The 56479-nt window shown below is 60.5% G+C and carries 59 protein-coding genes (2 of these 59 cut by a window edge); 29 read left to right on the top strand and 30 right to left on the bottom strand.

Going from position 1 to position 56479, the window contains the following annotated elements; translation table 11 throughout:
• From SA339_02335 to SA339_02300, 8 genes are all read right to left on the bottom strand, one after another.
• A protein-coding gene (locus SA339_02335) for an AAA family ATPase (protein MDW5562037.1) crosses the window boundary here: on the bottom strand, nt 1-851 show its 5' portion. 196 nt of this gene lie to the left of the window's left edge; the window shows 851 of its 1047 coding nt (coding positions 1-851); its start codon is at nt 849-851; its stop codon lies off the left edge, out of view.
• On the bottom strand, nt 848-1993 hold the full coding sequence (locus SA339_02330; GenBank protein MDW5562036.1) for an adenosylcobinamide amidohydrolase: 1146 nt from the start codon (nt 1991-1993) through the stop codon (nt 848-850). The genes SA339_02335 and SA339_02330 overlap by 4 nt, the downstream gene beginning before the upstream one ends.
• A gap of 56 nt (nt 1994-2049) precedes the next feature.
• Nucleotides 2050-2931: an ABC transporter ATP-binding protein gene (locus tag SA339_02325; GenBank protein MDW5562035.1), complete on the bottom strand. Its 882-nt coding sequence runs from the start codon at nt 2929-2931 to the stop codon at nt 2050-2052.
• The gene (locus SA339_02320) at nt 2921-3928 is read right to left on the bottom strand and encodes an iron ABC transporter permease (GenBank protein ID MDW5562034.1); all 1008 of its coding nucleotides are present in this window, start codon (nt 3926-3928) and stop codon (nt 2921-2923) included. Before SA339_02320 ends, SA339_02325 begins: the two co-directional genes overlap by 11 nt.
• Nucleotides 3929-4034: 106 nt before the next feature.
• Nucleotides 4035-6047, bottom strand: coding sequence for a helical backbone metal receptor (locus tag SA339_02315; GenBank protein ID MDW5562033.1), 2013 nt, complete (start codon nt 6045-6047; stop codon nt 4035-4037).
• 348 nt (nt 6048-6395) lie between these two features.
• Nucleotides 6396-7214: an ABC transporter permease gene (locus SA339_02310; GenBank protein MDW5562032.1), complete on the bottom strand. Its 819-nt coding sequence runs from the start codon at nt 7212-7214 to the stop codon at nt 6396-6398.
• Nucleotide 7215: 1 nt separating this feature from the next.
• Nucleotides 7216-8214 carry an ATP-binding cassette domain-containing protein gene (locus SA339_02305; protein ID MDW5562031.1) on the bottom strand — a complete coding sequence of 333 codons (999 nt, stop codon included), beginning with the start codon at nt 8212-8214 and terminating at the stop codon, nt 7216-7218.
• Between the two features lies 1 nt (nt 8215).
• Complete coding sequence (locus SA339_02300) at nt 8216-8746, bottom strand: PadR family transcriptional regulator (GenBank protein MDW5562030.1); 531 nt, start codon at nt 8744-8746, stop codon at nt 8216-8218.
• Nucleotides 8747-9021: 275 nt separating this feature from the next.
• On the opposite strand from SA339_02300, the gene SA339_02295 reads away from it, so the two are divergent.
• The 4 genes from SA339_02295 (at nt 9022) to acsC (ending at nt 14524) form a co-directional block, all read left to right on the top strand.
• A complete protein-coding gene (locus SA339_02295; protein ID MDW5562029.1) occupies nt 9022-9954 on the top strand; it encodes a hypothetical protein in 933 nt (310 codons plus the stop codon).
• Between the two features lie 137 nt (nt 9955-10091).
• On the top strand, nt 10092-12236 hold the full coding sequence (gene acsB / locus SA339_02290; protein ID MDW5562028.1) for an acetyl-CoA decarbonylase/synthase complex subunit alpha/beta: 2145 nt from the start codon (nt 10092-10094) through the stop codon (nt 12234-12236).
• Nucleotides 12237-12251: 15 nt separating this feature from the next.
• Complete coding sequence (locus SA339_02285; protein MDW5562027.1) at nt 12252-13202, top strand: acetyl-CoA decarbonylase/synthase complex subunit delta; 951 nt, start codon at nt 12252-12254, stop codon at nt 13200-13202.
• Nucleotides 13202-14524: an acetyl-CoA decarbonylase/synthase complex subunit gamma gene (acsC, locus tag SA339_02280; protein MDW5562026.1), complete on the top strand. Its 1323-nt coding sequence runs from the start codon at nt 13202-13204 to the stop codon at nt 14522-14524. Before SA339_02285 ends, acsC begins: the two co-directional genes overlap by 1 nt.
• Here the strand turns inward: acsC and SA339_02275 are convergent, their stop codons facing one another.
• The 11 genes from SA339_02275 to SA339_02225 form a co-directional block, all read right to left on the bottom strand.
• Nucleotides 14525-15079, bottom strand: a complete 555-nt coding sequence (locus SA339_02275; GenBank protein ID MDW5562025.1) for a hypothetical protein — start codon at nt 15077-15079, stop codon at nt 14525-14527.
• 147 nt (nt 15080-15226) lie between these two features.
• On the bottom strand, nt 15227-16138 hold the full coding sequence (locus SA339_02270) for an ABC transporter permease subunit (protein MDW5562024.1): 912 nt from the start codon (nt 16136-16138) through the stop codon (nt 15227-15229).
• The gene (locus SA339_02265; protein MDW5562023.1) at nt 16135-17052 is read right to left on the bottom strand and encodes an ABC transporter ATP-binding protein; all 918 of its coding nucleotides are present in this window, start codon (nt 17050-17052) and stop codon (nt 16135-16137) included. The genes SA339_02270 and SA339_02265 overlap by 4 nt, the downstream gene beginning before the upstream one ends.
• Nucleotides 17039-17893, bottom strand: coding sequence for a hypothetical protein (locus SA339_02260; protein ID MDW5562022.1), 855 nt, complete (start codon nt 17891-17893; stop codon nt 17039-17041). Before SA339_02260 ends, SA339_02265 begins: the two co-directional genes overlap by 14 nt.
• 123 nt (nt 17894-18016) lie before the next feature.
• Entirely contained in the window at nt 18017-18772 is a 756-nt protein-coding gene (locus SA339_02255) for an AAA family ATPase (protein ID MDW5562021.1), read from the bottom strand.
• Nucleotides 18769-19791 (bottom strand): hypothetical protein, encoded by a 1023-nt coding sequence (locus SA339_02250; protein MDW5562020.1) that lies wholly within the window; start codon nt 19789-19791, stop codon nt 18769-18771. The genes SA339_02255 and SA339_02250 overlap by 4 nt, the downstream gene beginning before the upstream one ends.
• Before the next feature lie 51 nt (nt 19792-19842).
• Nucleotides 19843-20616: a methyltransferase domain-containing protein gene (locus SA339_02245; GenBank protein ID MDW5562019.1), complete on the bottom strand. Its 774-nt coding sequence runs from the start codon at nt 20614-20616 to the stop codon at nt 19843-19845.
• Between the two features lie 58 nt (nt 20617-20674).
• Complete coding sequence (locus SA339_02240) at nt 20675-21370, bottom strand: hypothetical protein (protein MDW5562018.1); 696 nt, start codon at nt 21368-21370, stop codon at nt 20675-20677.
• An 83-nt stretch (nt 21371-21453) separates the two neighbouring features.
• Nucleotides 21454-23343, bottom strand: a complete 1890-nt coding sequence (locus tag SA339_02235) for an ASKHA domain-containing protein (protein MDW5562017.1) — start codon at nt 23341-23343, stop codon at nt 21454-21456.
• A gap of 54 nt (nt 23344-23397) precedes the next feature.
• Nucleotides 23398-24876: a phosphoenolpyruvate carboxylase gene (ppcA, locus tag SA339_02230; protein MDW5562016.1), complete on the bottom strand. Its 1479-nt coding sequence runs from the start codon at nt 24874-24876 to the stop codon at nt 23398-23400.
• 93 nt (nt 24877-24969) lie between these two features.
• A complete protein-coding gene (locus tag SA339_02225; protein MDW5562015.1) occupies nt 24970-25143 on the bottom strand; it encodes a hypothetical protein in 174 nt (57 codons plus the stop codon).
• Between the two features lie 39 nt (nt 25144-25182).
• Between SA339_02225 and SA339_02220 the strand changes: the two genes are divergently transcribed.
• Both SA339_02220 and SA339_02215 read left to right on the top strand, forming a co-directional pair.
• Nucleotides 25183-25416 (top strand): hypothetical protein, encoded by a 234-nt coding sequence (locus SA339_02220; GenBank protein ID MDW5562014.1) that lies wholly within the window; start codon nt 25183-25185, stop codon nt 25414-25416.
• Nucleotides 25403-25891 (top strand): type II toxin-antitoxin system VapC family toxin, encoded by a 489-nt coding sequence (locus tag SA339_02215; GenBank protein ID MDW5562013.1) that lies wholly within the window; start codon nt 25403-25405, stop codon nt 25889-25891. The genes SA339_02220 and SA339_02215 overlap by 14 nt, the downstream gene beginning before the upstream one ends.
• 6 nt (nt 25892-25897) lie before the next feature.
• On the opposite strand, the gene purH is transcribed toward SA339_02215, so the two are convergent.
• Together purH and SA339_02205 are read right to left on the bottom strand one after the other, a co-directional pair.
• Nucleotides 25898-27454, bottom strand: a complete 1557-nt coding sequence (purH, locus tag SA339_02210; protein ID MDW5562012.1) for a bifunctional phosphoribosylaminoimidazolecarboxamide formyltransferase/IMP cyclohydrolase — start codon at nt 27452-27454, stop codon at nt 25898-25900.
• Nucleotides 27455-27568: 114 nt separating this feature from the next.
• The gene (locus SA339_02205; protein MDW5562011.1) at nt 27569-27904 is read right to left on the bottom strand and encodes a hypothetical protein; all 336 of its coding nucleotides are present in this window, start codon (nt 27902-27904) and stop codon (nt 27569-27571) included.
• A gap of 44 nt (nt 27905-27948) precedes the next feature.
• On the opposite strand from SA339_02205, the gene SA339_02200 reads away from it, so the two are divergent.
• On the top strand, nt 27949-28821 hold the full coding sequence (locus SA339_02200; protein ID MDW5562010.1) for a dihydropteroate synthase: 873 nt from the start codon (nt 27949-27951) through the stop codon (nt 28819-28821).
• 26 nt (nt 28822-28847) lie between these two features.
• On the top strand, nt 28848-29669 hold the full coding sequence (locus SA339_02195) for a PD-(D/E)XK nuclease family protein (protein MDW5562009.1): 822 nt from the start codon (nt 28848-28850) through the stop codon (nt 29667-29669).
• A 104-nt stretch (nt 29670-29773) separates the two neighbouring features.
• Here the strand turns inward: SA339_02195 and SA339_02190 are convergent, their stop codons facing one another.
• Genes SA339_02190 through SA339_02170 form a run of 5 tightly spaced genes read right to left on the bottom strand, consistent with a single transcriptional unit; the run spans nt 29774 to nt 33891 of the window.
• The gene (locus SA339_02190; GenBank protein MDW5562008.1) at nt 29774-30685 is read right to left on the bottom strand and encodes a methylenetetrahydrofolate reductase; all 912 of its coding nucleotides are present in this window, start codon (nt 30683-30685) and stop codon (nt 29774-29776) included.
• A complete protein-coding gene (locus SA339_02185) occupies nt 30682-31383 on the bottom strand; it encodes a methylenetetrahydrofolate reductase C-terminal domain-containing protein (GenBank protein MDW5562007.1) in 702 nt (233 codons plus the stop codon). Before SA339_02185 ends, SA339_02190 begins: the two co-directional genes overlap by 4 nt.
• Complete coding sequence (locus SA339_02180; protein ID MDW5562006.1) at nt 31380-31787, bottom strand: hydrogenase iron-sulfur subunit; 408 nt, start codon at nt 31785-31787, stop codon at nt 31380-31382. Before SA339_02180 ends, SA339_02185 begins: the two co-directional genes overlap by 4 nt.
• Entirely contained in the window at nt 31784-32863 is a 1080-nt protein-coding gene (locus tag SA339_02175) for a 4Fe-4S binding protein (protein MDW5562005.1), read from the bottom strand. Before SA339_02175 ends, SA339_02180 begins: the two co-directional genes overlap by 4 nt.
• Entirely contained in the window at nt 32860-33891 is a 1032-nt protein-coding gene (locus SA339_02170; protein ID MDW5562004.1) for an NAD(P)-binding protein, read from the bottom strand. Before SA339_02170 ends, SA339_02175 begins: the two co-directional genes overlap by 4 nt.
• A 79-nt stretch (nt 33892-33970) precedes the next feature.
• Here SA339_02170 and SA339_02165 point away from each other — a divergent pair, with 79 nt between their 5' ends.
• Nucleotides 33971-34792, top strand: coding sequence for a polysaccharide deacetylase family protein (locus tag SA339_02165; protein MDW5562003.1), 822 nt, complete (start codon nt 33971-33973; stop codon nt 34790-34792).
• A gap of 9 nt (nt 34793-34801) precedes the next feature.
• A complete protein-coding gene (locus SA339_02160) occupies nt 34802-35428 on the top strand; it encodes a DUF3786 domain-containing protein (protein MDW5562002.1) in 627 nt (208 codons plus the stop codon).
• Here SA339_02160 and SA339_02155 read toward each other — a convergent pair.
• Nucleotides 35392-37074, bottom strand: a complete 1683-nt coding sequence (locus tag SA339_02155) for a formate--tetrahydrofolate ligase (GenBank protein MDW5562001.1) — start codon at nt 37072-37074, stop codon at nt 35392-35394. The genes SA339_02160 and SA339_02155 overlap by 37 nt on opposite strands.
• 190 nt (nt 37075-37264) lie before the next feature.
• Here SA339_02155 and SA339_02150 point away from each other — a divergent pair, with 190 nt between their 5' ends.
• Together SA339_02150 and SA339_02145 are read left to right on the top strand one after the other, a co-directional pair.
• Complete coding sequence (locus tag SA339_02150) at nt 37265-38149, top strand: hypothetical protein (GenBank protein MDW5562000.1); 885 nt, start codon at nt 37265-37267, stop codon at nt 38147-38149.
• A gap of 109 nt (nt 38150-38258) precedes the next feature.
• Nucleotides 38259-39149 (top strand): tetrahydrofolate dehydrogenase/cyclohydrolase catalytic domain-containing protein, encoded by an 891-nt coding sequence (locus tag SA339_02145; protein ID MDW5561999.1) that lies wholly within the window; start codon nt 38259-38261, stop codon nt 39147-39149.
• A gap of 30 nt (nt 39150-39179) precedes the next feature.
• Here the strand turns inward: SA339_02145 and SA339_02140 are convergent, their stop codons facing one another.
• Complete coding sequence (locus SA339_02140) at nt 39180-39797, bottom strand: hypothetical protein (protein ID MDW5561998.1); 618 nt, start codon at nt 39795-39797, stop codon at nt 39180-39182.
• Between the two features lie 151 nt (nt 39798-39948).
• Here SA339_02140 and SA339_02135 point away from each other — a divergent pair, with 151 nt between their 5' ends.
• From SA339_02135 to SA339_02115, 5 genes are all read left to right on the top strand, one after another.
• Nucleotides 39949-40623: an RNA 2'-phosphotransferase gene (locus tag SA339_02135; GenBank protein ID MDW5561997.1), complete on the top strand. Its 675-nt coding sequence runs from the start codon at nt 39949-39951 to the stop codon at nt 40621-40623.
• Between the two features lie 47 nt (nt 40624-40670).
• Nucleotides 40671-41522: a DUF2797 domain-containing protein gene (locus SA339_02130; protein MDW5561996.1), complete on the top strand. Its 852-nt coding sequence runs from the start codon at nt 40671-40673 to the stop codon at nt 41520-41522.
• A gap of 108 nt (nt 41523-41630) precedes the next feature.
• A complete protein-coding gene (locus SA339_02125; GenBank protein ID MDW5561995.1) occupies nt 41631-42584 on the top strand; it encodes a DUF1743 domain-containing protein in 954 nt (317 codons plus the stop codon).
• 12 nt (nt 42585-42596) lie between these two features.
• Entirely contained in the window at nt 42597-43409 is an 813-nt protein-coding gene (gene uppS / locus SA339_02120; protein ID MDW5561994.1) for a polyprenyl diphosphate synthase, read from the top strand.
• Between the two features lie 50 nt (nt 43410-43459).
• Nucleotides 43460-45187 carry a TIGR04190 family B12-binding domain/radical SAM domain protein gene (locus SA339_02115; protein ID MDW5561993.1) on the top strand — a complete coding sequence of 576 codons (1728 nt, stop codon included), beginning with the start codon at nt 43460-43462 and terminating at the stop codon, nt 45185-45187.
• Here the strand turns inward: SA339_02115 and proC are convergent.
• Complete coding sequence (gene proC, locus SA339_02110; GenBank protein ID MDW5561992.1) at nt 45184-45993, bottom strand: pyrroline-5-carboxylate reductase; 810 nt, start codon at nt 45991-45993, stop codon at nt 45184-45186. The genes SA339_02115 and proC overlap by 4 nt on opposite strands.
• A gap of 81 nt (nt 45994-46074) precedes the next feature.
• Nucleotides 46075-46632 carry a type 1 glutamine amidotransferase domain-containing protein gene (locus tag SA339_02105; GenBank protein MDW5561991.1) on the bottom strand — a complete coding sequence of 186 codons (558 nt, stop codon included), beginning with the start codon at nt 46630-46632 and terminating at the stop codon, nt 46075-46077.
• Nucleotides 46633-46877: 245 nt separating this feature from the next.
• On the opposite strand from SA339_02105, the gene SA339_02100 reads away from it, so the two are divergent.
• The 12 genes in view from SA339_02100 to SA339_02045 are tightly spaced (at most 53 nt apart) and all read left to right on the top strand, a layout consistent with a single transcriptional unit that may run on beyond the window.
• Nucleotides 46878-47237: an NADH-quinone oxidoreductase subunit A gene (locus SA339_02100; GenBank protein MDW5561990.1), complete on the top strand. Its 360-nt coding sequence runs from the start codon at nt 46878-46880 to the stop codon at nt 47235-47237.
• On the top strand, nt 47228-47791 hold the full coding sequence (locus tag SA339_02095; GenBank protein ID MDW5561989.1) for an NADH-quinone oxidoreductase subunit B family protein: 564 nt from the start codon (nt 47228-47230) through the stop codon (nt 47789-47791). Before SA339_02100 ends, SA339_02095 begins: the two co-directional genes overlap by 10 nt.
• 9 nt (nt 47792-47800) lie before the next feature.
• Nucleotides 47801-48265, top strand: a complete 465-nt coding sequence (locus SA339_02090) for an NADH-quinone oxidoreductase subunit C (GenBank protein MDW5561988.1) — start codon at nt 47801-47803, stop codon at nt 48263-48265.
• A 1-nt stretch (nt 48266) separates the two neighbouring features.
• The gene (locus SA339_02085) at nt 48267-49352 is read left to right on the top strand and encodes an NADH-quinone oxidoreductase subunit D (protein ID MDW5561987.1); all 1086 of its coding nucleotides are present in this window, start codon (nt 48267-48269) and stop codon (nt 49350-49352) included.
• A 53-nt stretch (nt 49353-49405) separates the two neighbouring features.
• The gene (nuoH, locus tag SA339_02080; protein MDW5561986.1) at nt 49406-50449 is read left to right on the top strand and encodes an NADH-quinone oxidoreductase subunit NuoH; all 1044 of its coding nucleotides are present in this window, start codon (nt 49406-49408) and stop codon (nt 50447-50449) included.
• Nucleotides 50449-51198, top strand: a complete 750-nt coding sequence (locus tag SA339_02075; protein MDW5561985.1) for a 4Fe-4S binding protein — start codon at nt 50449-50451, stop codon at nt 51196-51198. The genes nuoH and SA339_02075 overlap by 1 nt, the downstream gene beginning before the upstream one ends.
• Complete coding sequence (locus SA339_02070; GenBank protein ID MDW5561984.1) at nt 51198-51470, top strand: NADH-quinone oxidoreductase subunit J; 273 nt, start codon at nt 51198-51200, stop codon at nt 51468-51470. Before SA339_02075 ends, SA339_02070 begins: the two co-directional genes overlap by 1 nt.
• Entirely contained in the window at nt 51463-51693 is a 231-nt protein-coding gene (locus SA339_02065) for a hypothetical protein (GenBank protein MDW5561983.1), read from the top strand. The genes SA339_02070 and SA339_02065 overlap by 8 nt, the downstream gene beginning before the upstream one ends.
• Nucleotides 51690-51992 (top strand): NADH-quinone oxidoreductase subunit NuoK, encoded by a 303-nt coding sequence (gene nuoK, locus SA339_02060; protein MDW5561982.1) that lies wholly within the window; start codon nt 51690-51692, stop codon nt 51990-51992. Before SA339_02065 ends, nuoK begins: the two co-directional genes overlap by 4 nt.
• A gap of 2 nt (nt 51993-51994) precedes the next feature.
• Nucleotides 51995-53971: an NADH-quinone oxidoreductase subunit L gene (nuoL, locus tag SA339_02055; protein MDW5561981.1), complete on the top strand. Its 1977-nt coding sequence runs from the start codon at nt 51995-51997 to the stop codon at nt 53969-53971.
• A 1-nt stretch (nt 53972) separates the two neighbouring features.
• Nucleotides 53973-55469, top strand: coding sequence for a NuoM family protein (locus SA339_02050; protein ID MDW5561980.1), 1497 nt, complete (start codon nt 53973-53975; stop codon nt 55467-55469).
• Between the two features lies 1 nt (nt 55470).
• Nucleotides 55471-56479, top strand: partial view of an NADH-quinone oxidoreductase subunit N gene (locus SA339_02045; GenBank protein ID MDW5561979.1) — the 5' portion only. The gene runs 458 nt beyond the window's last position; only the first 1009 of its 1467 coding nucleotides appear in the window; the start codon lies at nt 55471-55473; its stop codon lies beyond the right edge, outside the window.

Here is a 56479-nt window from a genome sequence, read left to right as displayed (position 1 = left end):
CGGTGGCCGTCGACTCCAAGGTGAAGGGAGATGCTGACCGCCGTCTCCAGGATCTCATCCTCTACCTTGAGCCTCAACAACCGGCCCTGGGCGCTGATCAGTTCGCTCCTCAGCCTTTCTTGCTCATCCTTACAGTCATCGCAGAAGCCTTCGGGGTCCCTTTCGAACGAGAGCCTCCTTCGGACTACTTCCATTCTCTGAGTAATGTCTTGTTCAGCCTTGACCTCCACCTGCAGTCCGAATCGATCCAACAGCTGAGGCCTCAGGTCCCCTTCCTCGGGGTTCATCGTCCCCACCAGGGTGAAGCGGGCTGGGTGGGAGAACGAGACGCCCTCCCTTTCCACAAAGTTGACCCCCATCGCCGCTGCGTCCAGCAACAGGTCGACCAGATGATCATCCAGCAGGTTGACCTCGTCTACGTAGAGGATGTTGCCGTTCGCTTTGGCCAATACGCCCGGTTCGAACTTCTTCTTCCCTGTCCTCAGGGCATGCTCGATGTCCAGTGTTCCGGCGACCCTGTCCTCAGTCGAGCTGAGCGGAAGTTCGATGACCCTCATGGGGACCGTTGCCTCCTTCAGCTCCTCGCCACTTTCCTGACGCCCTATGCATATGGGGCAGGCATGATCCCAATCTCCCCATCTGCAGCCACACGGACAATTGGCTACCACGTTCCTAGCCGGGAGAAGATCGGCCAATGCTCGAACCGCTGTCGATTTCGCGGTTCCCTTCTCCCCCTTTATTAGGACCCCACCTATCGATGGATTTATCACATTCAGCAGTAGGGCCTCCTTCATCTCGTCCTGTCCAACGATGGCCGTGAACGGGTACACCGGCCTCCTTTCCTCGCTCATTCCCGCGCGCCCCCTTCCTTCACCATCTGAGCTAGCCCTGAAACGAGATTGGCGAGGATCGGGCTTGCCTCATTTATCATAAGCTTGCTATCGCCCTCGGGACCCGCTCGCAGGATCTGAGGCAGTCTGGCGATCATGTTGTTGCCGAAGCGGTTACCCTCTTCCTCGGGGATGAGCCCCCAGGAGACCTCGTCGACTATGTGGAGTATCGAACCGATCGCCGCCACCATCTCTGGCTCCCTTGATAGATTTCGAAGTGACGACCGGAACTCCGCTTCCCCGATGTTACCAGGGAACTGAGCTGATGCCGTCCAACAATCGTTCTCGTTGATGCGGTATCGCTTTAACCGGACCATGGCGTCCCTCTGGGACGCCGGGTTCAACCCGCCATGCTTGTTCAGTGCCTCGGTGGTCGCCTCAATCACGCACTTTCCAATGAGTTCACCCAGTTTGGAGTGCTTTCCTGCATCAGTAAGACGATTGCTGCTGTCGCGATCGGAAATTATCGCGATCTGATCGGTCCCCGAACCAGTGGCAATCCCCGTGGAATAACGACTGGGAGCCATCAATTGCTGCAGCGCACAGCTCTTGGCCTCGGTCGCGGTCATTATTGCCCTGGCCATGGTGTGCTTGGGCATATCGCCATTTACAAGCAGCATGGTCACGATGGTCCCCCCGATCGGTTCCACGCCTCTTACTTCGTTGTATGATGCGGGATCGCCGGCCCGTCCGCCATTGCCCTCCACCCCGCCGGTCACGATAGCCGTCACCGATGTGCTTTGATAAGACTTGGTCACTATGGAGGCATTATCCATATGGACTGCGGTGGAGAGGCCTGATGTCCGCTCCGGATCCAAGCCAAGGCGTTCGGCCATGACCTTCAGATAGAGCGAGTACTCTTCGATCTTCAGATGTCCATGAACGTCATCAATGGTCTGACTGTTGAAAACCGCCCTAAGGTCCTCCCTATAGCCACCATTTAACCATGAGGTGATGAGAGTGTTCCTGCCTTCTGGCAACTGTACTATCAGAGCACGACCGTGCCGGAAAACGCTCTCTCCGCTGAGGAACCTGCATACCAATCTCTTCTCTGGCTCCAGAACCTCCTGGGCAAGAGCCTTCTGCCATACTCCTACTGTCATGTACGATTACCGCCTGTAATTTACGCGAACATATTGCCTAGCATTCGCTGTGCCGTTCATTTCCCGATGTCCAAGGGGGCAGCCTTGGCCCCATCAACTGCTGGCTTAAGGGGCAGGATGAAGATCGCATCGTTCTTCGTTATGATGGAGACCTCCACGCCATAGACATCCCTGATCACGTCCTCGGTGACGACCTCTCGAGGGGTCCCGTAGTCTACGATCTCTCCCTTGCTGAGCAAGATGATCTTGTCGCAGTACTTGGTTAGAAGATTGATGTCATGCGACGCGGTGATGACCGTGATCCCCGTACGAGCGAGCGCCTGGAGGGATTCCATCACCTGGAGCTTGTATTTCAGGTCCAGGTGAGCGCTAGGCTCATCGACCAGCATGACCTTGGGCTGCTGTACAACGCCTTTTGCCAGTAGGACCCTTGCCTTTTCACCGCTGCTCAGCTCGGTCAATCGGCGCTGAGAATAGTCGGCGATACCGAACTCCTTGAGCGCCTCATCGACCAACTTCTCATCCTCGTCCCCTTCCCACCACAGTTTAGTTATGTAGGGCGTCCGACCGAGGGCCACGAAGTCGCGGACGTAAAGGGAGAAGTCGTCCGGAACATTAGCCGGAATGGTCGTGCAGACCTTGGCTATGTCCATCATGGTCATTCTCTTGACGTCCTTGTTGACGAGGTAGATCGCCCCTTCTTGGATCGAGAGCAGCCTGTTCAAACACCTCATCAGAGTGGTCTTGCCTGAGCCATTAGGCCCCATTAGGCCGATGAACTCGCCCCTACCCGCCTTGATGTCAATCCCCTTGAGCGTTCCCTTGCTGGTATATCCGAAAGAGATCTTGTCCGCCCGCACGGTTATATCGGTCGATTGCCCCCCATCAGCTACCAGTCCACCTGAAACATTTCTCTGTATCACTTCTTCACATTGCATACCGCTTTCCCTCCCGCATCATCAAGTAGGCGAAGAACGGAACGCCGATCGCCGCGATCACGGCGCCGATTGGCAGCTCTGTTGGTACCATCAACGTCTTGCATGCGATATCCGCTACCAGCAACACGTTGGCTCCGACCAGCATTGATCCTGGCAGAAGCAACCTATGGTCCCCGCCGACAAGTATCCTGGTCGTATGCGGAACGATAAGACCGACGAAGCCGATGACCCCGCAGAACGCGACACACAGCGCGGTGAGGATCGAAACCAGCACGACCATGATCTTTTTCAAAGCCCTAATGTTGAGTCCCAGTTGCTGAGCCTGCTCATCGCCCAGCAGAAGAGTGTTCAGGTCCCTGGCGTAAAAAAGTATGATCCCCAGGATCACAGCTACGGGGATCGTTATCATGATGGCGTTGTTCCAGGTCATGTAGGCGAACGACCCGAACATCCAGAACAATATCCCATGCAGCTTTTCGCTGTTGAAGGTCATTAGCAGGGTTGTTCCAGCACTAAGCCCGATGGAAATTATCACACCAGCAAGCACATAGCTCATCGCCCTTCCGCCGGAACCTTCTGCCAGTGCCATGGTCAGGAAGAACGCCCCGATGGCCCCCACGATGGCTGCGATCGGTATGCTGATGAATGAGTATACGCCCGTTAAAAGGACGCCGCCAAGGACCGTGAGGGCGACGCCAAAGCTGGCTCCCGAGGACACTCCAGTGATGTATGGGTCGACCAGGGGGTTCTTGATGAGGGCCTGCATGACCGTACCGGCCGTGGCAAGCCCGGCCCCCACGGCGATAACGGCGATAGCCCTTGGCATCCTGAGAAGATAGATGATCTGTTCGTTCAGTGTAGCTGGGTTCCCCCAGTGCTCGACCAGATAGAGAGTCGAACTGATCGCGTCGGAAAAAGAAATTGGAATCGTCCCAAAAGTAAGAGAAAGAATGAAGAGGGTGACCAGGGAAATCGTCCCCAGGACGATTATGGTCATCAGCCTCAGTTTGGCGTTTTTCACACCATGAGTGGATTCGTCGTAATTCCCTATTTTGCGACGAATCCAGCTCGTTGGTGCTTCCTCGATGCCCATGTATTTCACCTCAGGTCAAGTAGGTTTGATAATCGTCTCCAACGATCATAGGCATCTTAGTGAGGAAAGCATCGGGGTGGCCCATCATTGCAAACATGGTCACTGCCTCGACCGCTCGGATAGATGCGTCTTCGATTACACCCGCTCCCAGTCCGGTCACGAAATAGACCTTGCCATCCTTGACCGCCTGTATTTGGCTCCAAAGCGGGTCCGTCCTCATCTGGTCCCATGTGCTGTTGAAGTCCTGCACCAGTCCGCCCATGCTCTGGTCGATGATCAAGACATCCGGATTGGCCTGAACCAGTGCTTCCAGAGTAATCGCGATCCATCCGCTCTGATTACCGAACGCGTCCTTCATTCCCGCCGTGGTGATGAGCGAGTCCATGAAGGTCCCGTTGGCCACTGCCCACCCTCCGGTTATGCTGCTGAGGAAAATGAACGCGCACGATTCGTCGGATGACGTTCCGCCGATTTTATCAAGGGTGGAATCGATGGAAGAGCCCATGCTGGATACGATATTGCTGGCGGTTGCGCTCTTGCCCAACAGATCGCCCATCATCTGGACGTTATTATAAATCTGACCCAGGCTCACCTCGTCCGGCAGGACGAAGAAGGTTATGCCCAATGCAGAGAGCTGGTCGCCAATTCCGGAATATGAGTATGATGCGGAATCCAGCACTACCAGATCGGGATGTAAAGCGGCGATTGTCTCGGCATTCTGATGCCATGTACCGCCTACAGAGGCCAATTCGCCGCTGTTCAGGCGAGCTTTGACATCAGAGGGATAGTTGCCCAGATTGCCGATACCGTTGATGTTGTCAGAGTTGTTGTATCTTCCATCGCTGCTGACACCGATGATCTTGCTTCCCATACCCAGAGCGTACAGTATTTGGGTAGGAACATCGCTGGTGGAGATTATTCTGGTTGGTTGACCGCTCAGAGTGACCGAACGACCCAATCCATCAGTGACTGTCTTCGGGATATTGTCATCGCTGAACGATGCCGTGGAATTGATGTAGTTCGTGTAGTTGCTATCCAGGACCTTGGGCAGGGTAACGCCCATTGCGCTTGGGTACAGCATATCCGCCATTATCTCGACACCATCGACAAGTCTGGGCCCAGGGCGGTTGAGCAGGTTCGAGGCTTGCCCGGTAAGGACGTAAGTGTTGTCGGTCTTGACTGACGAGATGGTTGACCATATGCTATCGTTCCTGAGGTAGGAGAGCAGATCCTGCCCGGTACTCATCAACATGCTGCTACTCATGACCATGACATCTGGCTCGGCGGCGATCATCCCCTCGCTGGATATGACCGGCCAGCCGCTCTGGGAAACGAAGACATTCGTCCCTTTTGATGCGTTGATCATGTCCTGTACGTAGGTGTCGCTCCCCGCCACATAAATCGGGTCGATGTACACGACATCGGCGATCGATCGCGAGGTCGTTACCGATGAGAGCTTATTCGCAACCCATTGAAGATGAGATTGCATGTTTGAGACAAGGGCATCTGACTTGGCCTGAGCGTTTCCAATCGTTCCGACCAACTGGATGTTCTTATATACTTCAGAGAACGAGGTACCTTTGTAAAGGGCCACCACTGTGAGGTTCAGCTGCTCCAGCTGAGTGACCATTGTCTTTTGCGCAGAAACGCCTCCGGAAATGAGGACGACATCCGGACTAAGCTTAGCGATCGCTTCAACGTTCGGAGTGGAGTATCCTCCGATCGTTGCCAATGAGCCGTTCGCCTTCCGCGAACCGACATCAGATGGATAATCGCAATAGTCAGTTACTCCGACTAACTTTTCGCCCAAGCCGACAGCGTATACTGTCTCGGTGATGTCCGGGGAACAGGATACAATTTTTGATGGGGTGTTCGAGATCGTTACATTTCGACCGAGGGCATCGGTCACCGTAGCGGAGTATTTGCCGCTCGCAGCGGGACTGCTGACGATGACAATGGTGCTTGCTACGATCGCCACTACGAGGATTATGGCAATAATTGCGTTTCTTTTATTTTTCTCCATTTTCATTTTCCTCCTTTTGCCATAATCCAAGAACAGCGATGCATTCCAGATTATGGACAATATGTCCAACCATACACTATAGTTGGATAATACATCCAACTTAAAATGTAATGATACTTATTACTAATAATACTTTTCCTTTGAAGAAAATCAAGGATATTTTTCAATTAAACAATCTCAATTTGGTTTGAAATTATTAAAAAAAGAAGAAGAACAAAGCCTGACTGTGTCTCATAGTCATGATCTATCACTTGTAAGGATATAGCTACTCATTACGAGACAGATGCAGTTGGTCTTTTTGTAAAAGGAATTTATAAAATGAATATGAAAGGGGTTTGCCGCCGTCCATCACTTGTTGCTTAGCAGCTTCCTGGAGACCACCACACTCATACCGGCCAGGACCACGGCGATGAACACCAGGCCCAGGATGTCGAACGCAAGATCATGTATCGGGGCGGTGTCGACGAAGGCGAACTGGCGCAGCGCATCGGCGGCCCAGGTCAGCGGGTTGTAGTTGGCAACGTTCTTGAGCCATTCCGGCATCATGGCGGTGGGGAACAGGGCCGCCGAGGCGAACATGAGAGGAAGGTTCAGGAGATTGATGACCCCGAACAGCGTCTCCTGGTTCTCGACGGCCAGTGCTATGGTGGTGAACAGCGAGGCGAACGCCACCGACAGCAGGAAGAGCACAAAGAACATGCCCATTAAATCCATCACGTTGAACCCAGCCTTCAAGGTCAGTCCGGTCAGCCCTGGCACATACTGGAACGCCAGCGCGATGATCAGAACGATGCTCACCTGGATGAGCGACCGTATGACCGTGGCCATGATCCTCGACAGGGGTATCGCTCCCCGGGGAATGGGCGCCACCTTCAGCTTGTTCAGGAACCCGAACCTCCGGTCCCACACGATGCTCATCCCGGAGAACATGCAGGTGAACAGCGCGTTCACCGCTAGCATGCCGAGAGCCATGAACGAGAAGTAGTCCGGCGCGCCGGAGAAGTACTGGGGGATCATGGGGGCGGGAATGAAGCTCCCGATGTTGAAAGCCTGCCCAAAGAGACCAAGCCACACGATCGGCTGGATCAGGGTCATGAAGATCTGGATCTTGACGCGATACCAGTGCTTGAGCTCCCTGACGGTCAAAGACCAACTTTCGCGCAGCATGTTACCGCCTCCTCCTCGAAGCGCGGGCCGCAGCTGCCTTGTCGAACCCTCCGCTCTGCTCGGCATCCCTCATCGACCGTCCAGTATACTCCAGAAAGGCCTGATCCAGTGTCGGATGGGCAAGGTTGACAGAGGTTATGGTCGCTCCCTGATCCCACACCGTCTTGAGCACCATCGGCGTCAGTTCCTCACCCTTGGGTGCCTTGATGCGGTAGCTCCCATCCTCCTTCTTGACATTGACCACTCCGGGGATGGCCTTGATGGCCTCGGTCAGGTCCTTGTCCGAGGTTATCCCCAGGCTGAGGACGTCTCCGCCCACGGCATGCTTCAGCTCCTCCGGGGTATCCAGGGCGATGATCTTGCCGTGATCGATGATGGCGATGCGATCACAAAGCCCGTCCGCCTCCTCCAGGTAGTGCGTCGTGAGGAACACGGTGATGACGTTGTTCTTCTTGAGATTCCGGATGTACTCCCAGATGGCCGTACGGGTCTGGATATCCAGACCTAGGGTCGGCTCGTCGAGGAACAGAATGCGGGGGCGGTGAATGAGACCTTCTGCCAGTTCCAGGCGCTTGCGCATGCCGCCGGAGTAGGTCTTCACTCTCCGGTCGGCGGCCTCCTCGAGGTTCACCAGCTTCAGCAGCTCTTCGATGCGCTTCTTGGCCTCGCCCCGAGGCACGTTGTACAGGTCGGACTGAAGATACATGTTCTCCCGACCGCTCAGTTCGTCATCGACCGTCAGGTCCTGCGGCACCAGTCCGATGACCTTCCGCACCTCGTCCTGCTGGTGTGCAACATCCAGACCGGCTATGGTGGCTTTCCCCCCGGTCGGCTTCAGCAGCGTGGTCAGCATGTTGATGGTGGTCGACTTACCGGCGCCATTCGGTCCGAGGAAGCCAAATATCTCCCCCTCGTTCACGGAGAACGAAATATTATCAACGGCCAGTACTTCCTCGCTGAACCGCTTCGACAGGTTCTCCACCTCTACTATAACCGTCACTTCACCTACCTCCTTTCCTCATATCCTCAGAGTCGATCTCGCTGAGTTCCCTATCGATGTCGGCGAGGTGCTGGGCGATGTGCTCTCGCGCCTGCTTCAGCTTCCTCTGCCGCTCCGTCCGATCCGGATTCTCCTCCTTCTCGAACAGCTCGGAGAACCGCTGGGCCGGCCCGCCGCCCTCGATGTTATACTTAGCGGCTACGAGACCCAGAAGCTCCAGGTACTTCGACAGCAACCTGATGTCCTTCGGCGCATGTCTCAATCTTTCCTTGACCCATTCCACGCCCTCGTCGGTGAGGGAGTAGTAATCAGTACCGTCCCTCTGCTCCGAAACGACCAGGCCGGACTCGGCCAAGCGTTTAAGCGCAGGGTAGATCGAACCGGTCTGAGGAGTCCATATTCCTTCGAAATGATCCCTCGCCTCCTTGAGGACCTCATACCCGTACATGGGCCGCTCGGTCAGGAACATGAGGATGACCATCTGCAATGGGCTGATCTTGCACCCTTTGAAGTCACAACGTCGTCCGAACATCTTGTCTCCTACATAGTAGTGCTCTACTAAGTATTGCTCTACTTAAGTAGCAATCTACTATATTTAGCTCGCCACCGAAAATGCCCCCGGCTTCAAGGGGCCGTACAAGGGCAGCAGGCAGTGTGGCATTCCAACATCGTTGCCTGTACCGCTGAGCTGGCGGTATGGCCCGTATCGCACCCCCTTTCGATCCCGAGACCTCGTCGGATCGTTTGCTGTGCACGGATTGCCAATCTTTATCAAGGTCGAGGATATTTGGCGTTCCCGGTCAACATATGAGACTCTGGCAGTTCGGAAGGTTGCACGGGAACAAGATCAGGATCGACGAGGAACTGGGGCAAGCCCTGGGACTGGTCAACGGAAGCCAGGTCTTCAGCGCGATGTTCCGCTACGAAAATGGCGAATCCACGTCCTACGAGATCGTCCTATCGACCTTCGGACCGGAGAACTACAGGCAGCTATGTCAGCTGACGATCCAGATGCTCGACAAGCCCGGCGCTTGCGCCCAGGCAGCGAAGTTCCTCTCGGACCGCAACGTCGACATCCTCAACTCAGTGTCGCTGAGCAACATCTCCGGGGTATCGATGACCTGGAAGATGCTGGCCGACCTATCCTACTACGGCGAACCGGCCGAACTCAAGGCGGAGTTCGACGGCATGAAGAAGGCGCGGGCCTCCGCGCTAGACCTGGTGGACACCCTAGATATCCAGGTCTCGCACATCGCCGACCGCTATACCAAGGGTGCGGCCGTGGGGTCCAAGACCGTGCACACGAAGCCGATCAAGAGCAAGCATAAGGCCTCCAGCCTCATCGCCAACAATGAGTTCGAGGTGCCCAAAGAGTTCCTGGACGAGGTCGAGGGGTTGAAGGACGGACATCCTCTGATGCTGGTCGGGGACATGGAATCGTACGTGCTCTCGGTGACGCTTCTCGACCCTCAGGCCAAGCTGGTCCGCGCCTCGCTGGTCATCCCCGACAAGCCCGGAGCCATCGCTCGGGTGGCCGAGGTTATGCAGAAAAACGGCGTCAACATGGTCTCCCTGGAGAGCGAGGTGCTGGTGTTCTACGAGTCCATGACTCTGGACATCATCGCCGATGTGAGCGCCGCCGGGATCAGCCCTGAGAAGCTGCACTCCGCGCTCGAAGAGACCCTGACCATGGAGAAGGGGCGGTATTTCGTCGATCAGCTGGAGAGCATCGACCTCTGATATCGGTCCGACAGGCGAACAACGGCGAAGGCTTGAAGTATGGCAGGTCAATCGTAAGTGGGCTTTGGTGCGACGCGCCAAGCATATAGCGCCGACCGCTTTCGGGATAAGGGCCCGCGCTGTCGGGAGGACCTAACGTGACGGAAACCATCTCCAATCATGACCTGTTCGCCCTTGCCGTGCAGGGGGGGCACGCAGCCCTCGACCTTGCGGACGGTGCGCTCAAGGAGGCGCTCGCGAAGTACGGACCGGACCGTCCGGTAGAGTACCCAGAGACGTGCTACGAGCTCCCGGCGGTGTACGCCTGGGATGGTCGGGAGGCGAAGACGCTCGGTCAGCTAGCATCCGTTCTCGACCCCTACCGCTCCAGGCTCGTCGAAGCACCGTCGGTGGAGGCCGCGCTCGCCGCCGGCGAGGCGACCATGATCGCCGCCGAGGTCATCGAGGCCTTGAAGTACATCGAGGACCAGCGGCCGTACGAGGGCACCCCGTACATGGGCTTCGTGCCGGACAAGATCATTCGCGAGCTGGGGTTCGCGTTCGTCGACGATACCATCCCCGGGGCGGCGGTGCTGGTGGGCCGCAGCCCGGACGAGGATGCGCTGGTCAGGATCGTCCGCGACCTGCAGTCCAAGGGCATCCTGATCATCGCCTCCGGCGATGTCATCGAGCAGCTGGCCTCCAGGAACGTGCAGATGGGCGAGCGTTCCCGCCTGTACCCGGTAGGCCACGGTACGCAGATCGTACATGCGCTGAACTTCGCCATCCGCGCCGCGCTGTCCTTCGGTGGGGTGCAGCGGGGGGACCGTGAGGGCATCTCGGCGTATCTGGCTAAGCGCCCGAAGGTCTTCGTCCTGGAGTTCGGACCGCTGGACGCGGTGACCGCCGGGGCGGCCTTCGCCGCGGTGCTCAACGGCGCATGTATCGTGACCGACCAGCCGGTGGAGGGCATCCCGGAGAAGCTCGTCCAGATCGAGGAACCGGAGCGGATGGTGCAGGCGGCGCTGGAGCTGCGGGGCATCAAGGTCAAGCTGGCGCCGGTGAACATCCCGGTCGCGTACGGACCGGCTTTCGAGGGCGAGGTCGTGCGCCGCCCTGACACCTACATCGAGGCGGGGGGAGCTTCTAAGACTCTGGCCTTCGAACTGCTCCGCGTTCGCCCGGAGGGCGAGGTAGAGGACGGGAAGGTCCGGGTGATAGGCCCCGACGTCGACTCGTTGCCAGAAGGCGGCAAAACACCGATCGCCATCCTGGTCGACGTCTACGGGAAGAGGATGAACGAGGACTTCGAGGGCGTCCTGGAGAGGCGTATCCACCTGTTCATCAACTACGCCGAGGGCGCCTGGCACACCGGCCAGAGGAACATCTTGTGGATCAGGTTGAGCAAGCCAGCGGTAGCGTCCGGCCTCAAGTTCAAGCACTTCGGAGATATCCTCATCACCAAGCTCAAGGAGGAGTTCGGCAACATCGTATCCCGCGTTCAGGTCACCGTCGTCACCGACGAGACCGAGGTGCGGAACCGTCTGCCGGAGGCGCTGGACGTGTACGCGCAGCGCGACGCCAGGGTCGCTGGGCTAACTGATGAGAGCGTGGACCGGTTCTTCAGCTGTTCCCTGTGTTCCAGCTTTGCCCCCGATCACATCTGCATCGTCACCCCTGAGCGTCTGGGACTGTGCGGTGCGGTGAACTGGCTGGATGCCAGGGCGGCGGAGGAGATCGATCCTCACGGGCCCAACAAAGGCATCGTAAAAGGCGATTGCTTAGATGAGGCCAGGGGGCAGTGGACCGGGGTCAACGAGGCGGTGTTCGAGGGCACCCATCACAAGATCGAGCGGTTCAATGCCTATACGATGATGGAAGACCCCATGACCTCCTGCGGCTGCTTCGAGGTCATTGTCGCCATGACCGCTGACGCCCAGGCAGTGATCGCGGTGAACCGCGAATATCCGGGCATGACCCCTATCGGCATGAAGTTCTCCTCCCTCGCCGGCTCGGTGGGAGGCGGGAGGCAGACCCCGGGCTTCATCGGAATAGGAAGAAAATATATTACCAGCCGGAAGTTCATCCCCGCCGACGGAGGCTTCCTGCGCATCGCCTGGATGCCCAGGGAGCTGAAGGAAGCGATGCGCGACGCCCTCCAGAAGAGGGCCGAGGAGCTGGGCGAACCCACCTTCGTGGATAAGATCGCCGACGAGACGATCACCACCGATACCGATGGGCTCATGGAATGGATGGTCAAGGTCGATCATCCTGCCCTTAAAATGCCCCCGCTGCTGTCATAGTCAAGAGGAATCATCATGGTCGAGGTACCGGTCCCCAGAGAGAAGTGGTCAGGAAAGATCGGAGCTGTCAAGCTCGGCACTTCATCGGCCGAGGGCGGAAGCCGCCAGGCGGTGGAAGTTGGAGGTGCCGCGGGCATGCCCTTCCTCTCGTACGAGGGGCTGGGCAAGCGCCAGCTGCTGGTCGGGGAGGTTATCGACGATCCTTCCCTCCTAACGGACCTGGCGGTGCGGGCGTTCGGCGATTCGGTGAGGGATCCCGTCACCTGGGCCAAAAGATGGGTGGATGAGTTCCACGCCGACCTTGTCTGCCTGAAGCTGAGGAGCACCAATCCCGAGAGCTTGAACGCGTCCTCGGAGGATGCCGCCAGGACCGTGGTCGAGGTCCTCAAGGCGGTCAGCGTACCGATCATCGTCTACGGCTGCGGGCAGGAGGAAAAGGACTCGAAGACCATGGAGGCGGTCAGCAACGCTTGCGCCAGGGAACGATTGCTCCTCGGTCAGGCGGAGGAGGCGGCATACAAGACCATCTCCGCCGCGGCCATGGCCAACCGCCATGCCTTGATAGCATTCTCCAACCTTGACATCAACCTCGCCAAGCAGATGAACATCCTATTGGCTGATTTCGGAGTGAAGCTCGACAACGTGATCATGGACCCCTTGATGGCCGGGCTGGGCATGGGCCTCGAGTACTCCTACTCGGTCAATGAACGCATACGCATCGCGGCGCTAATGGGTGATCGCATGCTCCAGGCGCCGATGTTATGTGATATTACGACCTCGTGGGAAGCGAGGGAAGCAACGGAGGAGAACGACCAATGGGGGGACGCGGAGGAGCGGGGAACGTGGTGGGAGGCGACCACCGGTCTCGCCGCGCTCATGTCCGGGGCGGACCTGCTCATCGTCCGTTCCCCTCGATCCATGGCCGTGCTCCGAGAGGCTATCGACGGTCTGCGAGGTGGTCAGTAATGCCGACGGCTATCGAGATCTTCAAGTTCCTGCCCAAAAAGAACTGCGGCAAGTGCAACTTCCCCACCTGCCTCGCTTTCGCCATGCAGCTCGCCAACTCGAAGGCGAAGCTGTCCGACTGCCCGTACGTCACCGAGGAAGGGAAGGCCAAGCTGGAGGCGTCCTCCGCCCCGCCCATCCGCCTGGTGAGCATCGGAGCGGGCGAGAGCAAGATCGAGATTGGGGACGAGACCGAGCTGTACCGCCACGACAAAAAGTTCTTCCATCAGACGCGATACGCGATCGTCATCTCGGACCAGGCGAGCGAGAAGGAGGCCACGGCCAAGCTCAAGCGTGCCTCAGACCTCCGGTTCGACCGAGTGGGCCAGACTCTGGCGATGGATTTGGTGGGGGTGCGCAACGATTCCGGCGACCCGGCCCGGTTCGCCTCGCTGGTCTCCCGCGTTTCCAAGGAGAGCGCTCTGCCCCTGATCCTGATGAGCGACGATCCCACGGCCATCAAGGCCGCGGCGTCAGCGGTCACCTTGTCCCGGCCCCTCATCTACGCCGCTTCAGGCGGCAACTACCAGGCCATGGCCGCGGTGGCCAAGGAGCTCAAGTTCCCGCTGGCCGTCAGGCACGATGACCTCAATGGCCTGGCCGATCTCGTGGAGAAGGTCCGCGCCGCAGGGGTCGAGGACCTAGTGCTCGACCTCGGCCCAAAGGACCTGCGGCAGCTGGTGGAGAGGAACACTATCGTGCGCAAGAACGCGGTCAAGAAGTCCTTCCGCGGTCTGGGATATCCCATCGTCACCAACGCCTGCGGCAATGGGCAGGGAGTGTTGATGGCTTTGGTATCGACGATGAAGTACGGCGGCATCGTGCTCCTGGACGACCTGAACCCGGCGCACGCCATCCCGCTGTTCGTGCTCCGGCAGAACATCTATACCGATCCGCAGGTCCCCATCCAGGTAAAGGCCGGTTTATATCCGATCAACAATCCTGGCGAGGACTCGCCGGTGCTCTTCACCACCAACTTCTCCCTCACCTACTTCACCGTGGCCGCGGACATCGAGAAGAGCCGGGTGCCCGCCTGGCTCCTCGTGGTCGATACCGAGGGGCTGTCGGTCATGACCGCCTTCTCCGCCGGGAAGCTGACGGCCGAGGGCGTCGACGAGGCGCTGCGCTCGAGCGGGGTGCTGGAGAAGAGCAAGAAGAACATGGTCATCATCCCAGGCATGCTGTCCCGGATGTCCGGCAAGCTGCAGGAGATGACTGGCACGAAGATCGTCGTGGGACCACGGGAGTCCTCGGGCATCGCCAAGCTGCTCAAGTCGCTGTGATCACGGCCGGATGAGGCCCTTTCCGCGGAGGATGCTCTCCACGCGGAAGGAGTCCTCGACGGTGAACCCCAGCTTAGTGCCCTCCCCTCTGAGGGTAGCGACGAAGATGCGGTCCCTCGACGGACGGCGACCGTCCCACACGAACCATGTTGAAAGGTTACCGGTACCCCAGATGCGCCATTTCCCGTTCCTGAGGGTCGGCTCCAGCGATGCGATGCCCTCGATCTCCGAGTACGGCACGGTGCGGGATGGCGAGCTGGTGAGAAAGGAGATGCCCCTATCCGATAGGCGCACCAGGGAGTCGGAGTATAGGACGCCGGGCTCGTTGTTCCCGGGCGTTGCTGTACTCTCTCCGGAGGTGGCCGGATGGCGGGAGAAGGCCACCAGCTGGACGATCGTGATGGCCATCCCGAGAATGATTATCGCGATGCCTGCTCCGAACGCCAGGGGTATCGATGCCAGCGCTCCGATGACCAGGATGACGCACCCCAGCGCGTCGATCGCCACCGACGTTAATAGGATCTTCTTAGGACTGCGGGAACCCTTTGACGACATGATACCCTCACTCCTACGGAGGAACGGTGGGCCGCTTATTAAGGGAATATATCGGAATATGATATACTAGATCGGCGGAAGCGGACCGCATCCTCTCTTCCTTCCGCCGGTCGCCGATCGTGCTGAAGTTTTAGACTCGGAGAGCGCTCACCCCAGCTTCAACGACCTCCTCGCCTTCTCCGACCACGTCTTGTCCATGCGCTCCCGGGAGAACAGCACCAGGCCGAGGGCAGTGAATGCCAGGTAGAATACGGCGGCGAGGATGACACCGCCAGCTGGGTCGTATAATTGAGCAGTGTTGTAGTCCAATGTACCCAGGAGATAGCTGGATCCCTCACTGAGGACCATGGGATTACCATAGATGAGCAACTGATTTTCCAGAGGAAGGGCTTTGGTGTAGTTGGAGTAGGTCAACGTGGGGTCCACGCGCATCGCCGCGTTCTGCCCTATTGCGATGGAGATTGGGTAAAGGGCCGATAGAATGATGAGGACCACTATCGCCACCGCCACCATCGCCCCCTTCTTCGAGCCTAGCGTGGAGAGGGCAAGACCGAGCGAGGCGAACACCAGGATAGATAGGAAGGGGAACAGCATAGAGGCCGCCAGTTTGTCGGCGCCAAGCATGGGCACGTCCATGACCGAGAAAGTGATGAGGTATGCTATCAGGGCCATCAGCATGGCGATGGCGGCAAGAAGGGCGACCACAATCATCTTGCTCATGAAGAACACTGGCCCGCGCACCTTGTGGCTAAGGGTGTACCGACTCATCCCGCTGTCCTTTTCCACGCTCATAGCCATCGCCGCCACTCCGGTGAAGATGACGATGAATATGCTACCGATCGAGCTCCAGTAACTGACCAGAGTCGTAGCCTGGTCCGCCTGCAGGGAGGCCTTGGTGACCACCGAGCTGCTGTAGGTCTGCTGCTGAACATATCCCGCGCAGGTGGTTAGGGCGATGAAGAAGGAGGCCACCGCCAGCACCGCCATGAAAATGACAAACAGTGAGTCCGAAGTCAGCAGCTTGACATCCTTCCTCAAGTGGATGCCTAGCTCGTTCACGTGGTCACCCCCGGCAGGAAGACCTCGGTGTACAGGTCCTCAGCCTTGATCTGGGCGGGACGGAACTCCATGACCCGACCCCCAGCCTTCACCGCTTCGGCCACGACGTCGGGAATTTCCTCCCTTGATGCCTCGACCGCGATCAGAGTCCCGTCGCCGGACACCGAGCGCCTGCCCCATTTGGATAGTGCTTGGATCACCGCATCGCTGGGTACGGCGAGCGTGATCTGGACGATGGTCCGGGGCTTGGGAGTATCGAGGTCCTCGCGTCTGATGATTGCCCCGCCCTTGATGAACAGGATGGAATCGCATAGCTGGTCAATCTCGTTGAGCTCGTGCGAGGACAGAAGCATAGCCATACCCTTGGACTTCAGGCCCTTTAAAAGGCCACGAAGCTCGATCATCATTCCTGGGTCGAGGCCAGAGAAGGGCTCGTCCATCAGCAGCACTTTGGGATTGTGGATCACCGCCCTGGCGATGGCCAGGCGCTGTTTCATGCCTTTGGAGTAAGAGGAAACGCGATCCTCTCCCCGGCCTTTCAGGCCAAACTCGTCTATCAGCCTCCTGCTCGTACCTTCTGGATCGGCTTCCCCGGTCAATCGAGCGAAGTACAGCAGGTTGTAGTAGGCGGACACGTCCTCGAAGAAGGTTGGGCGCTCTGGCACGTACCCGAGAGTCAGGCGGGGGTCCAACCCATTCATATCAATCATCCCTTCGTCCTTGGGTTCGATGCCCATGATCAGCTTGATCATCGTGCTCTTACCCGCCCCGTTCGGACCGACGAGGCCGCAGATCTCCCCTTCACGAATGGAGAACGACGCCTTGTTCAGGGCATGGATGTTGCCACGGGTGAACCTGTTCCCGTAGGTCTTGGAAAGCCCAGTGCATGTTAGGGCCGCCTCAAAACTGGCCATAATGAACCTCCATTTTGTCGTTGTTGTAAACAATGTACGGACTAAACCCGAAGGTGTAAGCTGTGTCCCCAACAATAAACCGGGCGAACATGCTAGTGGTCACCGGCTCATACGACGAGTCCTGCCCCGGATAGGTAATGGTAACCGTCGTGGTCTCTCCAGGTCTCAGTTCTAATGTTTCATTATGGTAGTTCGTCGTGGTGTTGAAGCTGTAAGAATAATTCGGCACGATGGTGGTGAAGAGCCCGGTCATCGACTCGGACCCTTGAGGCAGGTAGAGGTCGGTCCGGATGGTGAAGACAGAGCTATCGAGAGATATGTTGAATCTGACGCTAAGACCGTCGAGGTGAAAGATCGAGGCCCGCTCGAGCATGAACTTGGCCGAGTGACCGTACTGCCAACTATACACTGGATACAGCAAATAATAGCCGGCGGTGGCCCGGTCCCACTTCATTGATCCGTCGTTGTAAGACTCAATGGTGCCATTCCAGCTCAGCCTCAGAGGCTCACCTGTGGAATTATATTGCGGAATGGGGACCGCGGTGACCCCATTTCCATGGCTGGAATGGGATAGATTACTGACCACATTAGGATCGTCCAAGTAGGTATCCGGATCGATGTTATCCGGCAGCCTCACAATATAGACTCCAGATTGTCCGTAATCCCCGGTCACGGTGAACTGGACGTCCTGGGAGAGAGGCACCAGCGAGAAGGTGACGTTCTCTCCTATGTTGTACTCGGTCTTGTCCGCCCGCACCGCCACATATGCCACCTTGGAACCTTGGACCGTGCCCACGACCCATGACGCCAGCAGTGCGGCGAGGATCACCATAGCGGCCACTATCAGTACCAGATACCTTCTCTTGAGCCTTATCCTACTTCCCCCTGGATAATAATTCAGGGATTAAAATTACCATTCTTAAAACTGCCTAGCTGAGTCACCCGTCCAAGGAAGATGTGATCTCTACCTCAGATCCTCGGCGAGGTCATAGACAGCCGAGACGGCGACGCTCTTAGCCGGCAGCGAGGACATCGGCCCACCAGTGGAGGAGAGGTCCTCGACCTCCCGGTCATGGGGTACCAGCATCACGCGGGCGAAGCCAGAGGGGATCGCGTCCTTAAGCGTTGACGGCAGATCGCCGCGGACGCGGTTGATGACCAGCACGGCCGTGCCTATGGAGAGCTCCATCTCCCTGGCCAGCTCGAGGATCCGGCCGGCGGTGGTCAGCCCGACCTTGGTGGGGTCGGAGACGACGAGCAGTACATCCATGCGCTGGCATGTCCGCCGCGAGAGGTGTTCCATTCCAGCCTCGTTGTCTATGACCACGTAGGGGTAGTCGCCCATGATCTCGTCCAGGTAGGTGCGAAGCAGGGTGTTGATGTAGCAGTAGCACCCCCGGCCCTCGGAGCGGCCCATGGTCACCAGGTCGAATTCACGGCCTTCGACCATGGCCAGGCGCAGCTGGTACATCATCGCTTCCTGCTTGGAGCCTCCGGCGGTGAGCTCTTCCGATCGTCGAAGAAGATCCTCCCGGAGGTCGCCGATGGTCCTCTCGACCTCCGCCCCCAGCTTCTCCCCGAGATTGGAGTTCGGATCGGCATCCACCGCCAGCACGACCTTCCCCGACCGGCGGGCCAGCTCCTTCACCAGGAGCGCGGAGATTGTGGACTTGCCGACTCCGCCCTTGCCAGCCACCGCCACGATGAAGGTCATGGTCATCCGAGCGAATATTTGGAGGCGAGGGCGCTGGATACACCCCGCAGCAGCTCCATTACCTTTCCTGCACCTCTCTCGTCCAGCCCGCTCAGGCCGCACTGCGGGGTGATCATGCTCTGCCGGGCCAGCAAGTCCGTATCCACTCCTTTAGAGCCCAGATTGGCGAACATGCTCTCCATGGACCCAACGAGCGAGCTGACGCTCTCGTTGGCCAGCTTCTCCTCGCTGTTGGGGACCACCCCCCAGGCCAGGGACCCGCCCCTCTCGAGGAACCGCTGGATCTCCTCAGGGTACAGCACGATGGTGTACCCATAGTCGTAGGCGTCGAAGGATAGGAAGTCGATCCCCAGGGACATGACGAACGGCCAGTCGGTGTTGGCACAGCAGTGCACGCCGGTCAAGCCCTCCAGGCCGGTGCTCACATCGGCCATCCACGCCCGGACGTCGTCCTGGGACACGCTGGCGAAGGGCGTGCCCATCATCGACAGGTATGGTTCGTCCCAGAAGGTGATCACCTGCTGGCTCTTCTTGCGCAGCTCCCTCTCCTGCCACCGGGCCATGAGGTTCAAGCACTTGCGGATTATCTCCGCGTACGTCTCGTCGTACAGCACCGGGCGGTCGTTCTGATCGGTCAGCTGCAAGCCCATGGACACCGGCCCGGTGACCTGGCCTTTCACCGCGAGCGCGGTGGGCGGGAGGTCGCGGGACATGAACTCGTGGAAGCCGGCGAAGCTGTCCTCGGGCAAAGAGAATGAATCGACGTCCTCGGACAGGATCCGCATGTACACGTCCTCGGGATCGTAGTCCGAGAGGTTCACACGGATCTTCTTCCGGACTTCGTCGATCTGCGCCCCCGGCAGGTAGCGGGCGTACTGCGCATACATGTTCTCTCGGAAGCCCATGTTGGGCAGCTGCGGCCAGGTCGGGATCGAGCGCAGGCTGTCCATGATCAGGTCGACCGCCCTCGCCGGGTCGGTGTGGGGGAGCGACCCAATAACACTGGGTGCGCAGTTCCAGGCCATGGTTGCCGTACCTTCCGCGCGTCTAATAAATATTAGGGAGGCGGCAGGCCTTCACCGCGCCTTGAACGCGGAGATGAGAACGAAGAAGTTGTCTAAGAGTACGCAGCCGTCGGTTATCTCCAGCGCCAGGACTCCCTTGGCGTGCTCGGACGCGCCCGCTACCAGATCGCACATCGCCGACTCCGTCCGGGGGTCCACCATGTCAGTGAAGTGGGACAGCGGTATCCGCCGGCGGTAGGGGCGGAAGATCATGGGCTCCAGTCCGGTGGTCCGGATCAGGGAGGACCATTCGCAGGGACTGCGGTCGCGGACATGGGAGGGGTCGTGCAGCGCGTCCATGCGGTTTATGAGCTCGTCCACCTCCTCGTCCTCGGGGACGCTGCGGTCGTCTATGACCAGGCGGCCGCCGAGCTTTAGGACCCTTGCCATCTCGCCCAGCGCCTGCTCTAGGTCGGTGAAGTGGTGCGCAGCCCGGCGGCAGGTCACGATGTCGAAGCTCCTGTCCCCATACGGCAAAGCCATCGCGTCCCCGGTGTGAAAATCGACGTTCTCGATGCCCCGCTTGCGGGCCAGCTTTCTCGCTTCCCTCAGCATCTCCTCGGTGACATCGATCGCCTCCACCTTGCGTACCCGGGGGGCCAGCGCCAGGGCGGTGTGACCGGCCCCGGTGCCGATGTCCAGCGCCACCTCGTCATGGGCCGGGGAGGCCGCGTCGACCAACCAGGATAGGGTGACCCTGTCGTCGTGCACCTTGCTGGTTGCATACTTCGATGCCCGCCGCGCGAACACCTCCTCCGGTCGGGCCGATGGGTGGACCGCTTTCATCGTGACATCATTCCATGACGGGCTAATAATAGCCTACCGACGAACCTTCGTCCCGTACTTAGTTCGAGGACGGGGCCTCGGGGATGGAGACTATGCGGTCGAATAGAGGAAAGAGTTCGTCGAAGGCCCGGAACACGTTTTGCTTGAGGTCGGCGGGGAGACGATCCTCCGGCCACATCTTGGCCAGCACCGCGTTCACGTTCCAGGTGCCCGCCGGCAGGCCGGAGCGGAAGGCGGGATTGACGAACCCATCGCAGGAGAGGTCCCAGGCCATCGCCCTAGTGGTGCTGTCGCTGAGGACGCCCTGCACGAACCGGCTGCTGTCGCCCTCAGGCGAGGGGAGGTAGTGGAAGCCGCATGCCACCCCGAACCGCTGGGGCTTGATGATGCTCAGCATGCCGGCCTCCAGGAACAGCTCGGGCTCGACCCGGGCGTCGCCCTTGTAGAAACCCTTCCGAAGGATGACCGCCGAGCACCTGGCACCAACGGTGGAGTGCCAGTTGAACGGGGCCCCCTTCACCACGAAGCGATCCTGGTAGCCGCGGGACGTGACGTACTCATTGAGCACCCCCTTCAGGAGGCTCCAGTAGTTGAGGCCGTAGCTCGCGGTGAAGGCCTGATCGGCGGGGCCGATGATCTCGGCGACGACTCCCTCGGCCTCTACCTTGGTGCCCTTGTCGCCGGTGCGACCGGAGCGGGATATCGATCTCGCCATCTCGATCATGGAATGGTAGGGGGAATGGAGTACGTTCATCGATCTCGCCTCAGAAATTATCTGTGTGTTGAAGCGTGCGAAAACGGGGGTCCTATTTTAATTCTGTTGCCGATTTTATTACATTATGAATCGGGGCCTCGCCCGCTCTTGGCCGCACCGAGGCGGTCCCGGACCGTGGGAAATTGCTCAAGGTCGGTATGCGGCAGGAAGAGCGCCGAGGAGTACTGGTCGAAGAACGCGGTGGACGACGACAGGTCCAGGTAGGTCATCATGGAGTAGATGTCCATGGTCTCCCTCCTCATCGCCTCGGACAGCAGGCACAGCCGGGCCCCGCCCAGGGAGGCGTTGCCCAATAGCTCGAACTTGGAGCTCGGAAGGTCCGGCAGGAGGCCGATGGTCTGGGCGTTCTCGATGTTGACATAGTTGCCGAAACCGCCGGCGATGCAGACCCTGTCCAGGTCGGAGAAGCTGCGGTCCACGGCCTGTAGGAGCACCGCGCACCCGGCGTAGATCGCCGCCTTAGTACGGATGACGCTGGCAATGTCATCGTCGCTTACCGCCAATGTCCTTCCCCCGGGCTGACGATGGACGATGAACTCCATTCCCCGACCGGTGGAGCGGACCCTCTCCGAGCGCTCGGTGTCGATACGCCCCTTCTTGTCTAGGTAGCCTTGGGAGAACATCTGGGCGAGGAGATCGATTAGCCCCGAACCGCAGATGCCCCGGGGCTTCCCCCCACCGATGGTGGTCACGCTGATCTCGCGCTCGTCGATGGCGACCTTGTCGATGGCTCCGCTCATCGCCCGCATGCCACAGGAGACCTCACCGCCCTCGAAGGCCGGGCCCGCCGAGGTCGAACAGCCGATGATCCATTCCCTATTGCCGAGAACGACCTCGCCGTTGGTGCCAACATCGATCAGCAGCGTCAGCTCGTCCCGGTGGTGCATCCCCGACAGCAGGATGTCAGAGGTGATGTCCCCGCCCACGTACCCTGCTCGCCCGGGTACGCATAACACCGGTGCGTCGGGTTGCGCCCGCAGGCCGACCTCCGAGGCGGTCATCACCGGCGGGACGTTGGTGATAGGGATGTACGGCGCGTACCGGATGTTCTTGGGATCAAGCCCAAGGAGCATGTGCACCATGGTGGTGTTGCCGCTGATTACTATGGAGGCGATGTCCTCGTCGCATGTGCCGGAATGGAAGCGTCTCTTCTTGTCTCTCTCCGCGCACAGCTGGTTGATGAGCCCGTTGATGGTATCGACGACCAGCTCGGTGAGACGCTCCAGTCCTTTCTCCTCGGCATAGGCGATGCGCGATAGCACGTCCTCGCCGCACACCAGCTGGCGGTTATAGTCGGAGGCTTGAGCCACGGTCCGACCGGTGGCTAGATCTATTAGCTCGGCGACCACTGTGGTGGTGCCGACGTCGACCGCCAGACCATAGTTGGGGATGGCCTTGGAGCCCTTCTCGATGGCCATCAGCCTCTCCGTCCCGTCCAGGTGGGAGAGCATGACCGAGAGCTGCCAGCCCCCTTCCCGCAGCACCGCAGGCAAATCGCGCAGCAGGGGCAGGGGTACCACGAGGTCGGGGTTGCCTAGGGCACAGGTGACCCGTTCGAGGTCGGCGAGGTTGTCCTCCAGAGAGGGGGCTGCAAGATCTAGACGACGCACCTCGGTGAGCGGAGTGAGGTCTTCCGCCTCCCGCCCGTGGTACCGGGCGAGGATCTGATGTTCGCTGACCTGGGACTCTTCAGGTATGAACACCGACAGGTCGCCGCGTACCACCGTCCTGCACGCCAGACGATATCCCAGACGGCTCTCCTCATCGGTCAGGTGGCCGGGCTCCGACTCCGACGGCCCGTCGACGATCACCAGGCACTTGCCGCAGGTTCCCTTGCCCCCGCACACGCTGTTGATCTGCACCCCCGCCGCCACCGCCGCGTCCAGTATGGTCTGGCCATCCTGAACGCTGGCGACGATGCTTCCCGGGAAGAAGGTGACCGTGTGGGCCATGGGAGTGAAAGGTCCCATCGAGTTATTTAAGGCAACGACCTGGCTACCAGGAGTTCAACCCAGGAACCCTCTTAGGTGGGCGGCCCTCAGCACCGATCCTTCCAGGCCCTTCCCGGTGCTGTTCTTGAGGCTCTCCATGATCAGTGAGGTGATCTTGCGGTGCTCCTCATTGATCTCGTAGTCGAGCCCCAGGTTGTCGATGGACATGCGGACCTTGAGCGGCAGGGTCTTGATGGAGGCGGGGTTCATGAATTGCAGGGCGTCCTTCATGTTGTCGTCGAAGTGGGGGCTTACCTGCCTCAGGTAGTCAAGGTCACTGTCGTCCAGGGCATCAAGTCCCAGGATCTCCGGGGGAATGCCGATCGAGTAGAAGGCACAGCAGAAGCCGATGGCCCGCGGCAGGACGATTCCTTCCAGGCTCCGAGAGTAACCGAACAGGCCGATGTGCAGCTTCCTCTTCCTCCTCCTCGGAACGTAGTTCGCGGCCTCGTTTATGAGCGGCGCCAGCTTCACAATCTTCTCCCGGTACGACGCGGAGCACTTGGCGATGATCTCCTCGCACCGCTTGGTATCGACCTCCATGGCCTTGTGCCGCTGTCCTTCGTTGATGGCCTGGATGCCCTTGCGGACCTCGTCGTGCGAGTAGTCGTACTTGAACGCCGACTGCACGGTGAAAGTCTGCACCGATGGGTATTCTTCCATGATATGGTCGACATTGCTCGGTTTGAGGTTACCGCGGAAAGGTGCGGATCCGACCCCGATGATGGGCTGGATGCTGACCCCCGTCTCCTCTTCCAACAGCTGGAGATTGTACAGCGCGGCCTTGTTCATGAGGATCGCGCTGGCCTGCCCATAGTTCATTGCCGGGTCGGAGCGGGCCAGGAACACCCGCTGGTGGGCCAGGTCCTTGTCCTTCATGTAGTCCCTGGTGATGTTGTGCGCGTTCATCATGTGCTCGAGGTCCTCGAACAGCGGGATGACGTTGATATTCTCCGGCTCGAAGGTGCCGATCCAGTCGGCCAGGGTACCCTTGGTCCCGCCAAAGGTCATGTGCTGCTTGCCGACCACGAAGTCGTGGTAGTAGCGGTAGATGCGATCCAGGGAGGTGGATGAAGCGGCCATCGGCAGGATGACCTCGAAGATTGGGGGGACGTCGTCGGTGTAGAACAGCTTGGCGGTATCGAATGAACGGGGTATGGATTCTAGCGTCTCCAACAGGATCTTGGCCTCATCCTTCTCCACTGCGGGGTTGGGGACTCTGAGGGTAAGGAAGACGTCCTTTCCCAGCCGCTTCTCCCGGAAGTACCAGTCGTACTTGGTGAGGAGTTTCTTCACCACGAAGCTGTCGACCTCCTTCCCCTCGCAGTCCCACATCTGCTCCTCGCAGTCCAGGTGAGAGAACACATAGTACGCTTCCTGGATCTCATCCTCCCCTCCCATCTCCGCGCTCTCAGCGAAGAAAGGGGCGTTGACGTTGTCGGGATGCTGGGTGCTCATGCAGCGGGGTATCTTGGGATCCACATCCATCACCATGTACCTGTCGCGCCTCTCCAAATCTGGTCCGGAGCCGGACCAAGATCGGCCCAGGAGCGACGGGGTGTGGGAGAGCGTTTTTCCTTTTTAGTCTTACCCCAACCGTCCCAGTCCCCTGCGTCGTTCGTGAGCGGAGCGGGAGAACGGCCCGACCGTCTTCCTTGGACACAACGGGACCATAGCCCTGGGGCACGAATGGGGCCCGTCGACCATCTCGAGCGTCTTGGGGTGCACCTCGTAGACGGAAAGAGGGTCGCAAGCGCGCACGATTTATCCCCCGACCGCCCATTCGTTACGGGGGGTCCGATGACGAGAACGAGTAAAGGAAGGACGATGCGAAAGAAAGGGCTCGGGGACCTCGAGGGTCGCATGGACCGCCTGGAAGCCAGGATCAAGAGGCTCGAGCGGGCCGTGCTGCAGGGGCAGGAGGCGGCGGGCAGCGGGGAGTGCACCTCTTGCGATGACCTCATCGGCTGCCTGGACGATTGCGTCGCGGACGTTCAGGAGCTGCGGAAGAAGGTGAGGGATGCCCGCTCCTAGGCCCGTGGTCATCGATACCAACGTCATCATCGATGCCTTCGTGCGCTCCGGCGACGCCCGGAGCCGGGGCTCCATCGAGCTCCTGAGAAGGGTGGAACAGGGAGACTTCACCGGTATCCTGCCCACGCCGGTGCTGGTCGAGATCTACTATGTGGTCCTGGACGTGACCAAGGACCCTCACCGGGCCAGGAAGACCCTGGTAGGATTGCTCGCGCTACCGAACATCACGGTGCAGGCGGTGGAACGGGAGCATGCCATGGTCGCCGTGGATCTCATCAGGGAGAGCAACTACTTCCGCCTGGGCAAGGGGAACAAGCTCGGACGCCGGTCCGAGGGGCTTTCCATGGTTGACGCGCTGGTACTGGCCATCGGGAGGACGATCCCCGGGGCGGTGGTGTGCTCCAACGAGAGTCGCTTCTCCCAGGTCCGCTCCGTGGTCACCTTGAGGCCCTTCGAGCTGGCGGGAAAGGGTTAGGCCGGGTCAGTGGCGGAAGATCCTGACCCCGGTGAACACCATGGCCATGTTGTACTCGTTGGCCGCGTCGATAACCTCTTGGTCCCGGATGCTCCCGCCGGGCTGGATGATCGCCGTGGCTCCGGCCTTGGCCGCCTCGTCCACGCCGTCACGGAAGGGGAAGAAGGCGTCGGAGGCGATGACCGAGCCCTTGGCGTTCTCCCCGGCCTTGTGGGCGGCGATGAACGACGAGTCCACGCGGGACATCTGGCCGGCGCCGATGCCCACGACCTGCTCACCCTTGGCCAGGATGACGGTGTTGGACCATATGTGCTTGCATACCCGGTTGGCGAAGAGCATGGCCTTGATCTCCTCAGGAGTGGGGGCGCGCTTGGTGACCACCTTGAGGTTGGCCTCGGTGACCTGGTAGTTGTCCGCGGTCTGCACCAGCATGCCGCCCTTGATGTACTTCATCTTAATGGTGGGGGCGTCTGCGAGGGTGATCGGTCCGGGGGTGGTCATCAACCGGATATTCTTTTTCTTGCTCAGCAGCTCTAGGGCCGCGGGGTCGAAGGACGGGGCGAAGACGATCTCCACGAAGTGCTTGGAAATCTCCTCGGCGGTGCGCAGGTCGCACTCGCGGTTAAACCCGATCACGCAGCCGTAGGCCGCAAGGGGATCGACGTTGTAGGCGACCATGAACGCGTCGTAGATCTGGTCATTGCAGGCGATGCCACAGGGATTGGTGTGCTTGATCACCACGGCACAGGCGCGGTCCTCGAACTCCCTCAGGAGGGAGAGCGCGGATTCGATGTCCAGGATGTTGTTGAATGACAGCTCCTTACCGTGCAGCTGCTTCATCTTGGAGACCGCGACCCCGGTCACGAAGGGGTCGCCGTAGAACGCCGCCTTCTGGCTGGGGTTCTCGCCATAGCGCAGGTCCTGCACCTTCTCCATGCCCACAGTGAGGCCGCCAGGGAACTGGGGGCCCGGGAACTCGGTGGCCAGGTGCTGGGCTATCAACGCGTCGTAGTTGGCGGTGGAGCGGAAGGCCTCCAGCATAAGGGACTTCAGCGTCTCCTCGCCGATGCTGCCCCCGCCGATGCTCATCTCCTCCAGCAGCGGTCCGTAGCGCGAGGGTTCGGTGACCACCGCTACCGCCTGGTAGTTCTTCGCTGCGGCCCGGATCATCGACGGTCCACCGATGTCGATGTTCTCGACCACCTCCTCCAGCGACACATTGGGCTTGAGCACGGTGTCCCGGAAGGGGTAGAGGTTCACCACTACCATGTCGATCTTCTTGACCTTCATCTTCTCCAGCTGCCTCATGTGGTCGGGGTGGTCCCGACGGGCGAGCAGCGCGGCGTGGATGTTGGGATGCAGCGTTTTGACCCTGCCGTCCATCATCTCTGGAAAGCCAGTTACGTCGGAGATGCTGACCGTCTTGATGCCGTTACGTTCGAGGAGCAGCGCGGTGCCCCCAGTGGAGATAATCTCCACACCATGGTCCTTCAACCCGCGGGCGAAATCGACGATTCCATCCTTGTTGGACACGCTTATCAAGGCGCGTTCGATCTTGACCAAATCATAACCTCCAAAGCGAACGAGGCAAGCCGACAGAACAGTTTGCCATGTGGATATCAAAAAGGTGTTAATGAAGGTTGCCGGCCGCGGGGGCTTCCCGGCGGCCCGGCGGGCTCACAGGCCCTCGTCCCTGCGAACCGCTCCCGAGTTCTCCAGCAGCCGGAACAGTTCCACGAGCGGCAGGACCACGGTGAGCTTGTCCATCATGATGTAGATCTCCCCGTCCGAGAGGAACAGATCGGCGACCTGGCGCTGGAACTCCCCGGGCGGGAAACTGGCCACCCAGTCAAGGACCCTGCCCTCCTCCTCGGGACCGTCCTCGGGCTCGCCGAACGCCACATCCACCACGGCGTCCTCCGCCATCACCGGCGGCTCTTCGGCCCCTTCCTCGAGCTCCTCATCCTCCAGGCCTTCCTCGTTCCGCTCCTCGTCGTCGTAGTCGCGCGGCATTTGCCTCACCGTGGTGGTCCTATCCTCCCCCGACCATAATTACTTTGGGGAGAGTTCGCGACATCGCCAGGGAGATCCTGGCCGGATACGACGGGCAGGAACCCTTTTATCAGATAGTAACCTTCTTCGCCCCGATAATCATGTTCATCATCTCAGAAAGGATCAACGGCCTCTTCACTTCCGTCGGCAGGGCCATCGACCATCGCGACGCGAAGTTCATCCAGGACCTGGCCCTGAGCCAGGTGGAGCACGGCGCCCAGGCCCTGGACGTCAATGTCGGCCCCGGCCGCGAGGACGGCCCGGCGGCCATGGATTGGTTGGTGAGGACCGTGCAGGAGGTGGTGCCGGTGCCGCTGTCCCTCGACACCTCCGGCCCCAAGACTATGGAGGCTGGGCTCAAGGCCGCCACCAATAAGGTCATCATGAACTCCACCACCGCGGAAGTGAAGCGCATGGACCGTTTCTTTCCCCTGTGCAAGGAGTACGAGGCCGAGATCATCTGCCTGTGCATGGATGAGCGCGGTGTACCGAACTCCGCGGATGCTCGGGCCGAGATGGCCATGCTCATGATGACCAAGGCCATGGAGTATGACATCATGCCCGACCGCCTGTTCCTCGACCCTCTGGTACTGCCGACCAACGCCGCCCAGGATCAGGGAAAGAAGGTCATCCAGGCAGTCCAGATGTTCCAGGTGCTCAACGACCCCGCGCCCCGCACGGTGGTTGGGCTGAGCAACGTATCCAACGGCACCAAGCAGCGGAGCCTGATAAACCGCACCTTCCTGGCCATGCTCCTGGGGGCGGGCCTGAGCGCCGCCATCTGCGATCCTGAGGACCCCGAACTGATGGCCACCATCAAGGCGGGTCACGTGCTTCTGAACGAGCGGCTGTACTGTGACGACTTCTTGAGGGACTGAAGCAAACCTATATAGCCGACGCACCCGTGAGCTGGACCGCTCCCTGTCGAGGCGGGGACGGCAAGGTAAACGTTATGGTTGATGAACCGCAGACCTCTCACACTTACTCCCACTCCCGGCTAAGCTGCTTCGAGCAGTGCCCCCGCCGGTATCAGTACCGTTACATTGAAGAGGTCGAGGTGGAGGAGATGCAGGGCATCGAGGCGTTCACCGGCACGCTGGTGCACCTATCCCTGCAGCGCCTGCACGAGGAGGCCGCCGATGGCCGGGTCCTGACCTCCAAGGAGCTCCTGGAGCATTTCGAGTCTCTCTGGAAGGAACACTATGACGAAGCGTGCGTCAAGGTCGTGAAGCGGGGCACGAGCTGTTCGGACTACCGCATGGGGGCGAGGGTCGGTCTGCAGGCGTATCACCGACGGTACCATCCCTTCAATCACGGCAAGGTAGTGGGAATGGAGCACGAGCTGCAGTTCACGGTGGGCGGCAGGCACCGCTTCGTCGGCTACATCGACATGCTGAGATCCATGGGCGAGGGTGTGTACGAGGTCCACGACTTCAAGACCGGACGCCGGCTACCCACCCCCGGGGACCTGAAGGGGGATCGCCAGCTCGCCCTCTACGAGATCGGAGTGCGTCAGAACTTTCCGGACGCCCGCGAAGTGCGCCTCAAGTGGCACTACCTTGCCCACGACAAGGAGCTGACCTCGTCCCGCACCACTGAGGAGCTCGGGAATCTCGAGGCAAAGGTCTCCGGGCTCATCGAGTGCATCGAGTCTACCGCCTCGTTCCCCTGCCGCCAGGGGCCGTTGTGCCGCTGGTGCGAGTACTGCGATATCTGCGAGAAATAAGCGCGTGGATGAAGGCATCGAATGGAAGCGACTGTATATGGGTCGATGCGGCTCAGGGCGCCCTCGTTCCGACCGTAGCAGTTGCATTTAGCACGAGGGGCAGCTCAGGACCGAAGCATGAGGCCGCACTCCTGCACGATGGTCGGTACAATGTCCTCCCATCCTATGGCCATTATGTGGACGCCATGAACTCCGGGGATGTCCTTCAGTCTCTCGATCGTCTCCACGCATATCCTCACGCCCTCCTTCTTAGGGTCCGCGGCGCCCTTCATGCGGTCCACGATCTCGTCCGGCACGCTCATCCCCGAGACCTTGGTTTTCATGTACCTCGCGGCGTTGGCCGAACGGAGGGGGATGACCCCGGCGAGGATGTGGACCTTCTGGTCCAGTCCCCGCTCCCTCACCATGGCCATGAACCTCTCGAAGCGGTCGAGGTCGAAGATCGCCTGCGTCTGGATGAAGTCAGCGCCGGCGTTGATCTTCTTGGCCAGGCGAGTCACACGGAATTCGAAGGGATCAGCGAAGGGATTGGCCGCCGCTCCCAGGAACACCCTGGGCCGCTCTTCCAGGACATCACCGCCCCAAACCTGTCCTAGGTCGCGCATCTGGCGAAATACCATCAGCTGCTGCACAGGGTCGATGTCGTAGACGTTCTTCGCCTCCTTCTGGTTGCCGAAGGTCTGATGGTCGCCGGAGATGCACAGCACGTTCCTGACGCCCAGCGCCGCTGCGCCCAGCAGATCGGACTGCATGGCGATGCGGTTGCGGTCGCGGCAGGTCATCTGCATGACCGGCTCCGCCCCTTCCTGCAGGCACACCACCGACGAAGCCAGGCTCGACAGGCGGACGATGGCGGTTTGGTTATCGGTCAGGTTGAAGGCATCGGCGTAGCCCTTGAGTGCCTTAGCCTTCTTTCGCACGTGCTCGGCCCCGGCCGACTTCGGGGGACCGATCTCGGTGGTCGCCGTATCACGAACACACTCCAGAGTCGATTCCAGATCGCTGCCGGACCTCATGCTCCGCCCCCTGCCCTCTTCTCCTCGTTCCCCTGCACGATGGACGCGCGGACGATGCGGCGCGGCCCGCCTGACCGGGATGGGATCCAATTCTTGGGAGGGATGTTCACCTCGAGCAGATCCAGCCGACCGAGCCGCTCCAGGCTGTGGTAGATCTGGTCCCACCCACATGGCAGGTCCCGGTTGACCTCGCACCGGCCGTCCTGGGAGCCCCCGCACGGGCCGTTGAGCAGCGACTTCGAGCACCTCGCCACCGGGCACACCCCGCCGGTGAGGTGGAGGACGCAGTCCCCGCATCCTCCGCACTTTTCCATGTAGATGCCCTGCTCCTCCGGAGCGCCCATGTTGGAGGTGTTGAGGCCCGGCACTGTCATCACCGTAGGATAAAACTCCTGCATGACCTGCACTCCGACCCCGCAGGCTAGACTGAGGACGATATCGCTGTCCGCTACCTGGCGTCCGATCTCCCTCACCCACTCCTTCTCGCACTGCCGCTCTACGGTGGCTTCGGTGACCTCCAGCTCCCGGCCCTCGTTCATCGCCTGGAGCCTCAGCACCTCGGCCAGGGTGGCGACCTCCTTCTCCCCCCCGGCGTGACAGATCGACACGCAGGAGCGGCATCCCGCCACCAGGACCCTCTCTTTGCCTTCAAGCATCTCTACTATCTGTCCCAGGTCCTTCCGCTCGGCGATGATCATCCGTCACCCTCCAGTATCCTTATCGGTCCCCATGCCCGTGCCGCTTCCTTCGTCCTCTGCACCGCCTCCGCCAGCCAGGCGTGCTGGTTGGAGGCTACACTGAAGAACCTGGCCCTCTCCTTCTCCAGACCGAGCTGCGCCAGCAGGGAGCGGACCTCGTCTACCCTCCTCCGGGCCTGGTAGCTGCCGATGCGGTACTTGCAGTTGCCGTCCAGACAGGCCACCACCATCGCCGCCCAGGCTCCCTGACGTAGGGCCTTGAGGACCATTACCTCGTCCACCCGGCCGGAGCAGGGCAGCTCGATGACCTCCACTCCCGGAGGGGTCTGCTCCATGCCGTACGGGCTGGCGAGGGCGGTCCGAGCGTTCTTGCAGATGAACAGGGCGATAATCGGTTCAGTCATTGGCGGGCCTCCATTAGCGTGTTCCCGACCTCGGGGACGCCGCCATAATTAGGCAGCGACAGAGCCCGGCCGGGGCAGGCCCCCACGCATATCCCGCAGGCCTGGCACAGCGCCCCGTCGATAGTAGCCTTGCCCTCCTCTCCGGGGCGGGCGGCGCCGAAGGGGCAGACCCGGGCGCAGGTCAGGCAGGCCGCGCACTTATCACGGTCGACGATCGCCGCCCACGGGTGGCGGTTCGGCGGGAACTTTGCCAGGGTAAGCGCGCGGGTAGCGGCGGCCCTCGCCCCGGTGACCGTTTCCCCGTCCAAGCGTTCCTCCTCCGGACCAGGGGTGGCGATGCCTTCCCGCATGGTGCTGACCACCCCTCTGCTGGGCGGCCCCATGAGGACGGTGAACCCGGCGGGCGGGACCCTGACCTCGCCCGTTAGGGTGGAAGGCTCTTCGACCACCAGGAGGTCCGGCCTTACCTCTATGATCTGCTCGGTGATGTGGTCCAACGCCACGACCAGGGGCGGGGCGGCGATCACCTCCGGCTCGTCGGAGCGGACGAAGATCACGCCCTCGTCCTGAGCCTGTCGATAGATCAGCTCGTCGACGCCGTAGGCGGCCATCTCCGGAGCGAACACAACGGTCTGCGGCCTCCTCGGACCGGCCCGCAGCCCCCTAGCCGCGGCGACCGCACGGATGAAGGCCGAGCGGGACGTCCCCGGCCACAGAACGAAGGCCACGCTCCGCGGGTCCCGGCAGACCTTGCGGTCCTCGACCTCCTCCAGCGATGCCGTGCCGGGAGCGGCCGGACGTCTTTCCCGTTCGGGGGCCAGAACGATGGCCGAACACTCCAAGACCATCTCCTCGCCGTCGCTGCTGAGCCTCGCCGTGAACCTGCCGGGAGAGCCATCGATGGCGAGAAGCTCTGCGTCGACCACATCGAACCCCCCGGGGGTCCGCAGGGCGCATTGACGGAGCATGCTACCGTCCCGGACCAGCGTGGCCATCCCGCCCTGGCGCACGACCTCCCGCACCGCCTCCAGGGCCGATGCGCCGGATCCGACCACCAGGACCACGGGGGCCATCATGGCCTCGCCTCCAGCAGGGCGGCCATCCGCCCGCCCGCGGTGGTGCCCTCCTCCATGCTCTCCCTCAGGTCCTTGGGCCCGCCGCAGGTGCCGGCCACGATGACGTCCTCGAGGTCTGAGCGGAGGTAGCCCTGCGCGTCCACCTCAAGCCCGAACGCCACGGCCAGACGAGGTGTGTCCGGCCGGGGGACCAGGCCAACGGACAGCATGACGACGTCAAAGCTCTCCTCGACCACGCTGTCGGCCGGGGTTGCATATCGTACCGTCGGCCGATCGCCTTCCAAGATCTCCGAGGGCCGGGAGCGTACCGCCCGGACCAGCTCATCTTCGGCAGCCCATTCCTCCGGCGTCGGCTCGGAGCGGTCCATCGGCCTCCAGTCCATGAAGAAGAAGGTGAGCCTCAGGTCCGGGTACAGGTGGCGGAGCCTCCGTCCAATTTTGGAGGCGTACTTGCAGCAGGCCTTGGAGCAGTATGGCATCCCCCGCTGGGCGTCCCTGGACCCCACGCACTGTATGATCGCCATACTCTCCGGGACCCTGCCAGTCGAGGGCACGGTGAGGGCATTGGTTTCCGCCAGCGATCTCTCCACCTCCAGGGACGACAGGACGTTGGGGCATTCCCGATATCTAAGGCGGGCGTCCTTTCCGGGGTCGTAGGGCATGGCTCCAACAGCGATGATGACCCCTCGGAAGTCATAGTCCTCGCAGCCCTCGGGACTTCTAATCGTGGCCCGGAACCCCTCCCGGTTGCGGCCCACGTACCCTACCTCGGCGGCGGTGATGAGATTGATCAGAGGGTTGAGCAGGGCCTCCCTCCTCAGGTCGTAGGGATGGCAGGCGTCACAGTGCTGGCAGGACGGCGAGCCCTTACATGATAGCTGGGAGGCCATTCCGCCCAGCGAGGGATCGCTCTCCACCACCGTCGAGGGCAGACCGCGGCGGGACAGCTCGACCGCGGCAGCAAGACCGGAAGCGCCGCCGCCCAATATGAGGACCTGATTCATCGCCACACCCCACAGCCTGGCCATTCTCATCGATTTTGGCTATTTAATATTGGCGTTTTCGCTATGCTGAAACTGTTAATTATTCCGGGGTCCATGCTACAGCATGCGCTATGCCGCCTTCACGGTGGACGTGGACCGGGACGTCAATGAGGCCAGGGCGGGGAATGTGGAGAGTTTGTGCCGGAGGAGCACCGTTACCCGCTACACCTCCACCAGGAAGGGGCTGCAGGCACTGGTTGAGATGCTGGACGACCTAGGCGTCAGGGGCACTTTCTTCTGGGAGGGCCGAGCCGCGGAGGTCCTTTCCGGCGAGCTAAAGCTTCGTAACCTCATGCAGGGCCACGAGGTCGCGGCCCACGGCTACGAGCATGAGGATCTGACCGGGGAAAGCACCGGGGTCCGGCTGTCCGAAGAGTGGTTGGACGCCATCGTAGGCCGCTCCCTGTCCGCGGTCGAGGGAGCTTTCGGCTTCTGCCCGGAGGGCTTCCGCTGCCCCTACCAGCACATCGATGATACGGTGGCCAGAGTGCTGATGCAGCGCGGCCTGCGGTACGATTCCACGCGGTTCGGCGAGGTGGGGGCGGGATTGAGGCCGTACCGCCTGACCAGCCCCCTCCTGGAGGTTCCTCTGGCCCAGGGCCGGGATGCGACCGGGCGACGGCTTCAGTCCTACCTCTGGCCGATGCATGAGGGGCGCCGGGGACCGGACGATTACCTCCACCTCATGTCTCTTCACGACGATGGTCTGCTAGTCCTCGCCGATCACAGCTGGCACATCGCCGAGTCCCTGGACGGGGAGTGCGGAGCGAACCGCATGGGGCGGGAGCTGGCCAAGGTGAGGAGGGTGCTGGAGGGAGCGATGGATCGAGGGATCGAGCTGGTGACCGTGGCGGAGTACCTCCGTTCGAACGCCGCTGATCGGTGAGGAGCGATCATGGCCGGCGCGTTCCGGGCAGCGCTAGAAGCGGCATGGACGACGCTCGAAGGCCGGGACCATTCCGCCCTGGCCGCCGATGCCGGAGTAACTGTGGAGAAGGGGATGATCATGCTAGACCTCCTGGACCAAAGGTGCGTCATATGCCTGGAGGAAAGGAGGATGAGCATCGAGGGAGAGAACGTCGACGAAGCCGTGACCATCCTGGTCCTCCACTATCTCGTTCTAGCCTCCGGGACGGTACCCTCGGGGAACCTCCTTTCATTCCGCCAGCTGCACGGGGGCGCAGTCTATTATGCAGCGTTCAAATCGAGGGTGAACGACGTGCTCGGAGAGCTCTATCGCCGACACCCCGCCCCGCTCTTACAAGCGCTGGACAAGATGGGGGCGGAACGGTCGGGAAATTCGGCGTTTATCCTCTGGGTGTTACCCCGCCTCCCGGTGACGTTGTTCCTTCGGGAGGGCGACGAGGAGGTCCCGGGGACCGCCACCCTGCTCTTCGATGCGACCGCTCCTCTCTTTCTACCCGTCGAGGACCTGGCAGAGGCGGGGACATGGGTCGTCGACCGCTTGACCCGGGTGACCGGCGATCAGCTCAGGCCGACGAACCGACCATCGTCGGTATAATCGATACGCTTGGCCGCCGGCTCGGACGGAAGGCCGGGGATGAGCATTATGTCTCCACACAGCGGAACAATGAACCCGGCTCCGGCGGAGAGGAGGACTTCCTTCACCGTAAGGGTCCACCCCCGGGGCGCGCCCTTGAGCTTGGGGTCGTCAGTGAGGGACAGCTGGGTCTTGGCCATGCACACCGGCAGCTTGTCGTTGCCAGCCAGCTCGATGGCCCGGATGTCGCGGAGGGCGGTGCCGATGTACCGTACGTCCTTGGCCCCATAGATCTCGGTGGCGATGATCCGGATCTTCTCCTCGATGCTGAGGCCAGTGGCATAGAGCGGCCTAAAGTCGCTGCGTTGGGTGCCCAATACCTCCATGACCATCTCCGCCAGCTCCTTCCCGCCTTCCCCTCCCCGGGTGAAGACCTCGGAGAGGGCGCAGGGCACCCCCAGCCGGGCGCAGTGCTCCCGCACCGCCAGGATCTCCTCTTCGGTGTCGGTGCCGAAGCGGTTGAGGGCCACCACCGCCGGCACCCCATACTTGCGAACGTTCTCGATATGCTTGTCCAGGTTGGAGAAGCCTCTCTGCAGCGAGGCGAGGTCCGGTCCCTCGCACCCCACGGCATCCTGGAGGCACGCTCCGCCGTGCATCTGCAGCGCCCGGATGGAGGCGACGATGACCGCGCAGTCCGGCCTGAACCCGCCCTCCCGGCAGACGATGTCGAAGAACTTTTCCGCCCCCAGGTCGGAAGCGAAGCCTCCCTCGGTGACCACCACGTCGGCCAGTTTCAGGGCGTACCGGGTGGCCAACAGGCTGTTGTTGCCGTGGGCGATGTTGGCGAACGGGAACCCATGGACGAAGACCGGCTGGCCCTCGAGGGTCTGCACCAGGTTGGGTTTGATGGCGTCCTTCAGCAGGACGAGCATCGCGCCCACGCAGTCGAGCTGACCGGCGCGGACCGGTTCACCTCTCATGTTGTATGCGACCACGATGCGCTCCAACCGCGCCCGAAGGTCCCCGACCGACGTTGCCAAGGCCAGGATGGCACTTATCTCCGACGCCGCGGTGATGACAAAACCGCTCTCGTGCGGCACCCCGCCCACCTGCCGTCCCCCTAGCCCCACCACGATCTCCCGCAGCTCCCGGCAGTTCATGTCCATGGCCTTCTTCCACACCACCCGGGTGGGGTCGATCTCCAGCTCGTTACGGTGGGCGATGTGGTTGTCCACCATGGCCGATAAAAGGTTATGCGCCGAGGTGACCGCGTGGATGTCCCCGGTGAAATGCAGATCGATGTCCCACATCGGATAGACCTGAGCCATCCCTCCGCCGGTGGCTCCCCCCTTGATGCCGAACACCGGCCCCATCGACGGCTCCCGCAAGGCGCCCATGACCTTGACCCCGATGTGCCCCAGAGCCTCCATCAGGCCGATGGAGGTGACCGTCTTCCCTTCCCCGGCCTTGGTGGCGGTGATGGCGGTGACCAGGACGAGCTTTCCGTCCTTCCGGCCGTCGAGGCGGCGGAGGACCTCCAGAGGGACCTTAGCCATATACCGGCCGTGCAGCTCCAGATCGTCTCGGGACAGGCCGATGGTGTCGGCGATGCCTTCGATGGGCTGCATGACGGCCTCCTGAGCGATATCGATGTCGGCCTTCATTCTAGGAGGGAACGCAAAGGCGTTAGAAATACAGTTCGGGGGGATGTAAGAGCTTCTAAGAGGGCAAGGGCCCCGATGAAAGCATGTTTTCCAATTATCTATAAGGATAGGGGCGGCGCACAGATGTTCAAGAGTAAAAGTATATTTATAGAAATATATATTACATCTAATTTCAAGGAAGGTGCGTTGATTGGGGTTCAACTGGGGTTTCCTTGCGGTCAAGAGGACCGGGGCGGGGGTAGCGGGAACGGTGCTGGCGTCCTTAGGCTTTTCGGCCGATGCCACGCACCGGCACATGAGGGCGGACGCACGCCGGCTGTTCCAGCAGGCATCGGAGCTGGAAAAGGAGAGGAAGGGGATGGGGCGCTCCTTCCTAGTGACGGAGCTTGATAGTTGGACCTTCTTTGAGAGCAGCAGCGTCATGATGGATACAGACATCGCCCGGCTCGCTCGAGAACTCAACGCGGATGTCTGCTGGGCGTATGCCATCTCCACATCCTGGTCGTTGGGTGCGGAGTACGCCCGCCCCGACGGGACGACGCGAACCAAGGGGTTCTACCTGGATGTCGATCTCGTGGCATCGGGGTCAGATGCCTTCGGTGTGAGGCAGGTGCGGGATAAGGCAGGCAGGGCCGTCGGCTTCGAGATGGTTCCAAGGGCGCTCATCGGCCCCCGCGGCGAGCTGATCCCTCCAGAGCGTGTGGGAAAGGAGTACCTTCTGGGGCCGGCCCTGCCCGGAGAGTCTGCAGAGCTTAAGGTGTGCGACGACGAGAGCTTGATCAGGTTCCTGGTCAAGATAGGGGTTCCCATTGGCGCGGTGCTCGACCGACGCTACTGCAGCGTACCGGACATGGTCTCCAGGGACTATCCCGGAAATGTCGCCGAGGCCTGCCTCGCGGGGATCAGAAGGGACAGCGACGTCTTGGCCGCCCTTGGGAATAATGGCCGGACCGAGGACGGGAGCTGGCTGTACCTCTCCGGACCGCTGGTAAGGGCGGGCAAGTTCGGCCTGGAGCAACCGAAGAGGTCGTTCCTCTCCCGCCTGATGAGAAAGCCGGACCCCGTGGCCACCTGATCCCGGCGGCTGACACTAGGCTTTCGTGGCCATGTGGGACCATGATCCTGCGGCGAGGCGACGCCAAGATTAAGAACCGCACCGTGCCTACCGTGCTGAGGTCCCACCGATGGTTGCCAATGTCATTCACGGTCCCGAGGTCGCGGAGCAGATAAAGCAGGAGCTGAGGATAAAGATTGCAGAGCTCAAGGAGCGGGGGGTCATCCCGGGTCTCGCCGTTGTGCTGGTAGGAGAAGACCCGGCATCCCAGCAGTACGTCCGCAACAAGGCCAAATCATGCCAGGAACTAGGGATCTACTCCCGTACCATCCTTCTGCCGGCGGACACGCCGGAGGCGAAGGTGCTGGAGACGGTCGACGAACTTAACGCCGATCCGGCCATACATGGCTTCCTCGTGCAGCTGCCTCTTCCCAAGCACATCGATGAGAACAAGGTCATCATGCGCATCGATCCGGCCAAGGACGCCGATGGCTTCCACCCCATCAACGTCGGGAGGATGCTGATCGGCAACCCTGTGTTCCTGCCGGCCACCCCGCACGGCATCCAGGAGATGCTGGTCCACTCCGGGAACGACCCCGACGGCAAGCACGTGGTCATCGTCGGCCGCAGCAATATCGTGGGCAAGCCGCTGGCAGCCATACTTATGCAGAAGAGGAAGGGCTCCAACGCCACGGTCACGGTTTGCCACTCGCGCACTCAAGGCCTCGATGCCATCGTGCGGACCGGGGACATCGTCGTCGCAGCCATTGGTTCCCCGAAGTTCATCACAGCGGACATGATCAAGGAAGGGGCGGTGGTCGTTGACGTGGGCACCAACCGAGTGGAGGACCCCACGGCCAAGAACGGCTACCGGTGGGTGGGCGACGTGGACTTCGACGCCGTAGCCCAGAAGGCTTCGGCCATCACTCCGGTGCCAGCAGGCGTCGGTCCCATGACCAGGATCATGCTGATGAAGAACGCGGTGATGGCGGCCTGCCGGGCCGCTGGGGTCGAATACTAGGGCTGAAGCGGCGGGGCCTGTAGCTGGTAATCAGTCAATGCGAAACAGACATGCTCTGTCCATTTCGCCCTTGGCCGCGCCGCCGTTCCTGGCCACGAATAGATTCCAGGCCTGGAGCAGGAAATCGTATTGATCGTCCCCCGGCCCCAGGACCTCGATGGTGCCCTCCATCTGCCTTCCCTTAAGCTCCGGGGGGCCTCCCATGATGACCACCGAGCCCTGAACGTTAGCGGCGCTCCGCGCTCCATCGCTCGGCGGCAACAGACCGCCCATCGCCGCCTGGTCGAAGTTGCGAGGGTTGGAGTAGAACCACAGAGCTGACTCCATTATCACCTCGGGATCCCTCTTAAGACAGGCATCACGGAAGAGATCGGTAAACTCCCCGATGATGTCCTCGCGGGGCAGCGGACCCATGCTCACCGCCACCGTGTCGGAGGGGAGGTAGGGAACCTCGGCCGGGAACATCACCGGCATGGTACCTGGGCACCGGTCACGGTCGGTGGAGCGGTCTCCCCGGAAGAACCGATTCATGGCTCCCCTGTCCACCGACATCCATCTCAGCAGCTGAGGAGGAAGAATCGTTTCACTCCCGGCGGCGCTCTCCACGCTGCGAGCCGGGGAGCTTACCCCCGACAACTCGGTGCCCAACATCATACCTGCTTTGTAGCAAGCCCCCTATATAGGTTTCGATATATTTTCAATATCATTTATAATAATTCTAAAAGATTAATCTTCCGGGTATGTGGCCGCGGGGGCGTACTGCCCATGGAAAACTATTAAGAATTCGCGTTCATACCCCATGCAGATGCTGAGAGAGTGCACCGAACACGGATACTTCCGGGGCGAGAAGTGCCCGGTCTGCGGCGAGGAGGGCCGATTCCTGATGAGCGACGAGGAGCTCGAGCGGATCGGAAGGACCATGGCCGGAGCTCTCCGCCACTTCCCTGACAAGTTCAACCTGAAGATGGACGAGCAAGGCTTCGTCTCCATCCGGGATTTCATAGCCGCGATCAAGCGGTACAACCCCCGCTATCACTGGCTCAGGCCGCACCACATCATCGCGCTCATTGAGACGGACCCCAAGGGGCGGTATCAGGTGAGCAACGACTTGATCCGAGCGACCTACGGTCACTCCTTGAACCTGGACCTCAGGCTGCCGACCGACAACATCCCCGAGGCGCTGTTCTATCCGACCACTCCCGAAGAAGCAGACATTATTCTGGAGACCGGCCTGAAGCCGTCCGACCGCAAGATGGTCCACCTCTCCAAGACCTACGGCGATGCCCTCAAGGCCGGCCAGGTACGCACCGACGAGCCCATCATCCTGGAGATCGATACCGTGGCGCTCATCGCCTCGGGGGTCGAGGTCCAGAGGGCCGCCCGCACCGTCTTCCTGGTCCGAGAGGTCCCTGCAGACTTCCTGCGGAAGGCCGAAGAGGAGGAGCTCGTGGTGGAAGAAGAGGAGACCGATTGAGCCTCCCTACCGTAAGAATGATAACGCTCCCCGCTCACTTCTGAAGCATGCCTGAGCGCGCGGTTCAGGGCGGGGAGGCGGCGTTCCCGCTCGACAAGCACATCCTGTCCTACCACTGGGACGATTTTGAACCGCATCTTACCATTTATGATCGGGCGGCCCGCAAGGTCGATGAGCTGCCCCTCGACCGCCTTGCCCTCGCCGTGGGGGGCGAGAGGACGTGCGTGGGGCGGTTCGACGAGCATGGCTACCGCCCCTGTCCTGCCGACCGGCGGGTTGGTCGGTTCGAGACCTGCCAAGCGTGCGCTGCGCCCTGGATCCCGGTGCTTGATTGTGTCTTCGAGCCACAATGCAACGGAGACCGTTGCGATCATCCCGAGTTCTGCGTCCGGAGGCATCTGGTGTACCTCGCCTCCTTCGGCAACCTTATCAAGGTGGGCATGACCAGCGCCTCGAGGCTGAGGGAGCGGGCCATCGAGCAGGGGGCGGACGCGGTGCGGCCGATCTTCGAGTGCCGGGACCGTCGGGAGGCCCGGACCCTAGAAAAAGAAACATCCCGTCGTTTCAAGATCCCTCAGGAGATCAGGATCTCGAGGGTGGCGAGGACGTGGACCGGGCGGCCCTCGAAGGAGGCGATGCAGCATGTGCATGAGCATTATCTCGATCGCATCGGCCGCTGGCGGCAGCCTGTGGAGGCTGAGCTCACGTTCCTCGACGCCTATCCGCTGCGGACGATGCCGAGGTCCCCACCCCAAGCGGCGAGGACCGAGGGAGTTCATCGCGGCGAGGTGCTGGGCGTCAAGGGTCGATTCATGATCTACCGTGATGACCGCACTGGACGTTCGATGTTGCTCAACCTCAGCGACCTACCGGCCAGGAACGTCGCCGTCCTGGAGTGACCTCCACGGCCAGGCCGGACACGCCGGTCTTGGAGGTAAGGGGCCTCAAGGAAAGTCTTTTTATGGATATCAGTATTAAAGGCGTTACCCGCTGGAGGGCGTGTCCCTATGTCCGTTGTATTGACGCCAGACCAGATAACCAGCAAGTACGGCAAATTGTTCTGCAAGGGCATCTATACCCTGGTGGATGAGAGGAACGGCGTGGCTACCATCATCGAAGAGTGCATGGCCAAGGGCCCGGTGGAATGGGACGCGGCGAACCGCCGGCGGGCGGGAGGAGCGCTCACCGACATTCGGGTCGAGGGCACCACCCTGATCATGGATGCGATCATCGGCGAACGGGAGGTCAGCTTCGGCCCCGCGTCAAAGGATGTGGGAGGCCAGGGTCTGAAGGCGCTGCGGGTCGAGGGCGACCGGGTCATCACCACCTGGGTCGGCCTGGCCGGAGCCAGCGTTGGAATAGGGGCATGCATGCCTCAGGGGCCCGGGACCATCGAGGCAGTATACCCCGATGATGTCAAGATCGGAGGCGCCCACCGGGTCGAGGTCAGCGTGGTCACCCCTAAGCTGGTCCGGGTAATCTATTCCGTAGACGACACCGACACCAAGGAGAAGGGGGCATCGTGGGTTCTCATGCTCCAGATGGCCAGAGCGATAAAGCTGGGGCATTACCTTGAGCACAAGATCGTGCAGCTCAACCCCAATGTGCCGGAGAAGACCACCAACTGCGTGGCGGTAGGGGTCTCATTTGCCGTCGCGGAAGGGGACGTCCCGGCATTGACCGAGGAAGTCATCAAGTTCATCAAGGACCATACTGTGAGCGAGAACACCACTCTCGCCGTCTTCCAGGGCCTCAAGGTCCCGGAGGAGGTCGTGAGCTACGGCAGGAAGGCCAAGCGGGAGATCCTCAAGGTCGAGGAGGCCCGAGGGGTGGCCGAGCGCAACGGCGTGCGCCTGGTCGAGGTCACCGGTAAGCGGGGGACCATCGGGGCGGTGGCCGGGATCGGCTGCTTCGACCTGGGGTTGGAAGCGGCTGGACTGCCCGAGGATGCATTGCGGTAGGCCGGAACGGTCATGTCCGAAGAGCACGAGGAGGGCAAGGCGATCAAGGATGAGATCTCCAGAGTCATTGCCAGCACAGCATATAACGCCTACGAGAAGCGGCTGATGAAGGAGGTCCGGGAGAGTAAGATGCCTAACCACGTGGCGGTCATCATGGACGGCAACCGCCGCTTCGCCAAGGAGTTCGGCCTTACCACAGCCGAGGGTCACGCCAAGGGGAAGGACAAGCTGGAGGAGCTTCTGGATTGGTGCATGGAGCTGGGAGTGAAGGTCCTTACGGTGTACGCGTTCTCCACCGAGAACCTCAAGCGAGACCTCGATGAGGTGGAGAGCCTGATGAAGCTGTTCGAGGACAACTTCTACCGGCTGGGCGATGATGAGCGCGTCCACCGCTACCAGATCAAGGTCACCGTGCTGGGCCAGAAGGACCTTCTGCCAGATAACGTCAAAGAGGCTATCGACTACGCCGAGAGGAAGACCGCAGGATACTCGAACTATTTTTACAACATCGCCACCGCCTACGGTTCGCGGCAGGAGATCATCCAGGCCATCAAGCAGATCGCCCAGAAGGTCAAAGATGGGGAGCTGGAGGTCGACGATATCGACGAACGGACCTTCTCCAACTATCTATACACTGCGGACTTCCCAGACCCCGACCTCATATTGCGGACCTCAGGCGAGGAGCGCATCTCCAACTTCCTGCTATGGCAGCTGGCCTACGCCGAACTATACTTCACCGACGTCTACTGGCCTGGCTTCCGCAAGATCGATTTCCTGAGGGCCATCCGCTCCTACCAGCTGCGGCAGCGCAGGTTCGGGAAATAACAACCTATTTGTAGCGACCTACCTTAGCCCATCTAGTTCAGAGGTAGCCCATGCACCGGGAAGACATCATCTTCTTACATGCTCCCAGCGTCTACGATTTCAGGAAGCGCTCCATCTTCTACGGCCCGGTAAGCGATCTGGTGCCGTCGACCCCGGTCTTCGAGATGTACCCCTTCGGCTTCACCACCATGGCCAATCGGCTGAGCAAGGAAGGCTACCGGGTGCGCATCATCAATCTGGCCAGCATGATGCTGAACGATCGCCGGCTGGACGTCGAGGCCCTGCTGGGCAAGCTGCGCGCGGACGTCTTCGGCATCGATCTCCACTGGCTCCCCCACGCCCACGGCTCGCTGGCGGTGGCCGATATCGTCAAGAAGCTGCACCCTGAGTCCAAGGTACTGTTCGGCGGGTTCTCGTCCTCCTATTTCCACGAGGAGCTCATAACCTACCCTCAAGTGGACCTTGTGCTAAGAGGTGACTCCGTCGAAGAGCCCCTGGCCAATCTCATGGCTGCGCTGGAGAAGGGCGGGGACCTGTCCTCGGTCCCCAACCTGACCTGGAAGAGGGACGGCAAGGTTACCGTGAACCCCCTAACCTGCGTGCCGGAGGACCTCGACTACTTGGACATCGACTACGGCTGGATCATCAAGTCGGTGATCAGGCACCGCGACCTTGAGGGAGCCAAGCCGTTCAAGGACTGGGACCGCTACCCGCTGACCGCGGTGTTCACCGTCCGTGGATGCAACCAGAGCTGCGCGGTCTGCGGCGGCAGCTGCGGAGCTATGCGCAGAGTGCTGGGTCGGACCCGGCCCGCCTTCCGCAGCCCGGAGAACGTGGCCCAGGACATCGCCGACGTGCAAGCGTTCATCGATGCCCCGGTCTTTGTTGTCGGTGACGTCAGGCAGAACGGGGACCGTTATTCGGAGCGGTTCTTCCGCCGGTGCCGCGAGCTGGGCGTGGACGACAACGTCGTCCTGGAGCTGTTCACCCCCGCCCCCGCCTCCTACTTCGAGGAGGCCCGGCAGACCTTCGACCGCTACTCCATTCAGTTCTCACCGGACTCCCACGAGGAGAAGGTCCGAAATGCCCTGGGGCGGCGGTTCGACAACGCGTCGATGGAGAAGAGCATAAGCAACGCACTGGCCAACGACTGCCAGCGGTTCGATATGTTCTTCATGATCGGCCTGCCCGAGCAGACCCCTTCCTCGGCCATCGAGTCCGCTAACTACACTCGCAAGCTGTACGCTCAGAACGGCAACGACCACCGTCTCCTGATATATACCTCCCCCCTCGCTCCGTTCCTGGACCCTGGCAGCTTCGCCTTCGAGAACCCCGGGAAGTTCGGCTACCGCCTGTTTGCCCGCACCCTGGAGGAGCACCGGGCCCGGCTGGAGAACCCCAACTGGAGGGATGTGCTGTCGTACGAGACCGTCAACCTCACAAGGGACCAGATCGTTCAGGCGTCCTACGACGCCGCGGATCTCCTCAATCAGGTCCGGGTCGAGGTCGGCCTCATGACCGCCGAAGAGCTGAAAGAAAGGGAGGCGAGGTCCATGGACGCCCGCCAGCTTATGGGCGAGGTCGACCTGGCCATGGAGCTGAAGGATCGAAATGAAAGGGAGGCCACCTTGGCGAGGTTAAAGCAGAGGGGCGATGATCTCATGGAATCGACCATCTGCCAGAAGAGGGACCTGGAATGGGATTCCCCCAGCGTGTTCCGTTCCATCCCCAAAGTGATGTACTCCCTGGTGTTCCGGCGGAGACCGAGGTCCGGTTAGCTCTTACCCAGCTCCTGGGACCGCTTGGTGGCGGCGTCCACCGCATCCATGAACGCCCCGCGCACTGCCGCCTCTTCCAGCACCCGCATGCCCTCGATGGTGGTGCCCGCCGGCGAGGTGACCATGTCCTTGAACTGCGCCGGATGGCCCTTCACCTCGAGCACCGTCTTGGCCGCACCCAGCACGGTCTGGGCCGCCAGGGTCTGGGCCACGTCCCGCGGCAGACCGGCCAGCACCCCGCCGTCGGCCAGGGCCTCGATGACTAGGTAGATGTACGCCGGGCCGCTACCGCTCAGGCCGGTGACGGCATCGAGCAGCTTCTCGTCCATGGCGAAGGCGACCCCTACGGAGTCGAGGATCTTCTGCACGGTGTCCTTGTCCTCCTTCTTAGCCGACTTGCCCAAGGCAAAGGCAGAGGCTGAAGCCCCTACCAGGCAGGGCTGGTTGGGCATCACCCGGATGACCCTTACTCCCCAGTTGAGGTGAGCCTCGATGAACGAGATCTTGACCCCCGCGGCGATTGAGATCACCAGATGGTCCGCCCCGAGCATTGGCTTCAGCTCGTCGAGGACCGGAGCGACGATATTGGGCTTCACTGCCAGCACGATGGTGTTGGCCTCCCTGACCACCTCCACGTTATCGGCGGTGACCGATATCCCCAGAGTGCGGGCCACATAGTCCCGTCGCTCGGGAACGACCTCGCTGGCGATGAGCTCGCTGGGGGTGCATACGCCTGAAGATATCATACCTTTCATCATCGCCTCGGCCATGTTGCCGGCACCAATGAACCCGAACCTCTTGCTCATCATATCACCAATGTATGTGACGCCCGTGCGGCGTGTTGACGGGGCATTAATGGTCCGATATGTCTTAAACCTGTCACCCGGTCAACGGCCGCTTGCCGAGACCGTGGTGATCCGCTCGCCCCTCGCTTCCTGACCCGGCCCGAGGAAGCGGACCACCTCAGCCATGAACACGGGCAGGTCGTCGGGCATGCGCGAGGTGATGATGTTTCCGTCGACCACGACCGCCTGGTCCTGGTACCGCGCCCCGGCGTTCATCATGTCGTCCTTGAGGGATGGCCAGCAAGTGACCTTGCGCCCGTTCAGGATGCCCGCCGACGCTAGGATCCACGGGCCGTGGCACAGCGATGCCACCAGTTTGCCCTCATCGTGCACCAGGCGTACGAGCTGCGCGAACTCTGGGTGCAGACGCATCTTGTCGGGAGCGTAGCCTCCCGGGACCACCACTGCGTCGAAGTCCGCAGAACGGGCGTCCTTGATCGACATATCGGCCTTGTTAGGCACTCCGTGCTTGCCCTCGAAGCCTTCCTTTCGACCGGAACCGATCACTACCGGGTGGTGCCCTGCCTCCTTGAGGCGGTAGTAGGGATACCAAAACTCGACGTCCTCGTACATGTCCTCGGTGAATATCGCGACCCTCATGTTCCGCACTCCTCTCCATTCTTAAAATCGAACTTATAGGCCGAGGCACTTATACTTTCCACAGTCCTCGCGGGGGCGGGGAGAGGTGGTTGGGACAGGACATTATCATATTCCGTTCTTTGATAATACGTGTTTTATTTTTGTCAAATTTGTACCCTTTTTTGGCCTCCAATGGCACCCATCCAGAATGGCCAGATTGTTAACGCCGGATAACGTATTTATAGAGGCTTACTATTCTCGCATCAATGCTCTTGGACACCTATTTGCCAATAGCAATCTTTGCAGTTATAGCTCTAGGCACGCCCGCTTTTGCGTTCTGGATGACGAAATTCTTCAGACCTACCAGAATGACGGCTTTGAAGCGGGAGACCTACGAGTGCGGTGAGGTCCCCATCGGAGTAGCCCGGGTCCAGTTCCATTTCCAGTTCTATATGTTCGCAATCATTTTCGTTGTTTTTGACATTGTGACCATTTTCTTGATGATCTGGGCCTTGGACTTCGCCAACCTCTCCTTTGACGCAAAGATGCTGATGCTTGCCTTCTTCGGATTGCTCCTGGTTGGGGTGTTCTACGCCCTAAAGAAGGAGGAGAGAATATGGATTTGAGCGCGTACCCCAATGCTATCGCAATGAGCGCCAAGGAGTTCGTGGCGTGGTCCACGAACGTCATGGACGACATCGTCCGCGCCACCGGCGTAAAGAAGGCGCTCGACAAGACGATGGATCCCCTTCTGAACTGGGGCGTCCGTAACTCGATGTACCCGCTGCACTTCGGCATTGCGTGCTGCGCCCTGGAGATGGCTGCCTGCTCCGGTCCCCGTTATGACAACGAGAGGCTGGGGCTGGTCTTCAGATCCTCACCAAGGCAGTGCGATGTCTTGCTGGTCAATGGCTGGGTCACCAAGAAGCTGAGGCCATCCCTCCGGCGACTCTACGAGGAGATGCCCGAACCCAAGTGGACCATCGCCATGGGCGAATGCGCCATCTCCGGCGGCCCGTGGTACGATTCCTACAATGTGGTCCAGGGCGTTGACACTTTCATCCCGGTGGACGTCTACATCCCCGGTTGCCCCCCGAGGCCAGAGGCTCTCATCGACGGGTTCCTCAAATTGCACCAGAAGATCAAGAAGTCGAAGATCGGCGCGTTCATGGAAGACTGAGGTGGGAGCATGGCAGAAGACGTTTCCTATACTGTTGAGCAAGTGAAGAGCAAGATCTCCGAGGCGTTCCCCACCGCGGTCAAGTTCGAGAGCAAGACCAAGCCGCGGCGCCTGTTCATGACTGCGGACAAGGGTTCCTTGTTGAACCTCGCCAAGATGATGAAGGAACAGCTAGGCTTCGACCAATGCAGCCTCGTCACCGGTGTTGACCGGTGCGATCGTATGCAGGCGGTCTACCACCTGACTTCCTATACTAGCAACATCACCGCCGAGATCGTGGTGGACCTTCCCCGCGACAACCCCGAGGTCGACTCCATCGCCCCCCTGTGGGGAGGAGCGAACTGGCATGAGAGGGAGGCCTATGACATGTTCGGCATCATTTTCAAGGGGCACCCCAAGCTGGAGAGGCTCCTGCTCCCGGCCGACTACACCTTCTTCCCGATGAGGAAGGACTGCGACAAGGGGAGGGATTAAGATGGCAGAGATGTGGATAAACATGGGCCCTCAGCACCCCATGACTCATGGGCTGTGGAATATGAGGGTCAAGGTCGACGGTGAGACCATCACCGACGCAGAGCCGGTCATCGGCTACCTGCACCGCGGCTGGGAGAAGATGGTGGAGAACCGCCGTTACCCCCAGATCATCCCCATGGCCGACCGGTTGTGCTACGGCTCCTCTTTCACCTGGAGCCACGTGTATTGCATGGCCGCCGAGGATCTCATGGGAGTAGAGGTTCCCGAGCGGGCGAAATACATTCGGGCGATGTCCGATGAGCTGCAGAGGATCGGTAACCACCTCATGTGGCTCGCCGCCATCGGGCCGGACCTGGGTAACCTGACCATCTTCCTGTACGCCATTCGCGAAAGGGAGATGTTCCTGGACCTGTTCCAGTCGCTGTGCGGGGCCAGGATGACCTATAATTATTGCCGCATCGGCGGCGTGAGGAACGCCGCTCCCCCCAACTGGGAACGTGACCTCGTCCGCACCCTCGATTACTTCGAGAAGAGGATGGACGAGTATGAGGATCTGGTGGACCGCAACAAGGTCTTCCGCATGAGGATGGAGGGCCTTGCCCCAATGTCCGGTAAGGATGCCATCAATCTCGGTTTCACCGGCCCGGTCCTGAGAGCCAGCGGCGTGAAGTATGATATTCGCCACAACGACCCCTACGAGATCTACGACGAACTGGACTGGCACATGTGCACTGCCGAGGAAGGCGACACCTATGCCCGTTACCGCGTGCGCATGGACGAGATGAGGATGTCCATGCAGATCGTCAGGGACATACTGAAGAAGATGCCCAAGGACGGCCCCATAAGAGTAAAGCCGCCTCGCAACGCCCCGGTGGGCACTGGATTCGCCAGGATGGAGGACCCCCGTGGGGAGAGTCTCATCTATATCATCGGTGATGGCACCGACCAGCCCTTCCGTGTGAAGGTCAGGAGCCCCTTGTATGTGATCCTCTCGGGCTCAAAGTACCTGCTCCAGGGCTACAAGGTTGCCGATGTCCCCTCAATCCTGGGCATGATCGATGTCTGCATGGGCGAGACGGATAGGTGATCATAATGTATCTCGACATTTGGCAGTTATTAGGCGGTCTCGTTCACTGGTTGATGGTCGACATCATCGGAGCGATTGTCGGATGGATAGGTTTCCATGGCGTACAGCACTGGCTCGGTACCCCCGGCGTCCTCAACTTCGTGACCATCCTCATTGTTGGACTGATCGTGTTCATAGTAGGCATGCTGGTATCAATCACCTTGATCTGGCAGGAGAGGAAGGAGCTTGGCCGGCTTATGGACCGCCGCGGTACCCAGGTCGGTCCGATCGGCCTGTTCCAGAACTTCGCCGATGCCCTCAAGGTGTTGGTAAAGGAGCACATCGTACCAGAAGCGGCGGATAGCCTTGTTTACAACGTCGCCCCGGTGCTCATCATAGGCATCTCGTTGCTGATGTTCGTTACCATCCCATACAGCCCAGGGTTCTACATGTCGAACTCCCAGCTGGGAGTCCTGCTGACATTCGCGCTGTTCGGCATCGTGCCCTTCGCGGTCCTGTTGGGAGGCTGGGCGTCCAACAACAAGTATACCCTCATCGGAGGGATGCGTGCGGCCGCCCAGACCATCGCTTACGAGGTTCCGCTGTTGCTGTCCGTGGTCGGCGTCATCATCCTCGCTGGCAGCCTCAACTTTTTTGATATAGTCCAATGGCAGCAGGACAATGTATGGCTTATCGTGCCGATGATCATCGGCGCCTTGGTTTTCACCATCTCCATGATAGCTGAGCTGGAGCGAGTTCCGTTCGACCTGCCAGAGGCCGAAGCCGAACTGGTCGAAGGCTGGCAGACGGAGTATGGTGGAATGAGGTTCGGACTCATCATGATGTCCGAGTATGCCCGGGGGTTCGTCGGAGCCTCTCTTTTCACCCTTCTGTTCCTGGGTGGATGGGACATGCCGAGCTTCCTGAACTTCGTCCCCGATGGCATATGGTTCCTGCTGAAGATGTTCATCGTGTTCGGCATCATCATCTGGATCAGAGGAGCGATGCCCAGAATCAGGACCGACCAGATCCTGAACCTCGGCTGGAAGAGACTGTTGCCCCTGGCCTCTCTCAACATCGCCATTGCTATCGTTTTCAAGACCCTGGGGTGGTTGTGATGGCTGAGAAGAAAAAGAATAGACAAAAGGAGCTCGGCCTTACTGGCTTTATCTTTAAGCCCATGTGGCTGACCCTGAAGCAGACCTACAAGGCCAGCAGGCACCGGCCAAACACGGTCCAGTACCCCTGGGAGAAGCTCGTCCTCCCGGACGTATTCCGCGGCCGGCCGGGACTGATATTCGACAAGTGCATCGGGTGCGGCATCTGCATGCGCATCTGCCCCAACCGATGCATCGAACTCATCGAGGTCGAGGACCTTAAGCACGAGGAGGGCAAGCCTCCGGCCAAGGTCAAGCGGCCTCGGGTCAACGTCGGCAGGTGCATGATGTGCGGCTACTGCGCCGAGTACTGCCCCACCGACGCCATGATCGTGACCCCGGAATACGAACTGTCCTCCTTTACGAGGGAAGAAATGATCTACGATCCCTACAAGCTGCAGTTCCCTGGAGTCCCCGGAAACGAGGTGCATATCGAGGAAGTGCTGCCCTCGGAGCTGAAGAAGGGGGTCGCCCCCCGGCCCCATGTCAAGAACGTGGACATACCGGTGGTGGAAGATAAGAAGTGCATAAGCTGCTCCCGATGTGCCAAGGACTGCCCAGTAGATGCGGTCAAGATGGTCGAGGTCGGGGTCAACGAGAAGGGCAGGCCGATCAAGCGCCCGGTATTCGACAAGGAGAAGTGCGTCTCCTGCGAGACCTGCGTTGAGGTCTGTCCCAAGGATGCCTTGAAGATGCAGGAGGTGCAGTGATGCCAATCGAGTGGGATTTACTATTCTTCCTGATCATCGCCGCCGTGACCATAATCGCGGCCGTGGCGGTCATATGGTCCAAGGAGATCGTCCGTAGCGTGGTGTGGCTCACCCTGACCTTCCTATGTGTCGGTTTGGTGTACATTTTCCTCAATGCGGAATATCTGGCCATGATCCAGATCACCATATACGTCGGGGCGGTGGCAGTCCTGATGCTGTTCGGTATCATGCTCACCAAGCGCCGTCTGCTGGGAGGTAACCGTGATGAATAAGCGCAACGTCTTTGTCGGGATCACCCTCGTGGCGTTCCTGGTGGTCGTGCTAGGAGCGCTCCTGACCGCCCAATGGCCGGCCGGGTCCTTGACCATGACCAACAACTACGATTTGAGCAGCACCCTGTTCAACGAGTACGGCCTCGCCGTTATGGTCGTAGGCATAGTGCTGTTCGTTTCCATGCTGGGAGGAGTATTCATCGCTCAGGAGGAGAAGGAATGATAGCGATCGAGTACTTCATCGGCCTTTCGGCCATCCTGTTCGTCATCGGCGCGGTCGGCGTGCTCACCAAGAAGAACGCCATCGTCGTGCTGATGTGTATCGAGATGATGCTGAACGCCGCGAACATCAACTTCGTGACATTCTCCGCATTCTCGGGCAACCTGAATGGAATGGTCTTCGCGCTCGTGTCGATCGCGATCGCCGCCGCGGAGGTCGCGGTCGGTCTGGCCATAGTATTGAATCTGTACAAGACCAGGGATACCATCGGTCTTGACGAAATCAACCTGCTGAGGTGGTAATGATGTACTGGAGCGAGCTTGCTTGGTTGATCCCCATCTTTCCGCTGGTTTCCTTCGTCCTGGTCGGATTCCTGGGGAATAAACTCTTTAAAAAGATAGAGAACGGCGGGTACTTCGCCATCCTGATGGCGGCGATCTCCTGCTTCATCTCCCTGATGGTAGCGTATGAGATACTGTCCGGTGGGTATCCCGAGGGCGTGTTCAAGCAGTCCATGACCTGGATGACCGTGCCCGGGTTCACCTTCAACATGGGCATATACATCGATACGCTGACCGCCCTGATGCTGATCGTTGTGTCCTTCGTGGCCACACTGGTCGTCATCTACTCTATCGGCTACATGCACGAGGAGGGTGTGAAGAAGCGCCGCTACTATGCGGTCATCTCCCTCTTCATCGGCGTGATGCTCGGACTGGTCCTGGCATCGAACTACCTGCAGATGTTCATCTTCTGGGAGCTTGTGGGTCTTTGTTCCTACCTGCTCATCGGGTTCTGGAACACCAAGCCCTCGGCCGCTTCCGCGGCCAAGAAGGCGTTCCTGGTCACCCGGATCGGGGACATCATGTTCATGCTGGGCCTGTTCATCTTCTTCGTCGGTTTCCAGGGCAACCTGGATTTCGACTATATCTTCAACAACGTCAGCGCCTTCAGCGGAGGGAACGACCTGCTCACCCTGGGCACGTTCTTCATCTTCGGCGGCGCTATCGGCAAGTCGGCACAGTTCCCGCTGCACGACTGGTTGCCCGATGCCATGGAGGGCCCGACCACCGTATCGGCCCTTATCCATGCGGCGACCATGGTCAAGGCCGGTGTGTACCTGGTGGCGAGGTCCTACCCCGTCATGGTCCACACCCCGGACACCATGCTGATCGTAGCCATAATCGGCGGATTCACCGCCCTGTTTACCGCCACCATGGCGCTGAACAACCCCAACATCAAGCGGGTGCTCGCCTATTCCACCATCAGCCAGCTGGGCTACATGTTCCTGGCGCTGGGGACCGGCGGATACCTGCTGTCGTTGGATGTGTCCAACGCCGGTTACACTGCCGGCATGTTCCACCTGATGAACCACGCGTTCTTCAAGGCCCTGCTCTTCCTTAGCGCCGGTGCGGTCATCCACGCCGTGCACACCGAGGACATGAGGCTGATGGGTGGGCTGGGCAAGAAGCTGAAGATCACCTCCACGGTGATGCTGTTCGGTTGTCTGTCCATCGCTGGGTTCCCGTTCCTTAGCGGGTTCTTCTCCAAGGACGATATCCTGGCAGTGGTATACGAGGCAGGGGAGCACAACCCCCTGTTTTATCTGCTATACATCATGGCGCTGGTCACTGCGTTCCTCACCGCCTTCTACATGTTCCGCCTATGGTTCATGACGTTCAGGGGCGAGCCGAGGGACCACCACGCCTACGACCACGCGCACGAGGCGCCTAAGGTCATGACCGGTCCGCTGGTCATCCTCGGGTTCCTGGCGCTGTTCTCCGGCCTGATCGCCATATTCATGGGCTTCATGAACATCATGGTGCCCACCCTGGTCGGACCGATCGAGTTCGAGTACGTCGCGCCGGTAGATACCCTGATCGAGACCTTCACCCACTGGCTCACCTATCTGTCGATAGCAGCTGGGCTGGGAGGTATCTTCGTGGCCTACATGTACTACGATCGGAAGGCCTGGAACCCCGACGTCTATGTGGCCACACCGGCCCGCCGGAAGATCTACGACATCCTCCTCGCGAGGTACGGCTTCACCGCCGCCTACGACTGGATCGGCCTCAAGGTCGTCTATGGGGTCGCCAAGGTCGTGGACTGGATCGACCGGAAGATCGTCGACGGAATTGTCAACGGGTTCGCCAAGGTGACAGTCAAGCTGGGCAACTTCCTGCGCAAGGGGCAGACCGGCTTCGTACAGTCATACGCGGCCCTCGTCATTGCGGGGGTGTCGATCATCGTCATCCTCCTCTTCCTCTTTGGAGGCGTGATCTAAGATGTTCGAAAACATTCCCATACTTTCCCTGCTGCTGATCGTCCCGTTCGTAGGAGCGCTGGTAACGATCGGCCTGGGTAAGAACCCCAAGGTCGCCAAGTACCTGGCCTTGGTCTTTTCCGGGATCACTCTGGTCCTCGCGACCCTCGTGACCATGAACTTCTCGCTCAGCGCGCCGCTGGGTACGTCGTTCCAGTTCGAGGAGAACTATGAGTGGGTCAGCCAGCTGGGCATCTCGTACCACCTGGGCGTGGACGGCATCAGCATCCTGATGGTCTTCCTGTCCGCACTGCTCGTCTTCCTGGCCGTCATATTCTCCTGGGATGTGGAGGAGAAGACCCGGTCCTACATGGGCCTCATGCTCCTGCTGGACCTGGGCGTCCTGGGCGTGTTCATGTCCCTGGACTACTTCCTCTTCTACATCTTCTGGGAGGTTGTGCTGATCCCGATGTACTTCCTCATAGCGATATGGGGAGGACCGAACCGGGCCTATGCGTCCATTAAGTTCTTCATATATACCCACGTGGCCTCGCTGGTCATGCTGCTGGGCATATTCGCCCTGTACTTCACCGCGAGCCCCCTGCTGGGCCATCCCAGCTTCGATATGGGTCAGATAGCCACGGTGTCCGGTGACATGGGTCACGCCATCCAGGTCATCATCTACGCAGCGCTGTTCTTCGGCTTCATCGTCAAGATGCCGATGGTACCGTTCCATACTTGGCTGCCTGATGCCCACGTGCAGGCCCCGACCGCTGGGTCGGTCCTGCTGGCTGGACTGCTGCTGAAGATGGGGTCCTACGGTATCATCAGGATCTGCGTCTGGACCTTCCCCAACATCACAATGGAAGGCCAGGTTCTCATCGCGGCCATTGGCGTGGTGTCGATGATTTACGGCGCGTTCGCCTGTCTGGCGCAGACCGACCTAAAAAAGATGGTCGCCTACTCTTCGATCAGCCACATGGGCATAGTGCTCCTGGGCATCGCTACCATGACCGATCTGGGCATGGCAGCGGCGGTGTTCCAGATGTTCGCCCACGGTCTGATTACGGCCGTCCTCTTCATGACCTGCGGCATGTTCCAGCACAAGGCGGGGACCAGAGAGATCCCTCTGCTGGGCGGCCTGGCCCCCAAGATACCCATCGTGTCCACGGTAATGATGATGGGGTTCATGGCATCCCTCGGGCTTCCCGGCCTGGTGGGGTTCATGGCCGAGTTCTCCGTCCTCACTGCCACCTACGACTGGGCGGGCCTGTGGGTCATGATCCCGATCGCCAGCGTGGCCCTGACCGCAGCGTACTACCTGTGGGCCATGCAGCGCTCGATCTTCGGCAACCTTACCACCAAGATCGACACCGAGCACATCCACGATGCATACTGGTTCGAGACCGTCCCCCTGGCGGTCCTGATCGGCCTGATCGCCCTGTTCGGCATCTATCCCCGGCTGATAATGGACATCATCGTGCCGTCGATTCCCCGCATCCTGACCGGGGTGATCTAATATGGCTCTAGACTACAGTGCGTTGTACCCTGTGCTGATCATGGTGGCCTTCGCCGCGGCATTGCCCGCGGTGCATTTGGTCGCCAAGTCCAGCCGGGCGGTGGCCGGGGTGTCCGTGGTGGGCATCCTCGCCTCCATGGGCCTTGTGCTCTACTATATGATGAACGGCTACCCGGTGCCCATGGGCGGCCCGAACACCCCGCTCCTACAGTTCGACGTGTTCGCCGCCCTGTTCGCCCTGGTATTCCAGTCCGTGGCCCTCATCACCGTCCTGACCTCGGCCAGATATATCGAGAAGGACCGCCATCAGGCGGAGTACTTCGCCCTCATCATGCTGGCTACCGCCGGCATGATGCTGACGGCCATGGCCGTGGACCTGATCACCCTGTACGTCGGCCTGGAGGTCGCTTCGATCTCCACCTTCGCCCTGGTAGCCTTCCGCAAGAAGGACAAGCGGGGCGCCGAGGCCTCGGTGAAGTACCTGGTCATAGGTGGGCTGTCGTCCGCGCTGTCCCTGTATGGCATATCCCTGCTGTACGGGATCACCGGGACCACCAACCTCGCCGGCGTCAATGCCGCCCTCGCGGCGATGCCCTCGGGGCTTGACCCCGCTGCCTGGATGGCCATCGCCCTCCTGGTCGCCGGTTTCGGCTTCAAGGTCGCCATCGTGCCCTTCCACATGTGGGCGCCCGATGTGTACGAGGGAGCGCCTACTCCCATCTCCGGCCTGCTCGCAGCGGGCTCCAAGAAGATGGGCATGGTGCTGATGTTCAAGGTCTTCATAGTGGCACTCATCGCCTTGAAGGCCGACTGGCAGGTCCTGGCCGGCGTGCTGGCGATCCTGACCATGACCATCGGTAACGTGGTGGCGCTGCAGCAGACCAACATCAAGCGCATGCTGGCCTACTCGTCCATCGGTCAAGCCGGGTACATGATCATCGCCATAGCCGTAGCCACCCAGTTCGCCGTGGAGGGCGGCATCTTCCACATCATAACCCACGCCTTCATGA

It is taken from the genome of Methanomassiliicoccus sp. (genome assembly GCA_033485155.1).
Lineage (GTDB): Archaea > Thermoplasmatota > Thermoplasmata > Methanomassiliicoccales > Methanomassiliicoccaceae > UBA6.
This window is presented reverse-complemented; position numbering and strand designations above follow the sequence as displayed.

Coding starts and splice junctions, on each gene's coding strand:
- SA339_02330 (MDW5562036.1), bottom strand. CDS start 1,993: ATGACAGTAGGAGTATGGCAGAAGGCTCTTGCCCAGGAGGTTCTGGAG.
- SA339_02325 (MDW5562035.1), bottom strand. CDS start 2,931: ATGCAATGTGAAGAAGTGATACAGAGAAATGTTTCAGGTGGACTGGTA.
- SA339_02320 (MDW5562034.1), bottom strand. CDS start 3,928: ATGACCATAATCGTCCTGGGGACGATTTCCCTGGTCACCCTCTTCATT.
- SA339_02315 (MDW5562033.1), bottom strand. CDS start 6,047: ATGGAGAAAAATAAAAGAAACGCAATTATTGCCATAATCCTCGTAGTG.
- SA339_02310 (MDW5562032.1), bottom strand. CDS start 7,214: ATGCTGCGCGAAAGTTGGTCTTTGACCGTCAGGGAGCTCAAGCACTGG.
- SA339_02300 (MDW5562030.1), bottom strand. CDS start 8,746: ATGTTCGGACGACGTTGTGACTTCAAAGGGTGCAAGATCAGCCCATTG.
- SA339_02295 (MDW5562029.1), top strand. CDS start 9,022: ATGAGACTCTGGCAGTTCGGAAGGTTGCACGGGAACAAGATCAGGATC.
- SA339_02285 (MDW5562027.1), top strand. CDS start 12,252: ATGGTCGAGGTACCGGTCCCCAGAGAGAAGTGGTCAGGAAAGATCGGA.
- acsC (MDW5562026.1), top strand. CDS start 13,202: ATGCCGACGGCTATCGAGATCTTCAAGTTCCTGCCCAAAAAGAACTGC.
- SA339_02275 (MDW5562025.1), bottom strand. CDS start 15,079: ATGTCGTCAAAGGGTTCCCGCAGTCCTAAGAAGATCCTATTAACGTCG.
- SA339_02265 (MDW5562023.1), bottom strand. CDS start 17,052: ATGGCCAGTTTTGAGGCGGCCCTAACATGCACTGGGCTTTCCAAGACC.
- SA339_02255 (MDW5562021.1), bottom strand. CDS start 18,772: ATGACCATGACCTTCATCGTGGCGGTGGCTGGCAAGGGCGGAGTCGGC.
- SA339_02250 (MDW5562020.1), bottom strand. CDS start 19,791: ATGGCCTGGAACTGCGCACCCAGTGTTATTGGGTCGCTCCCCCACACC.
- SA339_02245 (MDW5562019.1), bottom strand. CDS start 20,616: ATGAAAGCGGTCCACCCATCGGCCCGACCGGAGGAGGTGTTCGCGCGG.
- SA339_02240 (MDW5562018.1), bottom strand. CDS start 21,370: ATGAACGTACTCCATTCCCCCTACCATTCCATGATCGAGATGGCGAGA.
- SA339_02235 (MDW5562017.1), bottom strand. CDS start 23,343: ATGGCCCACACGGTCACCTTCTTCCCGGGAAGCATCGTCGCCAGCGTT.
- ppcA (MDW5562016.1), bottom strand. CDS start 24,876: ATGGTGATGGATGTGGATCCCAAGATACCCCGCTGCATGAGCACCCAG.
- SA339_02220 (MDW5562014.1), top strand. CDS start 25,183: ATGACGAGAACGAGTAAAGGAAGGACGATGCGAAAGAAAGGGCTCGGG.
- SA339_02215 (MDW5562013.1), top strand. CDS start 25,403: ATGCCCGCTCCTAGGCCCGTGGTCATCGATACCAACGTCATCATCGAT.
- SA339_02205 (MDW5562011.1), bottom strand. CDS start 27,904: ATGCCGCGCGACTACGACGACGAGGAGCGGAACGAGGAAGGCCTGGAG.
- SA339_02190 (MDW5562008.1), bottom strand. CDS start 30,685: ATGAGGTCCGGCAGCGATCTGGAATCGACTCTGGAGTGTGTTCGTGAT.
- SA339_02185 (MDW5562007.1), bottom strand. CDS start 31,383: ATGATCATCGCCGAGCGGAAGGACCTGGGACAGATAGTAGAGATGCTT.
- SA339_02180 (MDW5562006.1), bottom strand. CDS start 31,787: ATGACTGAACCGATTATCGCCCTGTTCATCTGCAAGAACGCTCGGACC.
- SA339_02175 (MDW5562005.1), bottom strand. CDS start 32,863: ATGATGGCCCCCGTGGTCCTGGTGGTCGGATCCGGCGCATCGGCCCTG.
- SA339_02170 (MDW5562004.1), bottom strand. CDS start 33,891: ATGGCCAGGCTGTGGGGTGTGGCGATGAATCAGGTCCTCATATTGGGC.
- SA339_02165 (MDW5562003.1), top strand. CDS start 33,971: ATGCGCTATGCCGCCTTCACGGTGGACGTGGACCGGGACGTCAATGAG.
- SA339_02160 (MDW5562002.1), top strand. CDS start 34,802: ATGGCCGGCGCGTTCCGGGCAGCGCTAGAAGCGGCATGGACGACGCTC.
- SA339_02155 (MDW5562001.1), bottom strand. CDS start 37,074: ATGAAGGCCGACATCGATATCGCTCAGGAGGCCGTCATGCAGCCCATC.
- SA339_02145 (MDW5561999.1), top strand. CDS start 38,259: ATGGTTGCCAATGTCATTCACGGTCCCGAGGTCGCGGAGCAGATAAAG.
- SA339_02135 (MDW5561997.1), top strand. CDS start 39,949: ATGCAGATGCTGAGAGAGTGCACCGAACACGGATACTTCCGGGGCGAG.
- SA339_02130 (MDW5561996.1), top strand. CDS start 40,671: ATGCCTGAGCGCGCGGTTCAGGGCGGGGAGGCGGCGTTCCCGCTCGAC.
- SA339_02125 (MDW5561995.1), top strand. CDS start 41,631: ATGTCCGTTGTATTGACGCCAGACCAGATAACCAGCAAGTACGGCAAA.
- uppS (MDW5561994.1), top strand. CDS start 42,597: ATGTCCGAAGAGCACGAGGAGGGCAAGGCGATCAAGGATGAGATCTCC.
- SA339_02115 (MDW5561993.1), top strand. CDS start 43,460: ATGCACCGGGAAGACATCATCTTCTTACATGCTCCCAGCGTCTACGAT.
- proC (MDW5561992.1), bottom strand. CDS start 45,993: ATGAGCAAGAGGTTCGGGTTCATTGGTGCCGGCAACATGGCCGAGGCG.
- SA339_02105 (MDW5561991.1), bottom strand. CDS start 46,632: ATGAGGGTCGCGATATTCACCGAGGACATGTACGAGGACGTCGAGTTT.
- SA339_02100 (MDW5561990.1), top strand. CDS start 46,878: ATGCTCTTGGACACCTATTTGCCAATAGCAATCTTTGCAGTTATAGCT.
- SA339_02095 (MDW5561989.1), top strand. CDS start 47,228: ATGGATTTGAGCGCGTACCCCAATGCTATCGCAATGAGCGCCAAGGAG.
- SA339_02090 (MDW5561988.1), top strand. CDS start 47,801: ATGGCAGAAGACGTTTCCTATACTGTTGAGCAAGTGAAGAGCAAGATC.
- SA339_02085 (MDW5561987.1), top strand. CDS start 48,267: ATGGCAGAGATGTGGATAAACATGGGCCCTCAGCACCCCATGACTCAT.
- nuoH (MDW5561986.1), top strand. CDS start 49,406: ATGGTCGACATCATCGGAGCGATTGTCGGATGGATAGGTTTCCATGGC.
- SA339_02075 (MDW5561985.1), top strand. CDS start 50,449: ATGGCTGAGAAGAAAAAGAATAGACAAAAGGAGCTCGGCCTTACTGGC.
- SA339_02070 (MDW5561984.1), top strand. CDS start 51,198: ATGCCAATCGAGTGGGATTTACTATTCTTCCTGATCATCGCCGCCGTG.
- SA339_02065 (MDW5561983.1), top strand. CDS start 51,463: ATGAATAAGCGCAACGTCTTTGTCGGGATCACCCTCGTGGCGTTCCTG.
- nuoK (MDW5561982.1), top strand. CDS start 51,690: ATGATAGCGATCGAGTACTTCATCGGCCTTTCGGCCATCCTGTTCGTC.
- nuoL (MDW5561981.1), top strand. CDS start 51,995: ATGTACTGGAGCGAGCTTGCTTGGTTGATCCCCATCTTTCCGCTGGTT.
- SA339_02050 (MDW5561980.1), top strand. CDS start 53,973: ATGTTCGAAAACATTCCCATACTTTCCCTGCTGCTGATCGTCCCGTTC.